General features: G+C 72.3%; 53 protein-coding genes and 1 pseudogene (1 of these 54 cut by a window edge). 26 read left to right on the forward strand and 28 right to left on the reverse strand.

Annotated features, from left to right (window positions below):
- Positions 1-104 (forward strand): annotated as a pseudogene (locus ABD361_RS19095) (IS5/IS1182 family transposase); the annotation flags it as partial.
- 113 nt (positions 105-217) lie between these two features.
- Here ABD361_RS19095 and ABD361_RS19100 read toward each other — a convergent pair.
- From ABD361_RS19100 to ABD361_RS19130, 7 genes are all read right to left on the reverse strand, one after another.
- The gene (locus tag ABD361_RS19100) at positions 218-385 is read right to left on the reverse strand and encodes a hypothetical protein (RefSeq protein ID WP_344436639.1); all 168 of its coding nucleotides are present in this window, start codon (positions 383-385) and stop codon (positions 218-220) included.
- Between the two features lie 188 nt (positions 386-573).
- Positions 574-969 (reverse strand): SCO4983 family protein, encoded by a 396-nt coding sequence (locus ABD361_RS19105; protein ID WP_344436640.1) that lies wholly within the window; start codon positions 967-969, stop codon positions 574-576.
- 66 nt (positions 970-1,035) lie between these two features.
- A complete protein-coding gene (locus ABD361_RS19110; RefSeq protein WP_344436641.1) occupies positions 1,036-2,244 on the reverse strand; it encodes a pyridoxal phosphate-dependent aminotransferase in 1,209 nt (402 codons plus the stop codon).
- An 84-nt stretch (positions 2,245-2,328) separates the two neighbouring features.
- Complete coding sequence (locus tag ABD361_RS19115; protein ID WP_344436642.1) at positions 2,329-3,930, reverse strand: N-acyl-D-amino-acid deacylase family protein; 1,602 nt, start codon at positions 3,928-3,930, stop codon at positions 2,329-2,331.
- 80 nt (positions 3,931-4,010) lie between these two features.
- Positions 4,011-5,303, reverse strand: a complete 1,293-nt coding sequence (locus ABD361_RS19120; RefSeq protein WP_425583257.1) for an amino acid deaminase — start codon at positions 5,301-5,303, stop codon at positions 4,011-4,013.
- A gap of 84 nt (positions 5,304-5,387) precedes the next feature.
- Positions 5,388-5,960: a hypothetical protein gene (locus ABD361_RS19125; RefSeq protein WP_344436643.1), complete on the reverse strand. Its 573-nt coding sequence runs from the start codon at positions 5,958-5,960 to the stop codon at positions 5,388-5,390.
- A gap of 170 nt (positions 5,961-6,130) precedes the next feature.
- The gene (locus ABD361_RS19130; protein WP_344436644.1) at positions 6,131-7,471 is read right to left on the reverse strand and encodes a M14 family metallopeptidase; all 1,341 of its coding nucleotides are present in this window, start codon (positions 7,469-7,471) and stop codon (positions 6,131-6,133) included.
- Between the two features lie 228 nt (positions 7,472-7,699).
- Here ABD361_RS19130 and ABD361_RS19135 point away from each other — a divergent pair, with 228 nt between their 5' ends.
- Entirely contained in the window at positions 7,700-8,536 is an 837-nt protein-coding gene (locus tag ABD361_RS19135; RefSeq protein ID WP_344436645.1) for a S1 family peptidase, read from the forward strand.
- Between the two features lie 238 nt (positions 8,537-8,774).
- On the opposite strand, the gene ABD361_RS19140 is transcribed toward ABD361_RS19135, so the two are convergent.
- Positions 8,775-10,427, reverse strand: coding sequence for a chitinase (locus ABD361_RS19140; RefSeq protein ID WP_344436646.1), 1,653 nt, complete (start codon positions 10,425-10,427; stop codon positions 8,775-8,777).
- A gap of 325 nt (positions 10,428-10,752) precedes the next feature.
- Here ABD361_RS19140 and ABD361_RS19145 point away from each other — a divergent pair, with 325 nt between their 5' ends.
- The 13 genes from ABD361_RS19145 (at position 10,753) to ABD361_RS19205 (ending at position 22,960) form a co-directional block, all read left to right on the forward strand.
- Positions 10,753-11,691: a hypothetical protein gene (locus ABD361_RS19145; RefSeq protein ID WP_344436647.1), complete on the forward strand. Its 939-nt coding sequence runs from the start codon at positions 10,753-10,755 to the stop codon at positions 11,689-11,691.
- Positions 11,692-11,797: 106 nt separating this feature from the next.
- The gene (gene cpaB / locus ABD361_RS19150) at positions 11,798-12,520 is read left to right on the forward strand and encodes a Flp pilus assembly protein CpaB (protein ID WP_344436648.1); all 723 of its coding nucleotides are present in this window, start codon (positions 11,798-11,800) and stop codon (positions 12,518-12,520) included.
- A 17-nt stretch (positions 12,521-12,537) separates the two neighbouring features.
- The gene (locus ABD361_RS19155; protein ID WP_344436650.1) at positions 12,538-14,154 is read left to right on the forward strand and encodes a CpaE/TadZ family protein; all 1,617 of its coding nucleotides are present in this window, start codon (positions 12,538-12,540) and stop codon (positions 14,152-14,154) included.
- The gene (locus ABD361_RS19160; RefSeq protein ID WP_344436651.1) at positions 14,154-14,633 is read left to right on the forward strand and encodes a TadE/TadG family type IV pilus assembly protein; all 480 of its coding nucleotides are present in this window, start codon (positions 14,154-14,156) and stop codon (positions 14,631-14,633) included. Before ABD361_RS19155 ends, ABD361_RS19160 begins: the two co-directional genes overlap by 1 nt.
- The gene (locus ABD361_RS19165; protein ID WP_344436652.1) at positions 14,630-16,009 is read left to right on the forward strand and encodes a TadA family conjugal transfer-associated ATPase; all 1,380 of its coding nucleotides are present in this window, start codon (positions 14,630-14,632) and stop codon (positions 16,007-16,009) included. Before ABD361_RS19160 ends, ABD361_RS19165 begins: the two co-directional genes overlap by 4 nt.
- 11 nt (positions 16,010-16,020) lie before the next feature.
- Complete coding sequence (locus ABD361_RS19170; protein ID WP_344436654.1) at positions 16,021-16,968, forward strand: type II secretion system F family protein; 948 nt, start codon at positions 16,021-16,023, stop codon at positions 16,966-16,968.
- A 19-nt stretch (positions 16,969-16,987) separates the two neighbouring features.
- On the forward strand, positions 16,988-17,878 hold the full coding sequence (locus tag ABD361_RS19175; RefSeq protein ID WP_425583266.1) for a DUF5936 domain-containing protein: 891 nt from the start codon (positions 16,988-16,990) through the stop codon (positions 17,876-17,878).
- 297 nt (positions 17,879-18,175) lie between these two features.
- A complete protein-coding gene (locus ABD361_RS19180) occupies positions 18,176-18,337 on the forward strand; it encodes a Flp family type IVb pilin (protein WP_344436656.1) in 162 nt (53 codons plus the stop codon).
- Entirely contained in the window at positions 18,334-19,020 is a 687-nt protein-coding gene (locus tag ABD361_RS19185; protein ID WP_344436730.1) for a pilus assembly protein TadG-related protein, read from the forward strand. Before ABD361_RS19180 ends, ABD361_RS19185 begins: the two co-directional genes overlap by 4 nt.
- 85 nt (positions 19,021-19,105) lie before the next feature.
- Positions 19,106-19,666: a hypothetical protein gene (locus tag ABD361_RS19190; protein WP_344436657.1), complete on the forward strand. Its 561-nt coding sequence runs from the start codon at positions 19,106-19,108 to the stop codon at positions 19,664-19,666.
- A gap of 1 nt (position 19,667) precedes the next feature.
- Positions 19,668-20,303, forward strand: a complete 636-nt coding sequence (locus ABD361_RS19195; RefSeq protein WP_344436658.1) for an OmpA family protein — start codon at positions 19,668-19,670, stop codon at positions 20,301-20,303.
- Between the two features lie 55 nt (positions 20,304-20,358).
- On the forward strand, positions 20,359-21,930 hold the full coding sequence (locus tag ABD361_RS19200) for a S53 family peptidase (protein ID WP_344436659.1): 1,572 nt from the start codon (positions 20,359-20,361) through the stop codon (positions 21,928-21,930).
- Positions 21,931-21,940: 10 nt separating this feature from the next.
- Entirely contained in the window at positions 21,941-22,960 is a 1,020-nt protein-coding gene (locus ABD361_RS19205) for a hypothetical protein (protein ID WP_344436660.1), read from the forward strand.
- Between the two features lie 21 nt (positions 22,961-22,981).
- Here the strand turns inward: ABD361_RS19205 and ABD361_RS19210 are convergent, their stop codons facing one another.
- From ABD361_RS19210 to ABD361_RS19220, 3 genes are read right to left on the reverse strand one after another with little or no spacing between them, the layout of a single operon-like run.
- A complete protein-coding gene (locus ABD361_RS19210; RefSeq protein ID WP_344436661.1) occupies positions 22,982-23,173 on the reverse strand; it encodes a hypothetical protein in 192 nt (63 codons plus the stop codon).
- A 21-nt stretch (positions 23,174-23,194) separates the two neighbouring features.
- Positions 23,195-23,386 (reverse strand): hypothetical protein, encoded by a 192-nt coding sequence (locus ABD361_RS19215; RefSeq protein ID WP_344436662.1) that lies wholly within the window; start codon positions 23,384-23,386, stop codon positions 23,195-23,197.
- A 10-nt stretch (positions 23,387-23,396) separates the two neighbouring features.
- Complete coding sequence (locus tag ABD361_RS19220) at positions 23,397-24,248, reverse strand: helix-turn-helix domain-containing protein (protein ID WP_344436663.1); 852 nt, start codon at positions 24,246-24,248, stop codon at positions 23,397-23,399.
- 242 nt (positions 24,249-24,490) lie between these two features.
- On the opposite strand from ABD361_RS19220, the gene ABD361_RS19225 reads away from it, so the two are divergent.
- Positions 24,491-25,021: an ATP-binding protein gene (locus tag ABD361_RS19225; RefSeq protein WP_344436664.1), complete on the forward strand. Its 531-nt coding sequence runs from the start codon at positions 24,491-24,493 to the stop codon at positions 25,019-25,021.
- 117 nt (positions 25,022-25,138) lie between these two features.
- On the forward strand, positions 25,139-25,318 hold the full coding sequence (locus ABD361_RS19230; RefSeq protein ID WP_344436665.1) for a hypothetical protein: 180 nt from the start codon (positions 25,139-25,141) through the stop codon (positions 25,316-25,318).
- A 61-nt stretch (positions 25,319-25,379) separates the two neighbouring features.
- Here ABD361_RS19230 and ABD361_RS19235 read toward each other — a convergent pair whose 3' ends face one another.
- Positions 25,380-25,655 (reverse strand): hypothetical protein, encoded by a 276-nt coding sequence (locus tag ABD361_RS19235; RefSeq protein WP_344436666.1) that lies wholly within the window; start codon positions 25,653-25,655, stop codon positions 25,380-25,382.
- Positions 25,656-25,944: 289 nt separating this feature from the next.
- On the opposite strand from ABD361_RS19235, the gene ABD361_RS19240 reads away from it, so the two are divergent.
- Positions 25,945-27,204: a hypothetical protein gene (locus ABD361_RS19240; RefSeq protein ID WP_344436668.1), complete on the forward strand. Its 1,260-nt coding sequence runs from the start codon at positions 25,945-25,947 to the stop codon at positions 27,202-27,204.
- Positions 27,205-27,263: 59 nt separating this feature from the next.
- Here the strand turns inward: ABD361_RS19240 and ABD361_RS19245 are convergent, their stop codons facing one another.
- Positions 27,264-28,400, reverse strand: a complete 1,137-nt coding sequence (locus ABD361_RS19245; protein WP_344436669.1) for an amidase domain-containing protein — start codon at positions 28,398-28,400, stop codon at positions 27,264-27,266.
- Positions 28,401-28,653: 253 nt separating this feature from the next.
- Positions 28,654-29,034, reverse strand: a complete 381-nt coding sequence (locus ABD361_RS19250; RefSeq protein ID WP_425583260.1) for a DUF192 domain-containing protein — start codon at positions 29,032-29,034, stop codon at positions 28,654-28,656.
- A 68-nt stretch (positions 29,035-29,102) separates the two neighbouring features.
- On the opposite strand from ABD361_RS19250, the gene ABD361_RS19255 reads away from it, so the two are divergent.
- Positions 29,103-29,822, forward strand: a complete 720-nt coding sequence (locus tag ABD361_RS19255) for a prepilin peptidase (protein ID WP_344436670.1) — start codon at positions 29,103-29,105, stop codon at positions 29,820-29,822.
- 449 nt (positions 29,823-30,271) lie between these two features.
- Here the strand turns inward: ABD361_RS19255 and mgrA are convergent, their stop codons facing one another.
- Complete coding sequence (gene mgrA, locus ABD361_RS19260) at positions 30,272-31,309, reverse strand: L-glyceraldehyde 3-phosphate reductase (RefSeq protein ID WP_344436671.1); 1,038 nt, start codon at positions 31,307-31,309, stop codon at positions 30,272-30,274.
- Between the two features lie 110 nt (positions 31,310-31,419).
- On the opposite strand from mgrA, the gene ABD361_RS19265 reads away from it, so the two are divergent.
- The 4 genes from ABD361_RS19265 (at position 31,420) to ABD361_RS19280 (ending at position 36,626) form a co-directional block, all read left to right on the forward strand.
- Positions 31,420-32,181, forward strand: coding sequence for an isoprenyl transferase (locus ABD361_RS19265; protein ID WP_344436672.1), 762 nt, complete (start codon positions 31,420-31,422; stop codon positions 32,179-32,181).
- Between the two features lie 540 nt (positions 32,182-32,721).
- Positions 32,722-34,044: an RNA 5'-3' helicase PhoH2 gene (gene phoH2, locus ABD361_RS19270; protein WP_344436674.1), complete on the forward strand. Its 1,323-nt coding sequence runs from the start codon at positions 32,722-32,724 to the stop codon at positions 34,042-34,044.
- 404 nt (positions 34,045-34,448) lie between these two features.
- Positions 34,449-35,159 (forward strand): aggregation-promoting factor C-terminal-like domain-containing protein, encoded by a 711-nt coding sequence (locus ABD361_RS19275; protein ID WP_486387911.1) that lies wholly within the window; start codon positions 34,449-34,451, stop codon positions 35,157-35,159.
- A 123-nt stretch (positions 35,160-35,282) separates the two neighbouring features.
- Positions 35,283-36,626: an AI-2E family transporter gene (locus ABD361_RS19280; protein ID WP_344436676.1), complete on the forward strand. Its 1,344-nt coding sequence runs from the start codon at positions 35,283-35,285 to the stop codon at positions 36,624-36,626.
- 79 nt (positions 36,627-36,705) lie between these two features.
- On the opposite strand, the gene ABD361_RS19285 is transcribed toward ABD361_RS19280, so the two are convergent.
- Positions 36,706-37,239, reverse strand: coding sequence for an alkyl hydroperoxide reductase (locus ABD361_RS19285; protein WP_344436677.1), 534 nt, complete (start codon positions 37,237-37,239; stop codon positions 36,706-36,708).
- Positions 37,240-37,250: 11 nt separating this feature from the next.
- Positions 37,251-37,805, reverse strand: coding sequence for a peroxiredoxin (locus ABD361_RS19290; protein WP_344436679.1), 555 nt, complete (start codon positions 37,803-37,805; stop codon positions 37,251-37,253).
- 132 nt (positions 37,806-37,937) lie between these two features.
- Here ABD361_RS19290 and ABD361_RS19295 point away from each other — a divergent pair, with 132 nt between their 5' ends.
- A complete protein-coding gene (locus tag ABD361_RS19295; protein WP_344436680.1) occupies positions 37,938-38,900 on the forward strand; it encodes a hydrogen peroxide-inducible genes activator in 963 nt (320 codons plus the stop codon).
- Between the two features lie 23 nt (positions 38,901-38,923).
- On the opposite strand, the gene ABD361_RS19300 is transcribed toward ABD361_RS19295, so the two are convergent.
- The 5 genes from ABD361_RS19300 to ABD361_RS19320 all read right to left on the reverse strand — a co-directional run bounded on the left by ABD361_RS19300 (position 38,924) and on the right by ABD361_RS19320 (position 43,734).
- Positions 38,924-41,242 (reverse strand): ABC transporter permease, encoded by a 2,319-nt coding sequence (locus tag ABD361_RS19300; protein WP_344436681.1) that lies wholly within the window; start codon positions 41,240-41,242, stop codon positions 38,924-38,926.
- Positions 41,239-41,928: an ABC transporter ATP-binding protein gene (locus tag ABD361_RS19305; RefSeq protein ID WP_344436682.1), complete on the reverse strand. Its 690-nt coding sequence runs from the start codon at positions 41,926-41,928 to the stop codon at positions 41,239-41,241. Before ABD361_RS19305 ends, ABD361_RS19300 begins: the two co-directional genes overlap by 4 nt.
- Positions 41,925-42,452 (reverse strand): PadR family transcriptional regulator, encoded by a 528-nt coding sequence (locus ABD361_RS19310; RefSeq protein ID WP_344436683.1) that lies wholly within the window; start codon positions 42,450-42,452, stop codon positions 41,925-41,927. The genes ABD361_RS19305 and ABD361_RS19310 overlap by 4 nt, the downstream gene beginning before the upstream one ends.
- 107 nt (positions 42,453-42,559) lie before the next feature.
- A complete protein-coding gene (locus ABD361_RS19315) occupies positions 42,560-42,793 on the reverse strand; it encodes a type II toxin-antitoxin system antitoxin (protein WP_344436684.1) in 234 nt (77 codons plus the stop codon).
- Entirely contained in the window at positions 42,790-43,734 is a 945-nt protein-coding gene (locus ABD361_RS19320) for an SPFH domain-containing protein (RefSeq protein WP_344436685.1), read from the reverse strand. The genes ABD361_RS19315 and ABD361_RS19320 overlap by 4 nt, the downstream gene beginning before the upstream one ends.
- Positions 43,735-43,975: 241 nt before the next feature.
- On the opposite strand from ABD361_RS19320, the gene ABD361_RS19325 reads away from it, so the two are divergent.
- Entirely contained in the window at positions 43,976-46,270 is a 2,295-nt protein-coding gene (locus ABD361_RS19325) for a transglycosylase domain-containing protein (RefSeq protein WP_344436686.1), read from the forward strand.
- Positions 46,271-46,334: 64 nt separating this feature from the next.
- On the opposite strand, the gene ABD361_RS19330 is transcribed toward ABD361_RS19325, so the two are convergent.
- The 5 genes from ABD361_RS19330 to ABD361_RS19350 form a co-directional block, all read right to left on the reverse strand.
- Positions 46,335-47,816, reverse strand: a complete 1,482-nt coding sequence (locus ABD361_RS19330) for a catalase (RefSeq protein ID WP_344436687.1) — start codon at positions 47,814-47,816, stop codon at positions 46,335-46,337.
- A 103-nt stretch (positions 47,817-47,919) separates the two neighbouring features.
- Positions 47,920-49,905: a SpoIIE family protein phosphatase gene (locus tag ABD361_RS19335; RefSeq protein WP_425583267.1), complete on the reverse strand. Its 1,986-nt coding sequence runs from the start codon at positions 49,903-49,905 to the stop codon at positions 47,920-47,922.
- A gap of 732 nt (positions 49,906-50,637) precedes the next feature.
- On the reverse strand, positions 50,638-51,312 hold the full coding sequence (locus tag ABD361_RS19340; protein ID WP_344436688.1) for a class I SAM-dependent DNA methyltransferase: 675 nt from the start codon (positions 51,310-51,312) through the stop codon (positions 50,638-50,640).
- Positions 51,309-52,100: a cytidylyl-2-hydroxypropylphosphonate hydrolase gene (fomD, locus tag ABD361_RS19345; RefSeq protein ID WP_344436689.1), complete on the reverse strand. Its 792-nt coding sequence runs from the start codon at positions 52,098-52,100 to the stop codon at positions 51,309-51,311. Before fomD ends, ABD361_RS19340 begins: the two co-directional genes overlap by 4 nt.
- 75 nt (positions 52,101-52,175) lie before the next feature.
- The gene (locus tag ABD361_RS19350) at positions 52,176-53,570 is read right to left on the reverse strand and encodes a class II fumarate hydratase (RefSeq protein ID WP_344436690.1); all 1,395 of its coding nucleotides are present in this window, start codon (positions 53,568-53,570) and stop codon (positions 52,176-52,178) included.
- A 107-nt stretch (positions 53,571-53,677) separates the two neighbouring features.
- Here ABD361_RS19350 and ABD361_RS19355 point away from each other — a divergent pair, with 107 nt between their 5' ends.
- Positions 53,678-55,210: a ricin-type beta-trefoil lectin domain protein gene (locus ABD361_RS19355; protein WP_344436692.1), complete on the forward strand. Its 1,533-nt coding sequence runs from the start codon at positions 53,678-53,680 to the stop codon at positions 55,208-55,210.
- A 63-nt stretch (positions 55,211-55,273) separates the two neighbouring features.
- Here ABD361_RS19355 and ABD361_RS19360 read toward each other — a convergent pair whose 3' ends face one another.
- On the reverse strand, positions 55,274-56,404 hold the 3' portion of the coding sequence (locus tag ABD361_RS19360) for a fumarate hydratase (protein ID WP_344436693.1). The gene runs 543 nt beyond the window's last position; 1,131 of the gene's 1,674 nt are visible here — the last part of the coding sequence; its start codon lies beyond the right edge, outside the window — the gene reads right to left on this strand; the stop codon is at positions 55,274-55,276.

A 56,404-nucleotide genomic window follows, 5' to 3' on the forward strand; every position in this document is an offset into this window, starting at 1 on the left:
GGTTGAAGATCTACCGGGCCGTGGCCACGCGTTATGACAAGAGGGCGTACGTCTTTCACGGCACCGTGACCGCTGCAGCCGTACGCCTCTGGCTGCGCTCCTGACCCGCCGGACAGACCCTAGGGCGTGTCTGAGGGACGCCACTTTGGGCGATCTTCGCACGCCCTCAGCCAACTACCTGGTCGTGGGGCCACGGCCTCGGGTCGCGTTCGTTTCGTCAGCTAGAGCGCTGCGGTGGGTCTTCGATAGTGTCCTCAAAGCTTTTTTTGACCGACTCTACCCACTTCGGGGTATCCCCTGACTGGCTACGCAACGGGTCATCCTGCTGCTCCGCCTTCTCCGCGGCCTGCTGATCCTCGTTCTGTCTCTCGTCCTTCGCGCCCATGACGTTTCCTCCTAGAGAGCTCAGGAATTCGGGTTACGACCAGTCTCACAAATGCGACGGTGCACCGCACTTCGATCAGTGACGCTCCATACGCCTCCGAGCTTCACATGGTGTGTTGTTCAAAAGGCGGCCCGACGCAGCAGTAGTGCGGCGCGCCGTGAGAGCCGTGCTGACCCATCGGACACGCCCTAGGGGTGGTGCCCCACGCGGATGCCCAGGGCCTCCGCGTGGGCGTGCAGGCGGGCGGCCGCCAGGGTCGTGGCGCGGGTGTCCGCGCGCTGGGTGGCGACGACCAGGGCCTGGCCCGCCAGCATGTGGGCGCGCTGGTGCAGCGCCGGCCGCGTGGCCACGCCCGCCGTCGGCTCGGCCCGCAGCGGGCGGTGGTCGCTCAGCCGCTCGATCTCCGCGGTCAGGCGCGCCGCCGCCTCGTCCAGTGCCGGTGACGGCTCCAGGGCCCGCAGCTCGTCGGTCACCGTGAGCAGGGCGGTGAAGTGGCCGGCCAGGCGGTTGTCCAGTTCTTCCGCGCGGCTGCGGTGGGGCCCGTGCGCGCGGACCGCGTGGCTGGTGCGGGTCGGCTCGTACATGGATGGCCTCCTGAACTACCTCTGAAGGCCATCCTAACTTAGACAGCGTCTAAATTGACGTCCGGATCATTGTCCGTAGCCGTCCAGGAAGTTCCCGATCCGGGTCACCGCGTCCGCCAGGTCCTTGGCGTTCGGCAGGGTGACCAGGCGGAAGTGGTCCGGCTCCGGCCAGTTGAAGCCCGTTCCGTGCACGACCATGATCTTCTCGGCCCGCAGCAGGTCCAGCACCATCTGCCGGTCGTCCTTGATCTTGTAGACCTTGGGGTCCAGCCGCGGGAAGGCGTACAGCGCACCCTTCGGCTTCACGCACGTCACGCCCGGGATCTGCGTCAGCAGCTCGTGCGCGACGTCGCGCTGCTCCAGCAGCCGGCCGCCCGGCAGCACCAGGTCGGTGATCGACTGCCGGCCGCCGAGGGCCGTGGCCACCGCGTACTGGGCGGGCATGTTGGCGCACAGCCGCATGTTCGCCAGGATCGTCAGGCCCTCGATGTAGCTGTCGGCGTGGGCCTTGGGGCCGCAGACCGCCATCCAGCCGCTGCGGTAGCCGGCGACCCGGTACGCCTTGGACAGGCCGTTGAAGGTCAGCGTCAGCAGGTCGGGGGCGAGGGCGGCGGTCGGCGTGTGGGTGACGCCGTCGTAGAGGATCTTGTCGTAGATCTCGTCGGAGCAGACGATGAGGTTGTGGCGGCGGGCGATCTCCGTCAGCCCGCGCAGCATCTCCTCGTCGTAGACCGCGCCCGTGGGGTTGTTGGGGTTGATGATGACCAGCGCCTTGGTGCGGTCGGTCACCTTGCTCTCGATGTCGGCCAGGTCCGGCATCCAGTCCGCCTGCTCGTCGCAGCGGTAGTGCACGGCCTTGCCGCCGGCCAGCGACACCGACGCCGTCCACAGCGGGTAGTCCGGGGCGGGGACCAGCACCTCGTCGCCGTCGTCCAGCAGCGCCTGCATCGACATCTGGATCAGCTCGGAGACGCCGTTGCCGAGGTAGACGTCCTCGACGGTCAGCTCGATGCCCTTGGTCTCGTAGTGCTGCACCACCGCGCGCCGCGCGGCGAGCAGACCCTTGGCGTCGCCGTACCCGTGGGCGCTGCCGACGTTGCGCAGCATGTCTTCGAGGATCTCCGGCGGGCACTCGAAGCCGAAGATCGCCGGGTTGCCGGTGTTCAGCTTGAGGATGCGGTGACCTGCTGCTTCCAGCCGCATGGCCTCCTCGAGCACCGGGCCACGGATTTCGTAGCAGACGTTGGCGAGCTTGCTTGACTGGATCACCTGCATGACGGCCACCATACGGGCCCGCCGCCCGGGTCGCCCGCGGTTTCTCCTGCGACTTTCGCCCCACGCGCCCCGCCCTCGGAGGCGTCAGCTCCGGGTGCGGGGACGCCGCACGGCGCGGCCCGCCAGGACGTCCGTCCGGCGGCCGTCTTCCATCACAAAGCGTCCGGCAATCAGGACATAAGGAATGCCGGTCGGAAGCGTCCGAGGGGCTTCGAAAGTGGCGCCGGCGGCCACGGTCCGCGGATCGAAGAGCACGAGATCCGCGCGGTGTCCCTCGCGCACGAGGCCCCGGTCCGCCAGCCCCAGCCGGGCCGCCGGACGGGACGTGAGATGCGCCACGCACTCCTGCAGCGAGAGGACGCCCAGCTCACGGACGTAGTGGCCGAGGTAGTGCGGAAACGTGCCATAGGCGCGCGGGTGCGGCTTGGCGCCGTGCAGGATGCCGTCGCTGCCGCCGGTGTGCACGCGGTGCCGCATGATCGTACGGACGTTCCCCTCATTGCCCACGTGGTGCAGGATCGTCGGGCCCAGGCGGTCGTCGATCAGCAGCTGCCGTACGAAGGCCCACGGCTCCTGCCCGTCCGCCCGGGCCGCAGCGGCGACCGTCCGGCCCGCGTGGCGCGCGTGGCGGGCGTCCGCCACGCCCGAGATCTCGACCGTGTCCCAGTCCACGGGCAGCCCGTGGCAGCCGTCCGACCCCGACACCTCCAGGGCGTACCGGATCCGGGCCGCCGCCCCCTCGTCGCGCAGCCGCGCCACCACCGCCTCCGGGCCGCCGGCGCCCGCCCAGCCGGGCAGGAGGGAGGCCAGCGTCGTGCAGCCGGGCGTGTACGGGTAGGTGTCGAGCGAGACGTCCACGCCGTCTGCGAGGGCCGAGTCGATCAGGGCGAGGAGCTCGGGGGCGCGGCCGGCGTTGACGGGGAAGTTCATGACGGCGTGCGCCAGGTGCAGCGGACACCCGGCCTCCCTGGCGACGGCCAGCGTCCGCGCGTACGAAGCGAGCGCGCCGGCACCGTACGAACGGTGGTGCGGGCAGTAGTAGCCGCCGTACGCCGCCACGACACGGCACAACGCGACAAGCTCCGTGTCGTCGGCGTACATGCCGGGCGCGTACGTGAGCCCGGCCGACAGGCCCATCGCGCCCTGCGCCATGCCGCGGGCCACCAGGTGCTTCATCCGGGCCAGCTCGGCGGGGGAAGGGGGACGGTCCTCCCAGCCCACGACGAGGGCGCGCAGAGTGCCGTGCGGGAGGAGGTAGGCGGCGTCGACGGCGATGCCGCGGTCCAGGTGGTCCAGGTAGGCACCGACGCTCGGCCAGCCGGCGTCCGCAGCGGCACCGTTCCAGCCGGCGATCTGGGTGCGGATGCCGTCGGCGGTGCGGGCGTCGACGGGCGCGTACGACAGGCCGTCCTGGCCGAGGACCTCCAAGGTCACGCCCTGGGCCACCTTCGCCACGTGGGCGGGGTCGGTGAGGAGGGCCAGGTCGCTGTGGGCGTGCATGTCGATGAAACCGGGGGCGAGGGCGAGGCCGGTGGCGTCGAGGATGCGGCGGGCGGAGGGACGGGGGCCGGTGCCGGGGCGATGGACCTCGGCGATCCGGCCCCGGCTGATGCCGACGTCGGCGGGGTAGGGGGCGGTGCGGCCGGTGCCGTCGACGACGAGGGCGTTGCGTATGACGGTGTCCACGGGAGGGGTTCTTCCCCCGGCCCCGCCCCCGGACCCCCGGCGGGGTCGTCAGAAGGCGGGCTCGTCGGAAGGCGGAGTCGTCAGAAGAACGTGCGCACCAGCGACGTCACCGTGCCGTCGCCTTCCACCACCGGAATCATCGGCCACTTCTCGAACACCGTGCACGGGTGCGAGATGCCCAGGGCCACCCAGTCGCCGACCTCCAGGGGCGTGGCGTCCGGCGCCACCTCCACGAACGCGTGCTGGTCCGCCAGGCGCAGGACCGTCAGGCCCTCGGCCGGGCGAACCGAACCGTCGCGGGCCGAGCGGACGAGCTGGGGCTCGGGCAGGCCGAGGTCGTAGGAGACGTCGCGCTTGCCCGCGTTGAGGTAGGCGCGGCCCGGTTCGGGGCGGGAGACGACCTGGGTCCAGACGTGGAGGGCCGGGCGCAGGGCGCCGCCCGCCGGTTCGGGGAGGCGGTTGAAGGGGGTCTTCGTCCGGTACTGCCCGTCGTCGTGCGTGACGTACGCACCGGAGCGCAGCAGCTTGAGCACCGGTGCGGACAGCTGCGGCAGCTCCGCGAAGACCTCGGCGACGGCGTCGAACCACGAGCTGCCGCCCGCGCTGACGACGATCTCGTCGAGGCCGGCGAAGCGGCCGGCCTCGTCGAGGGCGACGGCGAGGCCCGTGAGGCGGTGCAGCCACGCCCGTACGGCGGCGCCGTCCGCGTCGGGGATCTCCGCCTCGTAGCCGGCGACGCCGACCAGGCGCAGGGTGCCGGTGGCGGCCACTGCCGCGGCGACGGCCTCGCACTCGGCCTCGGTGCGCAGGCCGGTGCGGGCGCCGTCGGAGCCGAGTTCGAGGACGACGTCGAGGGGGCGCGCGGCGCCGGCCCCGGTCAGGGCGGCGTCCATGAGTTCGACGCCGCGCAGGGAGTCGACGTAGGTGACGAGCCGGAAGCCGGGGTCGGCGGCGAGCTCGCCGGCCAGCCAGCGCAGGGCGGCGGGGTCGACGACCTCGTTGGCGAGGAAGATGCGGCGGACGCCGAAGGCGCGGTAGACGCGGGCCTGGGCGGGCGTGGCCGCGGTGATGCCCCAGGCGCCGCGTTCGAGCTGGCGGGCGAAGAGCTGCGGGGCCATGGTCGTCTTGCCGTGCGGGGCGAAGGCGAGGTCGTGCTCGCCGGCGTAGCGCTCCATGACGGCGAGGTTGTGGTCGAGGGCCTCGGCGGAGAGGGTGAGCACGGGGGTGGTGAAGCCCCCGGTGAACAGGGAGCGCCGTTCGGCGGCCAGCTCGCCGGCCGTCGTGCCGTCGGCGTCGGGCGGCAGGCCCTTGAAGCGGTGGTCCAGCCGTTCGTCGTCGAGGCGGGCTACGGCGTCGGCGGCTATGGCAGCCAAGGGGACCTCCCATTGTCTCACGTGCAGTGCGTCAGCAGTGCGTCAACGGTACGCAATGTTCCGGAAAGGTCCCCGCGGCGTCCGTCAGACGGACCAGCGCTCGCGCATCGACAGGACGGTGTCGCCCTTGTCGTTCAGCGTGATCTCGTAGATGTTGCCGTAGCAGGCGTAGGGCTGCTTGACAACGTTGTAGTCGTTGCGCAGGCAGCCGTCGATGTGCTTGGAGAGCTCCTCGCGGCTCACCGCCTTGTACTGGCCGGGGCCGGCGCTGAGGGCCAGTTCGCCCTTGACGTCGGCGGGGATCTTGTAGCCCTTGGGGTCGCCCTCGCCGTGGTAGATCCAGTCGTTGGGCGTGCACTTCGGCTTGGCGTCCATGGCCTCGATGGCGCCGGCGTCGCGGTGCAGGCCGACCTGGATCATCTTGGTGCCGGCCGGCAGCGTGGGCGGCTTGCCGCAGTCGCCCTCGCCGCCCTTCGCGCCGTGGCCGCCGTGGTCGCCCTTGGGGTTCTGCGCCTGCTGGCCGGCGGAGGTGGCGCTCGACGACGTGCCCTCCGCCTTGTCCTCCTCCTCGGGCCCGCAGGCGGTGAGGCCGCCGCCGAGGGCGGCGATGAGTGCAACGGTACCGATGGCGCGCCGGGCGGAACGCGTGCGGAACATGAGGAACTTCCCCCGTATGAAGAAATTTTGCGTGGTCATGATTGACCGACGACGAGTTCTACATCAGGGAGGCCATCAAGATCCAATCGGGATGGTGGTCCCGACGGCGGTCCCCGGCGCCGGTCGTCGCGGACCGGCGCCGGGCGGGCGTCCGCTGCCGTACGCGGGCGTCAGCTGCAGTACTGCGCCGCCTTGCCGATCGAGCGGTACATGCAGTCCGCGTTCTCCAGCAGCTGCAGCACGGCCTCCCGGTTGCGCGCCGTCTCGCGGTCGATGACCTCGTCGGGCGGGTAGAAACCGCCGCCTGCACCGCTTTCGTCCGGGTACATCTCGAAGGTGTAGGCGAAGACCTTCTGGGTGCCCCACAGCCAGTCGTCGATCGACCCGTCGGTGATGTACAGGTCGCTGGACTGCTCGGGCTTGTAGCCGTTGCTCGCGGCCATGGACTTGCCGACCGTGGCGAAGGCGTCACGGTCGTCCTGCGTCATGCCGGGCGCGGTGTCGTCGTACGTCCAGCCGAACGGCCACAGCACCAGCTCGCTGTAGGTGTGGAAGTCGATGGCGGCCTTGATCTGCTGCTTGCCGCCGACGACCCGGCTGCGCACGAAGTCCGCGACGACCTTGACCTCGGGCGCCGACTCGGCGGCGCGGCCGCGGTAGGTCTCCGAGCCGGGGCTGCCGGAGGAGCCGCCGCAGCAGCCCCACTTGTAGTCCCAGTTGCGGTTGAGGTCGGTGCCACGGCTGTTGGAACCGGCGTTCGGCTGACGGTTCTTGCGCCAGCTGCGGTACGAGCCGGTGGCGATGTCGTACTCGCCGCCGTCGGGGTTGAGGTCGGGCACGATCCACACCACGCGGCTGTCGAGCATCTTCGTCACCCGTGCGTCCTTGCCGTACTGGGTGCCGAACTCCTTGAGCAGGTACAGCGCCATCTCGACGGTCAGGTGCTCGCGGGCGTGCTGGTGGTGGGTGAAGAGCACCTCGGGCTTGGCCGCGCCGGTGGGGGTCGTGCGGGTCGCGTTGTTGGTGACCTTGACGGCGACGATGTCCCGGCCCTCGTAGGACTTGCCGATGACCTGCTTGCTCATGAGGTTCGGGTGGGCGGCGACGTCCGCGTCGATCTCCGCCGTGGCCTCGGCGTAGTTGTGGTACTTCGCGTCCTCCGGCGGGAAGTCGAACGGGGTCGCGGTGCGCCCGCCGCTGCGGTCGGGCGGGCCGGGCAGTTCCCGTACGGAGTAGCCCAGCTGCCGTACGCGCTCGGCCTGGGCGGCGTCGGCGGTGATGACGACGGAGCGGTCGCGCACGGCGTCGATGGCGACGCCGGTCCGGGCGATCACGGTGCGCTGGGCGGCGGTGCGCGGCCCGGTGACCTCGTACGCGTGCGTCGTGGGGTCCTTGGCGGAGTGGGACGACGCGGGGGCGGCCAGGGCGAGGGTGAGCAGGGCGGCGGTGGCGGCACCGGCCCATCTGCCGTAGCGCCTGCGGGTGGGGGAGTGGGGGGCGTGCGGTCGCATGCTGCCTCCTGCAGGGGCGTCCGTGCGACGAGTGAGGGGGGTTCGGTCCGGTACGGACCTTTTCCAGTGTTCGAGGAGTGACATGCGCAGGTCAATCATCCGGCCCGGGGGAAACAAGCCAACTTCTCCATCTCTTCAGACCGGTTGATTGCCGGGTGGTACCACCAGCCCCAACAATGCACATGTCAAACCTCGGTTCGGACCGCATAACGGAGAGGACCACCCCCCATGAGACGACCTCTCGTCGGCGCGCTCAGCACGCTCCTGCTCGCCGGTGTCACCGTCGCCGGCACGGGCACCGCCACGGCGCAGACGCCCAAGCCCCCCGCCAAGGCCGTCGACTTCGCCGGCACCGTAGCGCTCAGCAACTGCTCGGGTTCGCTGGTGCGCATGCCGAACTCGGCCGACGGCGACCCCGCTCTCGTCATGACCAACGGCCACTGTCTGGAGACGGGGATGCCGGGCCCGGGCGAGGTCATCACCGACCAGCCCTCCAGCCGCACCTTCAGTCTGCTGAACTCCACCGCAGGCAAGGTTGCCACGCTGCGCGCCGTCAAGGTCTCGTACGCCACGATGACCGACACCGATGTCACCCTCTACCAGCTGAACACCACGTACGCGAGCATCAAGCAGCGGTACGGCATCAGCGCGCTGGCCCTCTCCGGCGACCACCCCGCCACCGGCACCTCCATCAAGGTCGTCTCCGGCTACTGGAAGCGCATTTACTCCTGCAACGTCGACGGCTTCGTCCACGAGCTCCGCGAGGGCGACTGGACCTGGAAGGACTCGCTGCGCTACACCCCGTCGTGCAACACCATCGGCGGCACCTCCGGCTCGCCCGTCGTCGACACGGCGACCGGCAAGGTCGTGGCCATCAACAACACCGGCAACGAGAACGGTGAGCGCTGCACGGAGAACAACCCGTGCGAGGTCGACGAGAACGGCAACGTCACCGTCCGCCAGGGCATCAACTACGCCCAGGAGACGTACGGCATCACCAAGTGCATAGCCGCCGGCAACAAGGTCGACCTCGACCTCCCCGGCTGCACGCTGCCCAGGCCGTGACGCGGCGCAGGCCGTGACATCGCGGTGCCGGTCCGGCGCGCCGCCGGACCGGCACCCCGGCGCCCTGTAGGGGCGCGGGGAACTGCGCGATCGGCCACCGGCGGCCCGCAGTCGATGTGCCGCTCCGGGGGTCGGGGGGAGCGCGGCCGGTGCTCCGTCTGCAGGCGCGTCGTGGCGTGTCGCGCAGTTCCCCGCGCCCCTAAGGGGCGTACGCCCCTTGCGGGGCGCGGGGTGCCCCCTACGGCAGTGCGTGCACGTGTGGGCCCACCGCGCCGGACCACGCGTTGCCGGCGCTCGCGTCCCAGTTCGTCGACCAGGTCATCGCACCGCGGATGTCCGGATACGTACGGGCGGGCTTGAAGGATCCGCAGCCCGTCCCCGTGGCCAGGCAGTCCAGGGCGCTGTTGACCACCGAGGGCGCCACGTAGCCGCTGCCCGCGCCGCGCGGCGAGGCGGGTACGCCGAGGCCGACCTGCGAGGGCGCCAGGCCGCCCTCCAGCTGGATGCAGGCCAGCGCGGTGAGGAAGTCCACGGAGCCCTGCGCGTAGACCTTGCCGTCGCAGCCGTTCATCGAGCCGGAGTTGTAGTACTGCGTGTTGACGACCGTCAGGATGTCCTTGATGTTCAGCGCGGTGCGGAAGTACGCGGAGGACGGCGACTGCATGTCGATCGTCTGCGGCGCCATGGTGATCACCAGCTTGCCGCCCGCCTTGGCGGACAGCGAGCGCAGCGCCTGCGACATGTAGGTCGGGTTCAGCCCGTTCTCCAGGTCGATGTCGACACCGTTGAAGCCGTACTTCTGCATCAGCGCGTACACGCTGTCGGCGAAGTTCGCCGCCGACGCGGCGTCGTTGACGGAGACGGTGCCGCGCTCGCCGCCCACCGAGATCACGACCGACCGGCCCGCCGCCTGCTTGGCCGCGATGTCGGCCTTGAACTGCGCCTCGGTGTAGTGCAGTGCCGGGTCGAGGCCGAAGGTGACCGCGCCGGGGGTGGTCGTGGCGTCCGAGAAGGCGACGGCGATGATGTCGTACGCGGCCGGCACGTCGGAGATCCTCTGCACGGTCGCGCCGTTGTCGAAGTTCTGCCAGTAGCCGGTGACCGCGTGCTTCGGCACGCCGGGCGTGCCGCCGCTGCCGCCGGAGGTCGTCACGGTGACCGCGGCCGACTTCGCCGACTCGCCGCCGGGGCCGGTGGCCGTGACCTGGAAGCGGTACGCGGTGGCGGCGGCCAGGCCGGTGACGGTGGCGGAGGTGCCGGTCACCGACAGCGCCCTGGCGCCGTCCTGGTAGACGGTGTAGCCGCTCGCGCCGGGGACGGCGTTCCACGACAGGGCGACGGAGGAGGCGGTGACCGCCCCGGCCGCCAGCTCCGCGGGCGCGTCGGGGACGCCCGGCCCCGGGTCGCCGCCGCCGGGGCCGGTGAGCACGACGTCGTCGGCCGTGTAGGCCGGCTGCCCGTACCAGCCGTGGGTGTACACGGTGACGGACGTGGTCGTGGGCCCGGTCGTGAAGCTTGTGGTCAGCTGCTGCCAGTCGGTCGCGGCCGGCGTCCAGGCGGAGACGTCCGTGGTCCCGGTGCCGCTCGCGCCCAGGTACACGTAACTGCCCTGCACCCAGGCGCTGAGCGTGTACGAGGAGTTGGGCTGCACGCTCACCGTCTGCGCGCAGCGGGCGTTGCCCGAGGCCGACGGCGCGGCGTGCAGCGCGGCCGTACCGGAGTGGACGGGGGAGCCGGTGGTGGTGCCGCTGTCGTCGGTACAGGACCAGCCGGACAGACCCGACTCGAAACCGGGGTTGCGGACGAGGTTGGCGTCGGCGTGCGCGGCCGGTGCGCCGGCGGCGCCGAGGCCGGCCAGGGCGAGGGACGCGGCGGCCAGGGCACCGCGCAAGCGGCGCGTGGGGCGTCTGTGACTGCCAATGCGATGCACTACTGCCTCCGGTGGGAAGGGAGTTGAGGTAGGTGCCGGATGGTCGTGAGAGGGCGTGAGGGGGGTGCGGTGACGACCGTCCGAGGCGTGGGGATGGTGTGGAGGATGGTTCAGACCAATCCGCCCGTCAAGGGCCCGGACGCCGGACCACCGACGGGTGGGGCAAACCTCGAAGAACGGTTCTCAGCCGCTCCGATCGTGGATAAAGTGCGGAGGCGCAAGCAGTGGGCAGTATCGATCTGCGACCGCCGGAGCCCCCGCGGCCGGAGTGAACGGGGAAGCCGACGTGCCGATTGCGATAGCGGTGACCAGTTCCGACCTGGTGCTCCCCCCGACCGAGGGGCCCGCACCGGCCGCCGTCGTGCTGCAGCCGCCCGAGGCGCAGCCACTGGAGACCGCCGTCACCCAGGCCGCCGAGCTGCTCCGGCAGTGCGGCCACCTCGTCGTCCTGTACCCCGACTCCCTGCCCGCCGGCCACGTGCGCCGCCTGCACACCGTGCGCGCACTGCTGGAGAGCACCCGCGTCGCCCTCCTGCCGCTCGCCCTGCCCCCGCTCGCCGTCGCCGTCCTGGCCCGCCAGTTACGGCAGTTGTCCCTGTCCGACCTCGGGCCCGGCGTGCTCGCCTCCGCCGCCCGGCTGCTGACCCACTACGTCCACGCCGGCGCCGAACTGCCCTCCCTCGCCCGGCTCGACCGCATCGACGTCCCCCTCGGCGCCCACCTGACCTCCCTCGTCCCCGGCGCCCGCTTCGGCGTCCTCGTCCACCCCGGCCGGCAGCTGGTGCGGGTGGGCGCCGAGCAACCGCCCGACGGCCCCGCCTTCCCCACCCGGCTCACCGTCGCCCGCGGGCGGCCCCGCCGCGACGAGGACTGGGTCACCGGCACCCTCGCCCCCCACTGGCGGGTCCACGGCGTCCAGGAGATCGCCCCGCTGCCCGCCGCATCGCAGCGCTGGTGGGGCACCCACCGGGCCGTCGAGTTCGCGGCCGCCATCCCCGACCCCTCCGTGCTCTACCAGCTCATCGCCTCCGTGCGCCGGGAGCAGTGCCGCTGGTGCGGGCTCGAACTCATCGGCGACCGCTGCGGCTTCTGCTCCGCGCCCGTCGCACGCGCCGCCGCGCTCCCCGCCGCTCCCGCCACGGCCGCTCCCGCTACGGCCGCCCCCGCGGCCCTCGGCCCGCCGGCCGGGGCGCGCCACGCGGCCCCGACGGGCTCCGCCCGCTGAGGCGGTCCGCCGTGCCGCAGCCCCCGCTCCCGCACACCGCCGTTCCGTACACCGCAGTGCCGTACACCGCCGTTCCGTACGAGGCCCGAACGAGGTCGGTCGTCCCATGAACTCACGCCAGCGACGCGGGGTCCTCCTGCTGCTCCTGTCGGCCCTGTGCGCCCTCGGCGCCGTCACCGGGGTGTTCTCGGTGATCCAGGACGCCGAGGCCAAGGTCGGCCCCGAGACCACCGCCTACCGGCTGCGCACCGACGTACCCGCCTACCGCGACCTGCCCGCCGACGCGTTCGAGAAGATCTCCATGCCCCGGCGCTGGCTGCCCGCCACCGCCGTCACCGACCTCGCCGCCGTCCGGGGGAGGATCGCGGTCACGCCGCTGCACAAGGGCTCGCTGCTGCAGGAGGACATGCTCGTCGCCCGCCCGGCGCTCGCCCCCGGCCGGCAGGAGATCGCCATCATGATCGACGCCGCCACGGGCGTGGCCGGCAAGATCCGCCCCGGTGCCAAGGTCAACATCTACGCCACCTTCGACGCCAAGGACCAGGGCGCCAAACCCGTCTCCCGCGTCATCGTCAGCGGCGCCCAGGTCATCGACGTCGGCAAACTCACCCCCCTCGCGCGCGACGGCGACAGCCGCTCGGGCGGGGCCACCACCCGGCAGCCCGGCGAGGCCGTACCGATCACCTTCGCCCTCGACACCAAGGACGCACAGCGCGTCGCCTACGCCGAATCCTTCGCCTCCCACGTACGACTCGCGCTCCTCGCCCCCGGCGGCGAGGAGACCGTGCCGCCCGGCGACCGCACGTACACCCTCGACGTGGACAAGTGAACGGAGGCAGGCCACCGGTGACCATCACCATCCTCCCCGCCGTCGGCGACCCGGACACCGACCGCCTCCTCGGCGATCTCCTGCTCCGGCTCCCGGGCGTGCGGCCCCTGCAGAGCGTGGGCGACTCCGCCCGCCTGCTCGACACCCTCGCCGTCCTCGGCGCCGGCCCCCTCGACGACCTGCCCCACGTCGTCCTGGTGCACGAGCGCATCGGACCGGTGCCCGCCCTCGAACTCGTCCGCGAGATCGCCCTGCGCTTCCCCGCCACCGGCGTCATCCTCGTGACCGCCGACGCCGGCCCCGCGCTGTACGCCGCCGCCATGGACTGCGGCGCCCGCGGCCTGGCCGTCCTGCCGCTCACCGCCGAGGACCTCGGCGCCCGCGTCCAGGCCGCCGCGCACTGGGCCGCCGGCGTCCGGCGCCATCTCGGCGGCGGCGAGGCCGGCCCCGCGGCCGCCGGCGGCACCCCGCCCGGCGGCACGCTCGTCGCCGTCGCCGGCGCCAAGGGCGGCGTCGGCACCACCGTCACCGCCGTCCAGCTCGCCCTCGCCGCGAGCGCCGCCGGGCGCACCGTCGCCCTCGCCGACATGGACCTGCAGTCCGGCGACGTCGCCTCCTACCTCGACGTGCAGTTCCGGCGCTCCGCCGCCGACCTCGCCGGCATCAGCGACATCTCGCCGCGCGTCCTGCAGGACGCCCTCTACCCCCACCCCGCCGGAGTGGCCCTCCTCCTCGCCCCCGCCGAGGGCGAACGCGGCGAGGACGTCGGCGACCTCGCCTCCCGCCAGATCACGGCCGCCCTGCGGGCCCGCTACGACGTCGTGGTCGTCGACTGCGGCACGCAGATCACGGCAGCCGGCGCGGCGGTCATCGAGACCGCCGACGTCGCCGTGCTCGTCACCACGCCGGACGTGGTGGCCGTACGCGCCGCCAAGCGCATGGTCAGGCTCTGGGAGCGGCTGCGCATCCGTACGCCCGAGGAGACGACCACCGTGGTCAACCGCCACACCCGCCACGCCGAGATCCAGCCCTCGCTCGTCGCCCGCACGACGGGCACCCGCACCGCGCGCACGACCGTCCCGGCCGGCTACAAGGAACTCCAGGGCGCGGTCGACGCGGGCCGCATGCAGGACCTGGACCCGCGCTCGGCGGTACGGCAGGCCCTGTGGGCACTGGCAGCGGAACTCGGCCTGACCGCGCCGCCGCGACGGCGGCACGCACTGGAGGCCGCACGCGGCGGCACGGGCGCCGATCAGCTCACGCCCGTCCCCGCGGGCGGCCGCTTCCGGCGGCGGTTCGGCGACCGCGGCCAGACGACGGTCGAATTCGTCGGCATCCTGCCGCTGATCCTGGTGGCACTGGCCGTGATCTGGCAGTGCGTCCTGGTCGGCTACGCGTACTCCCTCGCCGGCCACGCGGCCGACAAGGCCGCACGAGCGGGCGCGGTGGGCCGCGACTGCGCGGCCGCCGCGCAGGCCGACCTGCCGGCCGAATGGCAGACGGATCCGCGATGCGGCGCGGAGGGCCCGGTGTACCGGGCGACGGTACGGGTGCGGGTGCCGGTGCTGTTTCCGGGGGCGGTGAACCTGCCGTGGAGCGTGACGGGGACGGCGGGCGTGGCGCGGGAGGATTGATGCGGACCGTCCATCCAGCCCGTCCGGCGTTTGAGGACCGGGGGTCCGGGGGCGGAGCCCCCGGTTTCGGGAAGGGGCGGGGCTGGGGAGAAGCCCGCCGCAGGCGCAGCCGCGACGCCGGCTCCGCCTCCCTCGAGTTCCTCGGCTTCCTGCCGCTGCTGCTCGTCGTCGCCCTCGCCGCCCTCCACCTCGGCCTCGCCGCCTTCGCCGCGCAGCAGGCCGGCATCGCCGCCCGGTCCGCGGCCCGGGCGGCCACGGCGGACGATCCCCGGGGCGGCAGCCCCGCCGCCGCGGCGCGGGCCGCCGTGACCGGTTGGGTCGCCGGCCGGGCGGCGGTCGACGCGGCCCCCTGCCCCCCGGCGGCGGGCGCCGCCACCGCCACCGTGACGGTCGACGTGCCCGCCCTCCTCCCCGGCACCGGCTTCTCCGTGACCCGCACGGCCACGATGGCGTGCCCGGCGCAGGGGGGCGCCCCGTGAGCCTGCGCGCCCGTATGCCCGCCGCGCCCGCGGCCCCCGGCGCCCGGGAGGCCGTGGCGGCCCACCTGGTGCCGGTGTACCGCACGAAGCTGCTGGAGGAGATCGACCTCGCCGAGATGTCGGCGCTGACGGCCGACGAGCGGCGGTCGCGTCTGGAGCGCGTGCTGGGGCACATCATCAGCCGTGAGGGCCCGGTGTTGTCGACCGCCGAGCGGGACCGGTTGATCCGGCGGGTCGTGGACGAGGCCCTGGGCCTGGGTGTGCTGGAGCCGTTGCTGGAGGACCCCTCGGTCACGGAGATCATGGTCAACGGCCCGGAGCACGTCTTCGTCGAGCGGGCCGGCCGGGTCGAGCGCGTGCCCGTCCGGTTCGCTTCCACCGAGCAGTTGATGCAGACGATCGAGCGGATCGTCTCGACCGTCAACCGCCGTGTGGACGAGTCGAATCCGATGGTGGACGCCCGGTTGCCGACCGGGGAGCGGGTCAACGTCATCATCCCGCCGCTCGCCCTGGACGGCCCCACGCTCACCATCCGCCGCTTCCCGCGCGCCTACACGCTGCCGGAGCTCATCGCCGTGGGCACGCTGGACGAGCAGATGGTGGTGCTGCTGTCGGCCCTGGTGCGGGCGAGGTTCAGCCTGGTGGTGTCCGGTCCGACCGGTGCCGGCAAGACGACGCTGCTGAACGCGCTGTCGGGGCTGATCCCGGACGGGGAGCGCATCATCACCGTCGAGGACGCCGCCGAGCTGCAGTTGCAGCAGTCGCATGTCATCCGGCTGGAGTCGCGCCCGCCGAACGTGGAGGGCAAGGGCCGCATCACCATTCGCGACCTGGTGCGCAACTCCCTGCGCATGCGCCCCGATCGCATCATCGTCGGCGAGGTGCGCGGTGGCGAGACGCTCGACATGCTGCAGGCCATGTCGACCGGTCACGACGGTTCGCTGGCCACCGTGCACGCCAACAGTGCCGAGGACGCGCTGATGCGGCTGCGGACCCTCGCGTCCATGTCGGAGGTGAAGATCCCGTACGAGGCGTTGCGCGACCAGATCGACAGTGCCGTCGACTGCCTCGTGCAGCTCGCCCGGCACCCGGACGGCACGCGCCGCATCGCCGAGATCGCCCTGCTGGAGCCCGGCCACCGCCTGGTGACCGTGGCGCGCTTCGAGGCCGAGCCGATGGGCGCCGACCGGCTCGTGCGCGGGGGGTTCGTGCACCTGCCCCTGCCCGCACGGGCCGCCGAACGGCTCCGGCTCGCGGGCGAGGCCGTCCCCCCGGCCTTCGCGGCCACCGGAACGGCCACGGGAACGGCCACCGGCGCGGCAACCGGAACGGCCCCAGGACCGGCCACCGGGCCAACCACCGGAACGGAGAGGTGAGGCACCCGCCCATGGACCACTCGGCACTCCTGACCACCGCCACCACCGGCGCCACCCTGCTGTGCGGCGCCCTCGCCGTCACGGGCGTACGGGCGTACCTCACCGGGCGCGACCGGCACCAGGCCCTGGTCGAGCGCCTGACGGACACCGGGCCCCCGGCGCCCGCCGGGCGCGGGCGGCCCTTCCGCCGCGTCGACCGCCGGCTGCGCGCCACCCGCGCCGGGCGGCGGCTGGAGCACCGCATCGCCTCGACGGGGCTGGACGTGACGGTGGGCGAGTTCGCCGCGTACACGGTGGTCGCGGCGGCGGGGCTGTGGCTGCTGGCGGCCACGTTCCTGGCGCCGTTCTTCGGGCCGCCGGCGGCGGTGGTCGCCGTCTGGTCGGCGCACGGCTTCCTGGCCTGGCAGCGGCGCAAACGGATCGAGAAGTTCATCAACCAGCTGCCCGAACTCGCCCGCATCCTCGCCAACGCCACCCAGGCCGGCCTCGCCCTGCGCACCGCCCTGGGCATGGCCGCGGAGGAGATGGAGGCACCGGCCGGCGAGGAGCTGGCCCGGGTCGCCGACCGGCTGGCCGTCGGTCACTCCGTCGACGAGGCCCTCGGCGAACTCGCCGACCGGCTCCCCTCCCGCGAGCTGGTCGTCCTCGTCACCACCCTCGTCCTCTCCCACCGGGCCGGCGGCACCGTCGTCACCTCCCTGCGCAACCTCACCGCCACCCTGGAGGAGCGCAAGGAGACGCGGCGCGAGGTGCGCACCCAGCTCTCGCAGGTGACCGTCACCGCCTACGTCGTACCGCTCATGGGCCTCGGCACGCTCCTGCTGATGGACCGCATCGCCCCCGGCTCGCTCGACCGGATGACCGCCGACTGGTGGGGCCGTACGGCGGTGGTCGCGGCGTTCGCCCTGTACGGGGCTGGGTTCTTCCTCATCCGCAGGCTCTCGAAGATCGACGTGTGAGGAGTCGCCGATGGAGCCGATGACGGCCCTGCTGCTGGCCCTCCTGGCGGGCGTGTCCGTCGCGGGCGCCTGCTACGGCATCGCGCTGCTGCGCAGCGACGCGCGGCTGCCACCGGACCTGGCCGTCGCCCTGGAGGTCGGCGCGAGCCGTACGACGGCCGTGGGCTCCGCCGTCGACCGTCTCGGCATGCGCTGGGCGCCGCTGGTGCTGCGCCTGATGGGCGACAAGCGCGTGGCCCGGGTGCGCCGTCGGATCGACCGCGCCGGCAACCCGGGCGGCCTGACCGTCGACCGCTACGCCGCCCGGCGCGCCGTCTACGGCGCGCTCGGCTTCGGCGGGGCCCTGGTGATGCTCGCCAAGGGGCAGCCGGTGGCCGCCGTGCTGCTGGTGGCCTTCGGCCTGTTCTGGATCGAGATCGGCATCCGGGTCGCCGTGCGCGAGCGGCGCGACGCCATCGAGCGCACGCTGCCGGACTTCCTGGACGTCCTCGCCGTCGTCGTCAGCGCGGGCCTGGGCTTTAGGCAGGCGCTGGACCGGGTGGCCGAGCGCTACGAGGGCCCGTGGGCCGACGAACTGCGCATCACCCTGCGCCAGCTGGACATGGGCGTCGGCCGGCGGCAGGCCTTCGAGGAGCTGCGCCGGCGCAACGACTCCGAGCAGGTCGCCCGGTTCGTCACCGCCCTGCAGCAGGGCGAGGAGCTCGGCACCCCCATCGTCGACACGCTGATCGGCATCGCCACCGACATGCGCCGCACGGACGCCCAGCAGGCGCGGCGGCGGGCGGCCCGGGCCGTGCCGAAGGCGACGATGGTCATCACGACGTTCATGGTCCCGGGGACGATGATCCTGCTGATCGCGGGGTTCTTCCTGGGCTCGGGCACCGACTTCGGCTCCATCACGGGGGATTGAGCATGCCAGGACCGGTGAGAGGAGAGTCGCCCGATGGCGAACGCGTCCCAGCACACCCACATATCCCCCCACCACGCAGCGCCCTGTTCGGAGCACGGGCCGCAGGCCGGCACGGCGGCGGCCGGGCAATTGCGCGAAGACCGTGAAGGGCCTTCGCGGCTGCAACGCGATATGGGACAGTCGTCGTCCGAAGGCGTCGCCGCCGAGCGGGGGTGAGTCCCATGGTGTCCCAACTTCCCCGCAGGGGAAGGCAATGGGCTCGTACGCACACAGTCGAAGCCTCCCGAGGAGGGAATCATGAGGGGCAACCGCCGGTGGCAGGACCGGGGCCAGACGTCGATCGAGTACCTCGGCATCATCGCGGTGGTCGTGGCGATCATCCTGGTGCTCACCACCACCGACTTCGGCACGATGATCGCGACTGCGATCACCAACCAGATCAGCAAGATCACCGGCTGAGCGCCGGGCCCCGTCCGCACCGCGACGCGGGCCAGGCGTTCCCCCTCTACATCACCGCCGTGGCGGCCCTGCTCTTCCTCGCCCTGGCCTTCTACGCGGTCGGCCGGGCCGGGGCACTGCGCAACAACGCCCAGACCGCGGCCGACGCCGCCGCCCTGGCGGCCGCCCAGGACTACCGGGACCAGCTGCGCACCGGCTTTCTCGCCGCGCTGGGCACCGGCACCGGCTGGGCCGACTGGCTGGCCGGCCGGGGCGCGCGGGACGGACAGGCGTGCGCGGCGGCCGACACGTACGCGGGCGCCAACGGCGCGCGCTCCGGGATCAGTTGCGGGCCCGGCAGTGCACCCGGCTCGTTCACCGTCACCGTGACCTCGCAGCGCACCGTGGGGGACTCCGTCGTCCCCGGTACGCAGGCGCGGCACGCGACGGCGTCGGCCGAGGCGGTGGTGGAGCCGCGCTGCACGGCGGCACCCGCCCCCACGCCGACCCCCACCCCCACTCCCACTCCGTCCGCCTCCGCCTCCGCCTCCTCGACGGCGTCCCCCGCGCCGCCCGGTCCCGGCACGGGCGGCGGTGGCGCGGTGCGGCTGCTGTGCGGCGGCAGCGTGCTCGTCGTCGGCCCCGGGCAGCCCCCGGCGGGCATCCGGGCCGCGGACCTGTTCGCCGTGCGGCTCACCGAATGAGCCGGACGGGGTCGACGCGCGCGCCGTACGAGCCGAACGACCCGTACGCCCCGAACGACCAGCGACCAGCAAAGGACCAGCGACCATGACCTCGCGGATCGCCGGAGCAGCAGCCCTCGTGACAGTGACAGCAACAGCCCTCGCCCTCGCCGGATGCGGAGGCGGGGACGACGCGGGGAAGAAGAACATCGACCTGCAGTCGGCCGGCAGACCCACCACGGGTGCCGGCGCCGCGCCCACCCCCGCCCCCACCGCCGTGCTCGGCGAACTCAAGGGGCCCGAAGGGGTGGTGGTCACCCTCACCTCCGCCGTGCGCGACAAGGGCGGCTTCCTCACCGTGGGCGGCACGGTGACCAACCGCGGCACCAAGCCCTACACGCCCGTCGCCTGGCGCTCGAAGGAGACGGAGATCAAGTCGCAGTCCTCCGTCTCCGGGGCGTCCCTCGTCGACCCGGCCGGCCGCAAGCGCTACCTCGTCCTGCGCGACACCGACGGCGAGTGCCTGTGCACCACCGGCCTCGTCGGCATCCGGCCGGGCGAGAGCCGCGCGGTCTACGCCCAGTTCCCCGCACCGCCCGCCGCCGTCACCGAAGTGGACTTCCAGCTGCCGACCATGCCGTCCGTCCGCATCAGGATCTCGGGGTGAGATGGCCGTGCCGACGCACACCCACGCCCGTACGGCGGTGCTCACCGCCGCGACCGTCCTCGCGCTGTCCGCACCCGCGGCCGCCGCGCCCGCCGTCGCGGCCGGGCCGGGCACCGCACCCGGCACCGCGCCGGGTACCGCCGCGCCCGTGCGCACCGACCCCACCGCCCCCGGCCTGAAGCTGCGCCGCGGCGCCCGCCTCGCCCCGGGCCGCGTGCTCGACGTCAAGTCGGTCGTCGAGACGGACGACGGCGGCGAGCGCCGCGTGGACACCAACACCGACGTCACCTTCGCCCTGCAGGCCGAGGTCCTCTTCGAGAAGGACAGCTCCGGCCTCGGCCCGGCGGCCGTCTCCCGGATCCGTACGATCGCCGACGAGGCCCGCCGGCAGCACGCCACGACCGTGCGCGTCTTCGGCTTCACCGACGACCTGGGCTCGACGGACCACGGCACCGCCCTGTCCAAGGAGCGCGCCAACGCGGTGCAGCGCGAACTGGCCAAGGACCTCGGCTCCTCCGCCGTCCACTACGAGATCCGCGGCTACGGCGAGCAGTACCCCATCGCCGACAACGCCACCGAGGAAGGGCGCCGCAAGAATCGCCGGGTGGAGGTCACCTTCCCCCGCGGCGGCAGCTGACCTGCCCTTTTGGTGCTGAGTTGTAGCCCTTTGCCGCAGCGCGAACACTGAAATCATGACCAGGAACCACATGGTCGGCCTCCCGGACAGCGCGCGCGCCCCGATCGCGGACGCCCGCGCCCTCGGGCCGGTCGACGATTCCGAGCAGATCGAGGTCACCCTCACGCTGCGGCGCCGCGCCGACGTCCCCGCCGGTCTCGTCCAGGGGCCGGAGACCGTCTCGCGGGACGAACTGGCCGAACGCTACGGCGCCGACCCCGCCGACGTGGACCTCGTACGACGCACCGCCGAGCAGCACGGGCTGGAGACGGTCGACGCCCCGCACCCCCGCCAGGTCAAGCTCAAAGGCCCGCTCGCCCGGATCCGCGAGGTCGTGGACCCCGGGGCGATGGAGCGCGTCGAGAGCCCCGATCCGGCGACCGGCGGCCGGACCGAGCACCGCCAGCGCGAGGGCGAGCTGCGCATCCTGCCCGAGTGGGAGAACGTCGTGGTCGGCGTGCAGGGCCTGGACGACCGGCCGCAGGTCCGCCCGCACTTCCGGCGCATGCGGGCGGCCGCGCCCACCTCGTACGCCCCCTCCGACCTGGCCCGCGTCTACGACTTCCCGCAGGGGACGGACGGCACCGGGCGGACCCTGGCGCTCCTGGAATTCGGCGGCGGGGCGGAGCAGCACGACCTCGACGCGTACTTCTCCGGCCTGGGCATCAGCCCCGCCCCCGCCGTCGTCCCCGCCGGCATCGGGGGTGCCGGGAACGCCCCCGACGGCAACCCCGACGGGCCCGACGGAGAGGTGATGCTCGACATCGAGGTGGCCGGCGCCCTCGCACCCGGGGCCCGTCAGGTGGTCTACTTCGCCCCGAACAGCGCCCAGGGCTTCGTCGACGCCCTGGCCACCGCCGTCGCCGCGGACCCGACTCCCGCGGCGGTCAGCATCAGCTGGGGTGCCGCCGAGTCGAACTGGACCGCCCAGTCCAGGAACCTCTTCGACGAGGCACTGGTCGACGCCGCCGCCCTGGGCGTGTCCGTCTTCGCCGCCTCCGGCGACGACGCCAGCACCGACGGTGCGGCCGACGGCAGGCCGCACACCGACTTCCCCGCCTCCAGCCCGCACGTCGTCGCCTGCGGCGGCACCCGCCTGGACGCCGACCCGGTGCACGGCACCGTACGGTCCGAGACGGTGTGGCACACCGACGGCCAGGGCACCGGGGGAGGCGTGAGCCACGCGTTCCGGCTGCCGACCTGGCAGTCCCAGGCCGGAGTGCCGACCGTGCCCGGCCACCCCGCCGGGCGCGGAGTGCCGGACGTCTCCGCCGTCGCCGACCCCGAGACCGGCTACGAGGTCCTCGTCGACGGTCAGCCGCAGGTCGTCGGCGGGACGAGCGCGGTGGCACCGCTGTGGGCGGCCCTCGCCTGCCGCCTCTCCGAGGCCCTCGGGCGCCCCCTGGGCCTGCTGCAGCCCCTGCTGTACCCGGGCGCGATCCCCGGCCACACGGCTCCCGGGTTCCGCGACATCACCCAGGGCGACAACGGCCACTTCACCGCGGCGAACGGCTGGGACGCCTGCACCGGCCTCGGCTCCCCGAACGGCGCCGAACTCCTCGACCGGCTGCGCTCCGTCCCGGCCTGAGGGGCCCGTCATGTCCGCGCCCCACCTCGATCCGGACGCCGCAGGCGACGTCGCCGCGAAAGGAAGCTCGCAGGCGTGGCGCCAGCGGGTGAGCGCACACATCGCCCACCTGCAGGCGCAGATGGACCGGATCACCACGCAACCGCTCCAGCCCGAGGACGCCGCGCTCGCAAAGAAGGCCAACGCGCATCTGGCAGCAGCGCGAAACGCCGTGAACTACCATTCCCGGTCCGCGAAGAGCGCAACGATCGACCGGATATTTTCGAACATCCACAAGGCCGAGGTGAAGATCGTGCGCCTCGTGCCGAGGGACGAACTCCGCTGGTACGGCATGGTCGTCCTCGCCCAGGCGCGGCAGCACCTCGGCTCCGAGGATCCTCGGCTCAGAGCCCTCGAAAGCGAGCTGAAGACGTCCAACAATCAGCTCGGCCTGCACATGAGGGAGCTGGCCATCAGCACGCTCCTGGCGGCACACGACGCGGAGGAGACGGAGCGTGCCCGGGTGCGCAGCTTCCGCAACATTCTGCTGATTTCGGTGATAGCGACCGGTCTGATCGCAGCAGGGTTCGTCATCTGGGGGTACGCCGCACCGCACGTCGTCCCCCGCAACCTGTGCTTCGAGCAGCCGCCCACCCCCGACAACCTGCACCCGGCCGTCGCCTGCCCCGTCGGCCCCCACGCCTCCGGACGCGACGTCCTGCTCGTGGAGCTGTCGGGCCTCGGCGCCGCGGCCCTGGCCGGGGCCATCTCGCTGCGGGACATCCAGGGCACGACCACGCCCTATTCCGTCCCCATGATGCTGATCCTGCTCAGGCTCCCCGTCGGCGCCCTGGCCGCACTCTTCGGGATCTTCCTGATCCACGGCGGCGTCGTCCCCGGCCTGACGGCCCTGGACAACGGCCCCCAGATCGTCGCCTGGGCGGTCATCTTCGGCGTCCTGCAGGAATCGGTGACTCGCCTGATCGACCGGCAGGGCAAGAAGGTCCTGGACAGCGCGCGCGACTCCACGCGAGGAGTGGAGGCAAAGTGACCGCCCTCCGGGCCCGGCACGTCACAACAAGTGATCGGCCTTGCCGGCTTTGATGTCGCGGATGAGGGTGCGGAGTGCTTCGCGGGTGTCGGTGAGGTAGTGGTCCTCGTCTCCGGCGACGGCTATGTAACCGTTGCCGGCCTCGTCCGTGCCTAAGCGGAAGCAGTTGTTTCCTGCGCCACAGAACGGGGCTTCCCAGGTGATGCGGTCCATGGTGAGTGCCTTCCTCCATTGTCACAGCAAGTGGTCGGCCTTGCCGGCTTTGATGTCGCGGATGAGGGTGCGGAGTGCTTCGCGGGTGTCGGTGAGGTAGTGGTCCTCGTCTCCGGCGACAGCTATGTAGCCGTTGCCGGCCTCGTCGGTGCCTAAGCGGAAACATGCGCTTCCTTCGGCGCAGTAGGGGTCTTCCCAGGTGATCTCGGGCATGGCAGCCTCCTCAGAGGTCGCTTGCGATGCCGTGGATGAAGTCCCGTGAACGGGCGGAATCCAGCGCGGACCGTTCCATCCAGTCCAGGTGCGAGCGGTACCGCTCCAGTTGTGACTCGGCGCAGAGAAAGATCGGCCCGTCCGCCGAGTCCAGCTGCACTGTGTCGAGCTGCCGTACGGGGCCTTCCGCATACAACATCGCGTGGCCGGCGCCCGGGAAGGCGCCCGTCTCGACCGGGACGACCCGGAGCACGATGTGGTCCCGCTCCGACATGAGCAGCAGGTGGTTCAGCTGGCGGCCCGTCACTCGTCTCCCTCCGAACTGCATGCGCAGGGCGGCCTCGTGGATGTATCCCACGTAGTGCTGGGGCCGTTGCCGCTCGAAAGCCTGCTGTCGTTGCATGCGGTGTGCCACGCGGAGCTCGACCTCCAGCCGCGGCATGGGAGGCAGAACTGCCGCGAAGATTGCCCGGGCGTAGTCCTCGGTCTGCAGCAGGCCCGGCAGGTGCATGACCTGTGAGGTGAATACCCGTGTGGCGTGCCACTCCAACTCGGCGATGTCGAGCATGCCCGCGGGCACCGTGCCCCTGAAGTCCTCCCACCACCCCCGCTCCCGCTCGGCGGCCATGGCGGCCAGTGCCTCGATGTACTTTTCGTCGCAGCAGGCGTAGTTGCAGGCGAGCGAGCGCACGCGTTCCGGCGTGATCACGCGCACTCCGGCCTCGATGTTGGAGATTTTCGTACGGTCGACGCCGAGCAACCCGGCTGCGTAGTCGGTCGATCGCCCGGCGGCGAGCCGCATCCTGCGCAGTTCGGCTCCCAGCCGCTTCTGGCGCTCGGTCGGTGTCTTCCTGGGTGGCATGCCACCTTCCTACCGGCGGATCGGCGCGGACGTACCCATGTGCACGAACCCTCACTCGTTAGGGGCAATAGCCACTGGAGCAGTGGCACTGTGCCACGGATCCGGCCTAGCTTCGATGCCGCACCGCCAAAGCCCCGCGCAGCGGAAGCGCATCCGACGTCCGTTCCACGGGCGGGGGACAGGCCACCGCGAGGGCCGGGGGCGCGTGCTCATCACTCACCCACCCCCTACGGGAGCGCCGCATGGCATCCGTCAGCCTTTGCCCGGTCGTCCACCCCGCCGTACCCGATGTCGCCGAGCACGTACGGCACGCCTCGATCCAGCACCGGGATCCGTACGACCTTGCCTACAGCTATGCCATCCCCGGTGAGCCGCATGCCGTGGCGGTGGCCCGGGCCGGTGTGCTCCGGGCCCTGGAGGCGCACGGGCTCGGTGACCTCGTGCCGCCCGCCCTGCAGGCGACCGGTGAACTCGTCGCGTGTGCGGCGCTGTTCGAGCCCGGTCAGGTGCTGTACCTGTCGCTGCGGTGGCGGCGGGAAGTGGAGGGGGTGTGCATCACGCTGTGGGATCCGCACTCCGGTCACTCCGAGGCGGACGGTTCCGCGCGGTGCGCGGCGCGGCGCAACCGGATGCTGTATCTGCTGGCGTGCGTCGTGCACGAGTGCAAGGGCAAGTGGGGCGTCATCCGGCCCGCGCCCGGGCGCGAAGGCACCAAGGTCTGGGTGAACCTGCCCCGGGCCGGGGCTGCCGACTACGCTGCGGCGATCGCTTGAGGGGGGAGCGGCGGAGGATCGATTCCTCGCTCCCGTACGGGTGATGGGGTGCATCGGGCCGTCCGGGTCCGGGCAGAGCGGGTGTGTTTCGACCCGTTCTGCATCTGGAGGCACATCGTGCGCCGTCTCACCGTCGTCCTCGTCGGAATCACCGCGTTCTTCGGGCTGCTCGCCGGGCCGGCGAGTGCGGATGACGGGCCGTTCAGCCGGATGGTGAGTGTGAACGCCAACGCCGTCAGCGCGGATCCGTGGCACTCCGGGGCTCCGGAGCGGAACGGGCTCGTCGTCCTGCCGTGAAAGACGACCGCTCCGGCCTCCCGTACGGAAGGCCGGAGCGGTGTGCCGTCAGGAGGGGTGGTCAGCCGCCGAAGGGGCCGCTGGTGTTGCGGTCGGCGGCCTCGCACTGGTGGATGCGCTTCTCGATCTGGCTGGCGCGGTCGAGGGTGCGGCGGGCGGCCTCGCGCTGGCCCTGGCTCTTCTGGCGGGCGGCCTCGCGCTTGAGCGTGTCGGCCTCCTTGTGCAGCTTGGCGACGTCACAGGTGATGCCTGCGGCCTGGGCGGCCGGGGCGACGGTGGCGGCGACGCCACCGGCGAGGGCGGCGGCGAGAACAATGGCGGTCATGCGGCGACGCATGGTCGCTCCTTTCGAATTGCCGATCAGTTCCAGCCATAGCCGTGGCGGGAACTGATCGGTAACCGTACCGGAGACGCACTGCTGTTGAGGACGCGGTATCTCCGCTTCCGGTTCCAACGGGCGGACCGAACAGGCGATTTCGGTTGCATCGGACACCGCACGTCCCGCTGCTCGCCCAACTCGCCCTGCCCGGAAGGGTCGTACGCTCGCGCGGCCGTCCCCCGCGCGGCAGGATGGGGCCCGCGCGGCGGCGGGGGACGGCAGGGGAGCGCGGTGAGGGAGGCGGGAGATGAGGGGCCGGCTCGTCGGGGCGGCGACGGCGATGGGGGTGGCGGGAGTGCTGGCGGCGGGAACGGCAGGCGCACAGGCCGCCGAGGGGCCGGCCGCCTACCGGCCGGCCGCCGGAGCGAGCCCGGTGCGGGGGGCCGCCGGCGCCGGCGGGGACGCCCCCGTGCTCGCGGCGGACCCGGCGGCGTACACCGACAGCATCGCCCCCGGCGAGACCCGTTCCTACGGCGTGGAACTGGACGACCGCGCCAGCGCGTACGTCTCCGTCGTCGCCGTGCCCCGGCCCGGCAGCCGGATGGGCTTACGCGACGGCATCGACGTGTTGTTGCTGGCACCGGACGGCACCGCCTGCGGCGGTGTGCGCCACCGCTCCTTCGCGTCGACCGGTGGCGCGTACCCGCTGGCCGACTACGCCGAGCGCGTGGTGAAGGCGTCGGGCGGGGCGTGCGCCAAGGCCGGTACGTACCGCTTCGTGGTCCGGCGCGGGGACGCGACGGGCGGCGATGCCGCGCCCGTACAGCTGGAGTTGAAGTACACCGCAGGGCCGCCGCGGCACACGATCGCCGCCGCGCTGCCGACCGCGCCCGGCGGCTGGAGCTCGCAGCCGCCGTCGCCGCGTCCGACGGGCCGCGCCCGCGGGGTGCACGGCGGCACGGGCTTCGACGACGCCGCCGAGATCGCGCCCGGGGCGTGGCAGGACACGATCCGTCCGGGCGAGACGCGCTTCTACCGGGTGCGGGTCGACGCCGGCGAACAGCTCTTCGCGGACGCCGAGTTCGGGGCGGGCGCGGCGGACCGCGGCCCGTACGTCGTCGGCGGGCTGCGGGTCGGCCTGAACAACCCCGGGCGCGGCTACGTCATGAACCGCACCGGCAGCTACCAGGGCCGGCCGGCCACCGTCTCCCTGGCCACGCCCCCGGCCGCGAACGACGGCGGTGACGGCGGGGAGGCGGCCCGCGGGATGAGCCTGCCCGGCTGGTACTACCTGCAGGTGAGCGTGAGCCCCAAGGTCCGCGGGGACGGGGGAGTGCCGGTCGCGCTCGCCGTGTCCGTGGCCGGCGCGCGGCCGGCGGTCGCCACGGGCGGCGGCGCGGGCGGCGGGGGCCGGCAGGTCACCGGCGTGGAGCCGGTCGCGGCGGCCGGGGCGGCGCGGCGCGGCGAGCGGCTGCGGATCCTCGGCTACGCGGGGATCGGCACGGGCAGCGCCCTGCTGATCGGGCTCGGCGCATGGAGCCTGGCGGCGCGCCGCCGCGACGAGTGAGAGAAGTGAGACGAGTGGGCGGTGGGCCCGGCCGGACCCACCGCGGAAAAGGGCACCTGTCAGGTGCGGTACGCGTAGTAGACCGCGTCGGGGTTGGAGGCGATGATGCTCGCCACCGACTTCCGGAAGGTGTTGGTGGAGTGGTATGTCACGTACGGCACGCCCATGCGGCTGCGGTAGGTGACGATCATCGAGTGGTCCTTGGACCCGTCGCGGTCGAAGTCCATCTGCAGGATGTCACCGACGTCCATCTGGTAGACGTTCTGCAGGTTGGTCGCGCGCTTCTGCGACAGGGTGAACCACGACCACTCGTTGGCGCCGACCCAGGAGGTGCTCAGGCTCCGGTTCGAGGAGTTGTACCACCACTTGGTGTAGTCGGATTCCGAGCCCGGCGCGTCCTTCCAGCCACCGGCCTTCAGGGCCTGGCTGATGAAGTTCGTGCAGTCGCCGCCGCCCTTGTTGAAGCTCGGGTAGGCGGGGTTGTACCGGCTCCAGTACTTCTCCGCATAGGCCGCCATGGCCTTGTAGTCGTAACCGCCGGCCTTCTGCGTCTTCGGCGCGGGGCGGGCCGGCCAGGTGATGGCGGCCGGGGTCGCCTTCGGGTAGCCGTCGCCGTCGGTCGCGGGCGCCGGAGCCGTCACCGGCTGGTTGACGGCGCGCGGGCCCTCGTCCTTGGCGCGGATGGTCGACAGCTCCCAGCTGCCCTTGGAGCCGCGGGTGAACGTCAGCTCGTGGTGGGCCTGGAAGCCGGTGGTCGTCGGCTCGTCGCCGCGCACCTTCTTGTACGTCAGGACCGTGGTCTCGGTGACCTGGACGGTGGCGGTGCGGCCCTTGATGCGGACGCCGTCCGTGCTGACCTTGGTCTCGGCGTTGCTGTAGACCTCGCCCAGCTGCTCCAGGACCTTCTTGCGGTCGCGCAGCGAGCTCAGGCCGGAGGTCTCGGTGCGGGCCAGGCCCGAGGCCACGCGCACCTTCTTGTCGTGCAGGTCGCCCGGTCTGGTGACCCGGCGGCCGTCGAGGAGGGCCGCAGTGCGCTCGTTCAGCACCGCGTCGGCGAGGCGGCCGAAGGAATCGGTCGTCGCCCTGTCCACCGTGTTGTTGTCCTGTGCACCGATGGCCGTGGACGGCAGCAGAACACCCGCGGCGGCCACGGTGAGTCCTGCTCCGATAACGGATATGAGCGTCTTTCGCTTCACGAAGTTTCCTCTTGTCAAACCGGCCTGGGCTGACCGGTGAGTCGGAATCTTCGCACGAAGTTTCGTCATATTGAATGCGTGCCGGAATCCCGGACCGAAGGCGAAGTCAATCTGATATAGCGGTCGGTGGGCGGCGGATGACGTTTTGTCCGGGTGTTTCGTGGTGCTGCCCCGCGACTGTCACGATCTTGTTCCGGTTGTGTTCCCGTCCTGTTCCTGTGCCCGGTCCTGCGCCCGGTCCTGTGCCCCGGTCCTACGGCCCTGGCCGGGGGACGGGCTCCAGCCGGTCGCCCGGCCGCAGCCCCCAGGCGCTCATGGCCCCGGCCGCGGCCTCCAGCACCATGCGCGCACGCAGGCGCGGCAGGCCGATGCGGCCCGGCGGCATGGTGCGCACGGCGAGGACGGTGAAGTCACGGCGCAGGTACGCCACGTCGATGGGGAAGCGCATGCCCAGGGTGTGCACCCCGGAGGCGGGGACGAGCAGCAGACCGCCCTCCACCCCGTCCCGCCCGAGGAGCCCGCGGGTGCGGGACCGTGCCGAGGCGGCCACCTCGACCGGCATCGTCACGCCCGAGGCGGGGACGCGGAGTTGGGCGGAACCGTCCCGTACCCAGTCGTGCTGCCGGCGAGCCATGGCCAGAGGGTAGCCGGAGTTTTCCACAGGCCCGGACGGGATGCGCCGAACGTGCGTAATCTCGCGGCATGTACTCGCTGTTGATCGCCGTGTGCGGTGTGTACGGGGCGCTGGCCGGTGCCCTGGCGGCGCGGGCGCGGTACCGGCTGGCCGTGGCGCCGGAGGAGCCGTGGCGCACGGCCGCACCCTGCGGCCACGCCGTTGCGGGCTGGCTGGGCCCGGCCCGCTGCGCGGTGTGCGGCGGGCGGTACGGGCCGGGTGCGCCGTGGTCCGCCGCCGGGACGGCCCTGGCGTGCGCGGCGCTGGCCGCGGCGGCCGGGGCGCGGCCGGAGCTCGGGGTGTGGCTGCTGGCCGCACCGGTGGGGGTGGTGCTGGCGGGCGTCGACTGGTCGGTGCGCCGGCTGCCGGACGTCCTCACGCTGCCGCTGGCGGCGGGCGTGGCAGTGCTGCTCGGCGTCGCCGCCCTGATACCGGGCGCGGCCGGCTCCTGGCCGCGGGCCCTGCTCGGCGGAGCCGTGCTGGGCGGGGGATACCTGGTGCTGTTCCTGCTGCATCCGGCGGGCATGGGCTTCGGCGACGTCAAGCTCGCCCCGGCGCTGGGCTGCGTGCTGGGCTGGTACGGCTGGGGTGCGCTGCTCGCGGGCGCCTTCGCGGGCCTGCTGCTCGGCTCCCTCTACGGCAATGCCCTGCGCCTGACGGGGCGCGCAGCGCGCGGCGCCACGATCCCGCTGGGGCCGTTCCTGATCGCGGGGGCATGGGTGGGGGTGCTGCTGCGGGCCGGGGGATGACGTCATGGACGGGCCGGTGGCCCGCGCCGCGCCCGTACCTGCCGCCATCCGGGTGTGATGTCGGCTACGTTCTCGCCATGATCACGTCCAAAATGCGGAATGGCGTCAAGCGGATGATGACTTTGCAAGACATTTTCGGCTGACACGCCGGACGCCTTTGAACAACGCGCCAGGATGGCCGGTTCTACGCCGTAGGCCCAGTACTGAAGGGTCCTCCGGCCATCGGCGGGGCCCCGCGCAGAGGTGTATTCAAGATCGAATAGGGGGCTCCGGGTCAGCACGCCACGGATTGTCACCCCCCTCGATGCACCGAACACGGCCCCGGACCGGTTATGGTGGAAACCCCCCCTCGGGCCGGTCCGTATCCCCCCCACGGACCGGCCCGTTTTTCTTTCCCTCTGGTCACTCTCCGTGACGAGCCGTGCGGAAGCCGGTTCCGCGGGCCCGGGTCAGCCGCGCTGGGCCCAGATATTGACGCCTTCGGCACTCACGGCAAGGGCATCGATTTCGGCCAGTTCTTCCTTGGTCAGCGGTGCCCCGCCCAGCGCGGCGACGTTCGCCTCCAGCTGGGCCACGCTGGAGGCCCCCGTCAGCGCCGAGGTCATCCGCTCGTCCCGCAGCACCCAGCTCAGCGCCAGCTGCGCCAGCGTCTGGCCCCGGCGCTGCGCGATCGCGTTCAGCCCGCGCAGCCGCTCCACGACCTGCCCGGTCAGCAGCGCGGGGTCCAGCGAGGTGCCCCTGGAGGCGCGCGAGCCCTCCGGGACGCCCTGGAGGTACTTGTCGGTGAGCAGGCCCTGCGCCAGCGGCGCGAAGGCGATGCAGCCCATGCCCTCGTCCTCCAGCGTGTCGAGGAGCGCGTCGTCCTCGGTCCACCGGTTGATCATCGAGTACGACGGCTGGTGGATCAGCGCGGGCACGCCCATCTCGCGCAGCAGCCGCGCGGCCTCGCGTGTCTGCTCGGCGTTGTAGGAGGACACCCCCGCGTACAGCGCCTTGCCCTGCTGCACCGCGGACGCCAGCGCGCCCATCGTCTCTTCGAGCGGCGTGTGCGGGTCGAAACGGTGCGAGTAGAAGATGTCGACGTACTCCAGACCCATCCGGCGCAACGAGGCGTCCAGCGACGACAACAAGTACTTGCGGGAGCCCCACTCGCCGTACGGGCCGGGGTGCATGAGGTAGCCGGCCTTCGTCGAGATGACGAGTTCGTCCCGGTAGGGCCGGAAATCCTGCTCCAGCAGCTTGCCGAAGTTCAGCTCGGCCGAGCCCGGCGGCGGCCCGTAATTGTTGGCCAGATCGAAGTGGGTGACCCCCAGGTCGAAGGCGCGGCGCAGGATCGCCCGCTGCGAGTCGAGGGTGCGGTCGTCGCCGAAGTTGTGCCACAGTCCCAAGGAGATCGCGGGCAGCTTGAGCCCGCTGCGGCCGGTGCGCCGGTACTCCATGGAGTCGTAGCGCGCCGGGGCCGCCCGGTAGAGCGAGGGATCGGTCATGTGCACCTGACTATCACGGTCTTGTGACAGGGCTAGTTGGGTCCTCGCGACACGCTGGCAGTAGGGTGGCGCCCTCGGGGCGACCGCCATGGCATGGAGGGGCAGGAAGAGTGAAGTTGCGCGACCTGGTGTACAGGCTTTACGCACGCCGGGTGGAGGGCCGCCTCGACCATGCCCAGGTGCCCAAGCACATCGGCGTCATCCTCGACGGCAACCGCCGCTGGGCGCGGGCGGACGGCCGGACGACCGAACAGGGTCACCAGGCCGGCGCGGACAAGATCTCCGAGCTGCTCGGCTGGTGCGCGGAGACCGACGTCGAGGTCGTCACCCTCTGGATGCTCTCCACGGACAACCTCGACCGTCCGGCCGAGGAGCTCATGCCGCTGCTCGCCATCATCGAGAACACCGTGCGCGGCCTGGCCGCCGACGGCCGCTGGCGCGTGCACCACGTGGGCAACCTCGACCTGCTGCCGGGCCGCACGCAGCAGGTGCTCAAGGAGGCCGAGCAGGACACGCTCGACCGCAAGGGAATACTCGTCAACGTCGCCGTCGGCTACGGCGGCCGGCAGGAGATCGCCGACGCGGTGCGCTCGCTGATCCTGGAGGCGGCGGAGAGCGGCACGTCCTTCGAGGAGCTGGCCGAGATGGTCGACGTCGACCACATCACCAAGCACCTCTACACCAAGGGCCAGCCCGACCCCGACCTCATCATCCGCACCAGCGGTGAACAGCGGCTGTCCGGCTTCATGCTCTGGCAGAGCGCCCACTCCGAGTACTACTTCTGCGAAGTCTTCTGGCCCGCCTTCCGGAAGGTCGACTTCCTGCGTGCGCTGCGGGATTACGCGGCGCGTCACCGGCGGTACGGCTACTAGGGCCTGGCCGCACGGCGCCCCATAGGGGCGCGGGGAACTGCGCGACAAGCCACGACGTGCCCGCAGGTGGGGTGCCGTGCTTCACCCGGGCCGCGGGGCGGCGTGTCGCCTGCGGGCCGTCGGGGGCCGATCGCGCAGTTCCCCGCGCCCCTACGGGGCGCACCGGTGCGCGGTCCGACGCAGCGGCGGGGGCGCCGTTGCGCGAACTGAAGTGCGGGCAACGGGGGATCGATCGTTCACCTGCTCGTCGCATATGCCGTTGCATGGTCACGCGAAGGAGCGGGAATATCCCCTGCAGGCCGGCGGTCTTCAGCGGGACCGTCGCTCTGCCAGCGGGCGGCATGGGGTCGCCCGCCCGGGAGGCCCTTTGCACCAGGACGACGCCCGTGGGCACCGAGCGGTGGCAAGCGCCCGCACGGCCGACGCGGCGGGCCGGAGGTCCGGCGACCCTGGCGGGGCCGGCACCCGGCCCGTTCCCCGCGCCCCCGTACCTCACGCCGGCGGCGCGTCTCACCTCTGCACGAGGGGGTACGTCCACCCGTGGTGACCAGCAAGAAGCGCCGTGATGCCGACCGGCGCACCTTCGTCCTCGACACCAGCGTCCTGCTGGCCGACCCAGGATCGATGACCCGCTTCGAGGAGCACGAGGTCGTGCTGCCCGTGGTGGTGGTCACGGAGTTGGAGGCCAAGCGGCACCATCCGGAGCTCGGGTACTTCGCCCGCAAGGCCCTGCGCCTGCTGGACGACTACCGGGTGCAGCACGGGCGGCTGGACGCGCCCGTGCCGATCGGTGAGCTGGGCGGCTCGCTGCGCGTCGAGCTGAACCACTCGGATCCCGGCATACTGCCCGCCGGTTTCCGCCTCGGCGACAACGACTCGCGCATCCTCGCGGTCGCCCGCAACCTGCAGGCCGAGGGCTACGACGTCACCGTCGTCTCCAAGGACCTGCCGCTGCGGATCAAGGCGTCGGCGGTGGGGCTGCTGGCGGAGGAGTACCGGGCGGAGCTGGCCGTCACCGACTCCGGCTGGACGGGCATGGCGGAGCTGACCGTCACCTCCGAGCAGGTCGACGAACTCTTCGCCGCCGAGCGGGTGTCCGTGCCCGGAGCGGCGGAACTGCCCGTGCACACCGGGCTCGTCCTGCAGTCGGAGCGGGGCAGCGCGCTGGGCCGGGTGACGGCCGACGGTGCGGTGCGGCTGGTGCGCGGCGACCGCGAGGCGTTCGGCATCCACGGCCGCAGCGCCGAGCAGCGCGTGGCGCTGGACCTGCTGCTGGACCCGGAGGTCGGCATCGTCTCGATGGGCGGCCGGGCCGGTACGGGCAAGTCGGCGCTGGCCCTGTGCGCGGGGCTGGAGGCGGTCCTGGAGCGGCGGCAGCACCGCAAGGTGATGGTCTTCCGGCCGCTGTACGCGGTGGGCGGCCAGGAGTTGGGCTACCTGCCCGGCACCGAGGCCGAGAAGATGAGCCCGTGGGCGCAGGCGGTCTTCGACACCCTCTCGGCGGTGACGACGGCGGAGGTCATCGAGGAGGTGGTGGGCCGCGGGATGCTCGAAGTGCTGCCGCTGACCCACATCCGGGGCCGCTCGCTGCACGACGCGTTCGTCATCGTGGACGAGGCCCAGTCGCTGGAGCGGAACGTGCTGCTGACGGTGCTCTCGCGCATCGGGGCCAACTCCCGGGTCGTTCTCACCCATGACGTGGCGCAGCGGGACAATCTGCGCGTCGGGCGGTACGACGGTGTGGTCGCCGTGGTGGAGAAGCTGAAGGGGCATCCTCTGTTCTCGCACGTGACGCTCACGCGTTCGGAGCGCTCGCCGATCGCGGCGATGGTGACCGAAATGCTGGAGGACGGCCGCATCTAGCGGGATCCGTTCCCGGTTCGGCGCGCGGCGGGCGCAGCAGCCTAGCCGCGCGTCGTCGTGTGCCGCGGCTCTTTCCGTGAACCGGTCGGGATAAACGAGGTGTGAGCTTTCCCACGTACCCAAGAATTGCTTCGCGGCGTGTCGTTCGGGCAGAGTCTGGTTCCTGTCAGGCCCCGCATACGGCACTTGGGCCCCTGAAGGGGGCTCGCGTATCACACACAACTGAAGAACGTCGCCGTATGCCGCCCGAGCACTGAGCGGACCTCCCTCACGGAGGGCCCACCGGGTCAGTGCCTCCCGTGACCGGCCGGCCCTTTCGGGGTCCGGTGCCTTCGGAGGCCAGCGCCAGGGGCACGATCGCGTCCGCGAGGTCACCTATGCGGGCGATGCTGGAAGGAAACCGTGTGAGCCGGATTTCGGTCCGGGGATTCGCCGTGGCATCCGCCACCGCGGTCACCACCGTTGGCGCCGTTGTCGGTGTCGCCGCGGGTCACGACCAGGGTACGACCGACCGGGTCGAGGCCACCGCCGCGGACACCACTGTTCTCGCGGGCATTCCCGTCGCGCAGAACGTCCAGGCGCAGTCCGCTTCCCTCACGCAGCAGGCCGAGTCGCAGACCGAGGCCGCCGACGCCGCCGCCAAGAAGGAAGCCGAGGAGGCCGCGCGCAAGCAGGCCGCCGAGGACGCCACCGCCAAGAAGGAAGAGGCGGAGAAGAAGGCGAAGGAGGAGGCGGAGGAGAAGGCCGCCAAGCGCGACCAGGAGAACATCGCCAGCCGTTCCGCGGCGCGCGACGCGTCCTCGTTCGCGGTCAAGGGCTCCTACTCCGTCGCCGAGGTCCAGGCGATCGCCCGGCAGATGGTCCCGGGCGACCAGTTCCAGTGCTTCAGCAACATTGTGAACAACGAGAGCAGCTGGGACTACACGGCCACCAACGCCTCCTCCGGCGCGTACGGTCTGGTGCAGGCGCTGCCCGGCACCAAGATGGCCTCGGCGGGTGCCGACTGGCGTACCAACCCGGCCACCCAGATCAAGTGGGGCCTGAGCTACATGAACGAGCGCTACGGCAGCCCGTGCGGCGCCTGGTCGTTCTGGCAGGCCAACCAGTGGTACTAGGTCCTTCCGGACCCCGCTGACCGCTGACGAGACCCCGACCGGTACCGGTCGGGGTCTCGTCACGTCCGGGCAGGTAACGTCTCAGCAGGGATGGCCACGGGGGAGTGGGGTAGAGGAAGAAGAATGTCCAGATTGCCACGATGGGTGGGCGGGCTGGGAGCGGGTCTGACGCGGCTCGCCGAACGGCTCGAAACCCGCAGGGCCGCCGCCGAGTCCGGCACGCAACCCGGGCCCGTACCCACGCCTGCCCGCGTCACGGCGCCCGAACCCTCCGTTCCGCAGCCCGCTGCCGCGCCCCCGGCCGAGCCCGCCGCGGCTCCGGCCGTACGACCCGAGGCCGCCCGGCCCGACCCGGTCACGGCCGTCCCCTGGGGCATCCGGGTCGCGGCCGAGGTCGCCTGGCGGCTGCTGATCCTCGCCGGCACCTTGTACGTACTGATGCGCGTGATCAGTGCGGTACGGCTGGTGGTGCTGGCCTTCGTGGCCGGTCTGCTCATCACCGCCCTGCTGCAGCCCACGGTGGGCGCGCTCAAGCGGCGCGGGGTCCCGCGCGGCCTGGCCACGGCCATGACCTTCGTCTCCGGCTTCGTGGTGATGGGGCTGGTCGGCTGGTTCGTCGCCTGGCAGGTGACGGAGAACCTCGACGACCTCTCGCAGCAGGTGCAGCACGGCATCACCGAGCTCAAGCGCTGGCTGCTCAACAGCCCGTTCCACGTCACGCAGGACCAGATCAACAACATCGCCGACAAGCTGAGCGAAGCCATCGGCACCAATACCAAGGACATCACCTCGGCGGGCATAGAAGGCGTCCAGGTCATCATCGAGGTCCTCACGGGCATCCTGCTCGCGATGTTCTCGACGCTCTTCCTGCTCTACGACGGCCCCCGCATCTGGCAGTGGCTGCTCAAGCTGGTGCCGGCCGCCGCCCGCGAGGGCGTGGCGGGCGCCGGCCCGCGGGCGTGGACGACGCTGACCGCCTATGTGCGCGGCACGGTGATAGTGGCGCTGATCGACGCGATCTTCATCGGCATCGGGCTGTTCTTCCTGAACGTGCCCATGGCCGTGCCGCTGGCCGTGTTCATCTTCCTGTTCGCCTTCATCCCGCTGGTCGGCGCGGTGGTCTCCGGCGCGCTGGCGGTCGTGGTGGCGCTCGTCACCCGCGACGTCTTCACGGCGATGATGGTGCTCGTGGTCGTGCTCGCGGTGCAGCAGATCGAGGGCCACGTCCTGCAGCCGTTCATCCTCGGCCGCGCGGTGCGCGTCCACCCGCTGGCCGTCGTCCTCGCCGTCGCCGCCGGCTCGATGATCGCCGGCATCGGCGGCGCCGTCGTGGCCGTGCCCCTGGTGGCGGTGACCAACACGGTCGTCGGCTATCTGCGCGCGTACGCGCGGGAGGCGACCGAGCGCGGCACGGACGCCGGCCTGCCGGAGGGCGCGCCGGGCGCGCCGCCGGCGGGCGGCAGCTGAGCGGAACAGCCGAGCAAAAGGGGCGGGCCCCCGACCTGGTTCAGGTCGGGGGCCCGCCCCTCGATGCGGTGGGCCGCGATCAGCCGTTCAGCACGGCTTCCGCGTCCAGCGTCGCGCCGACGGCCTGGAGGACGGCGGCGATCTTGAACGCTTCCTGGATCGTCTCCCGGTCGACACCGGCCTTGCGGAGCACCTGCTCGTGCGAGTCGAGGCACAGGCCGCAGCCGTTGATGGCGGAGACCGCCAGGGACCACAGCTCGAAGTCGACCTTCTCCACGCCCGGGTTGCCGATGACGTTCATCCGCAGACCGGCCCGAAGGTTGCCGTACTCCGGGTCCGACAGCAGGTGCCGGGTCCGGTAGTAGACGTTGTTCATCGCCATGATGGCGGCGGCGGCCTTGGCGGCCTCGTACGCCTCCGGGGAGAGGTGGGTCTTGGCCTCCGGCTCCAGCTCGCGCAGCACGATCGGCGAACGGGTCGCGATCGCGCAGGAGAGCACGGTGCCCCACAGCTGCTGCTGGGGCAGCGTGGAGTTGCCGATGACCGAGCCGAGGTTCAGCTTCAGGTCCTTGGCGTAGCCCGGTATCGCGGACTTCAGCTCATCGAGGGCCATGGGAGATCAGCTCACTCGCCGGCGAGGAGCTTGACCGCGTCGAGGGTCTCCTCGCCCTTGGACCAGTTGCAGGGGCACAGCTCGTCGGTCTGCAGGGCGTCGAGGACCCGCAGGACCTCCTTGGGGTTACGGCCCACGGAACCGGCGGTCACCATGACGAACTGGATCTCGTTGTTCGGGTCGACGATGAAGACGGCGCGCTGGGCGTAGCCGTCCTCGCCCTCGACGCCGCAGCCGCGCATCAGCTCGTGCTTGGCGTCGGCGAGCATCGGGAAGGGCAGGTCGCGCAGGTCCTTGTGGTCCTTGCGCCAGGCGTGGTGGACGAACTCCGAGTCGCCGGAGACGCCGAGGATCTGGGCGTCACGGTCGGCGAACTCCTCGTTCAGCTGGCCGAACGCGGCGATCTCGGTCGGGCAGACGAAGGTGAAGTCCTTCGGCCAGAAGAAAACGACCTTCCACTTGCCCTCGTAGGTCTTGTGGTCGATCTGCGCGAAGGCCTTGTCGGCCTCGAGCGAGACACAGGCGGTCAGGTCGAACTCGGGGAACTTGTCACCGACAGTGAGCACGCGCTCTCCTTGCAACGAAGGAAACCCACTGATTCGGGGGTTTCCTGCGGGTTGGACAAGAACACAGTGCCACAGGAGGCATTGATAGGGGAAATAGGTAGACTGGGTGGCGTTGATTGGAGGTGGTTATCAGTGACGTCGTCGGCCTCGTCCATAGCCCCCGGACGCGCCCGCCAGCCCAGCCTCGCCCAGCTGCGCGCCTTCGCCGCCGTGGCCGAGCACCTGCACTTCAGGGACGCCGCGACGGCCATCGGCATGAGCCAGCCCGCGCTCTCCGGTGCCGTCTCCACCCTTGAGGAGACCCTCGGAATTCAGCTTCTCGAGCGTACGACCCGCAAGGTGCTGCTCAGTCCTGCGGGTGAGCGGCTCGCCGTCCGGGCCCGCGCCGTCCTGGAGGCGGTCGGCTCCTTCATGGAGGAGGCGGAAGCTGCCCGCGCCCCCTTCACCGGCGTCCTGCGCCTGGGCGTCATCCCCACCGTCGCGCCGTACCTGCTGCCCACCGTCCTGCGCCTGGTCCACGACCGCTACCCGCAGCTGGACCTGCAGGTCCACGAGGAGCAGACCGGCTCCCTGCTCGACGGGCTCGCCCAGGGCCGGCTCGACCTGCTGCTGCTCGCCGTGCCGCTCGGCATGTCCTGGATCACCGAACTCCCGCTCTTCGACGAGGACTTCGTGCTGGTCACCCCGCACGACCACTGGCTGGCCGGGCGCGGCGACATCCCCCGCGAGGCCCTGCGCGAGCTGGACCTGCTGCTGCTCGACGAGGGCCACTGCCTGCGCGACCAGGCCCTGGACGTGTGCCGGGAGGCCGGCCGCACCGCGGGGGTCGCCGCGACGACCAGCGCCGCCGGGCTCTCCACGCTCGTCCAGCTGGTCGGCGGCGGGCTCGGGGTGACCCTGCTGCCGGCCACGGCCCTGCAGGTGGAGACCGGCCGCAGCGAACGGCTCGCGACCGGCCACTTCGCCGACCCCGCGCCCTCGCGCCGGATCGCCCTGGCGATGCGGACGGGGGCCGCCCGCCAGGGCGAGTTCGAGGCGTTCGCCGCCGCCCTGCGCTCGGAGCTGCGACGACTTCCGGTACGGATCGTGAACTGAACGGATCGTGAACCGAGGCGCTGCTACTCGGCCCGCAGGCCGTCCGGGCGCATCATCCGCCACAGCGCCGGCAGCGCGGCGAGCGTGACGAGGGTGATGACGCCCAGGCCCGCGCCCACGATCGGCACGAAGCCGAACCAGTCGGCCACCCGCAGCGGCGTCATCGTCATGACCAGCCGGCCCAGCCCCAGCCCGAAGGCCACGGCCAGCATCATGCCGAGGACCACCGGGACGGCCGTTTGCCAGATCACGGACCAGGCGATGACCGACCGGCTCGCGCCGAAGGCCGCGAGCACCGACAGCGCCGACCTGCGCTCGCGCAGCTGCTCCACCGTCGCCAGCATCAGGCTCACCGCGACGAGGCCGAGGGCCAGGGCCGTACCGCCCGGCAGGAGGCGCAGCAGGGAGCGGTAGTCGGACTCACCGGTGCCGGAGGCGAGGCGGGACTCGAAGACGTTGACCTCGCTGGATGCGGCCGCCGCGGCATTGCGTACGTGCTCCACGGCGTCCGGCACCCGGGGGTCCAGCCGCGCGATCACCTTCGCCCCGGCGTCCCGGACGCCCGCGGTGGGCACGGCCGAGGGAGTGGCCAGGATGCCGGTGGTCCAGTGCTGCAGGACCCCCTCGCCCTCGGGCTCCACGACGCGGGCTGCCGGCGGCACCGTCCAGTGCGTGCGGCTGTCCGGCGCACCGGGCAGAACCACCTTCATGCCCGGCTGCGGCACGGGCCCGTACGAGTGGGGCGGCTGGTGGACAAGGAAGGAGTCGCCGTCGCGGCACTCGCCCACCCGGGCCAGCAGGCGCAGGCCGGCACAGTCGGCGACCGTCAGCTCGTGGACGCCCACCGCGTCCTCCCGGTCGACCAGCATGGTGGTGAATCCGGCGGCCTCCCGCACGCCCTCGGCGCCGCGGACCTTCGCCACCAGCGACTGCACCTGGGGGCCGGAGGCCACGTCCATCATCATGCGGACGGTCGCCGCCCGGTCGCTGCCGGCGGCAGCGGGCTCCTCGGTGGGGATCCCGCTGTAGAACATCTGCACCGCCACCGCGCCCGCCACGGCCACGAGGATGCCGGCGACCGTACGGGAGGCCGGGCCGCTGTCCAGCTGCAGGCGGCGCGTGGCCAGCTGCCACGCCGGCGGCCCGCCCCGCAGCCGGCCGACGACGGCCTGCACCACCCAGGGCAACAGCACCGAGACGCCCAGCAGGATCAGAACGGCGGCAGCGGGCACCACCAGCCACTTGTAGCCCAGGAAGAGGGTGTCGAAGACGTTCGCGCTCAGGCCCGCCAGCAGGGCCAGCCCCAACACCGGCAGCGCCACGCGCCACCACAGCCGGCGCCGGCGTGGTGCGCCGCGCACCACGCCCAGCGGCTCGATCGCCACGTCGCGCAGGGCGAACAGCGACACGGCGACGGTCAGCAGCGGTACCGCCACGGCGACGACGACGGCGGAGAGTGGGGAGGGGACGAGGTCGCCGGGGTAGACGCCGACACCGTTCAGGCGCACCCACGGGCCGCCCTGCCGCAGCAGCAGGAAGAGCCCGGTGCCGGCCGCCAGGCCGAACAGCGCGCCGCACAGGGACTCGCCCGCGGCCACCCGGCGCGTCGTCCGGTTGTCCGCGCCCACCAGGCGCAGTGCGGCCAGCCGGCGGTCGCGGCGCTCGCCGCCGAAGCGGGCGGCGGTGGCGATCAGGACGGCGACGGGCAGCAGCATCACCGCACAGGCCAGACCGCCGAGGACGGGAACGTCCTCGCCCAGCGGGGGCATCAGGAAGCGACCGCGGAACGAGGTGATCCGGTGCGGGTCCGACGGCAGGTGGTGACGGATCGCCAGGCGGTCGTCGCCTGCGTAGTAGGCCAGCTCGTCGGGCCCGACGAGGCCGCCCGCACCGATGGTCCCGGCGAGGCGGTGCGGGAGCCGTTCGCGCAGCAGCCTTCCGTCGGGGGAGGCGAGGAGCTCCTTCAGGGCGGGGGAGACCACCATCTCCCCCGGTCGCGGCAGCGCGCTCACCCCGGGCGGTACGGGAGCCTTGGGGCCCTCGGGGCGCACGAGGCGGCCGCGGACGTGCCGGCCGCGGTACTCGGTGTCGGCCTCCTTGATCAGCACGGTGTCCGGACGCGGCCGTGCGAGCTGCTCGCTCCGGGCGCCGTGACGTGCCCTGTCGCGCTCCTCGCGGGCGCCCACCGCCTCGGGCAGCGCGGCCAGTACGAGCAGTAACGCCACGCCGATGCCGACGCCGAGTGCTGTCAGCGCCGTGCGCAGCCACCCCGCGCGACCGCCGGTGACGGCGAAGCGGGCGCCCATGGCCAGGTCGCGCGCGTACGTCCGCAGGAAGGTCATCGCAGCGCCCCCGCCATGTCCCGGACGCGGCCGTCGCGCACGACGACCTCGCGGTCGGAGTAGGCGGCCACGCGGGCGTCGTGGGTGACCAGCACGACGGCCGCCCGGGAGGCCCGGGCCGCATCGGTCAGCAGCTGCATGACGCGCTCGCTGTTGAGCGAGTCCAGGGCGCCCGTCGGCTCGTCCGCGAAGATCACGGCCGGCTCGGTGACCAGGGCACGGGCCACGGCCACGCGCTGCGCCTGACCGCCCGATATCTCCCCGGGGCGCTTGCGCTCCACGCCGGCCACTTCGAGGGCGTCCAGCCACTCGGCGGCCTTGCGCTCCGCCGCACGGCGGCCCACGCCGCTCAGGCGCAGCGGCATCGCGACGTTCTCGGCGCAGGTCAGCTCGGGGACGAGCCGGCCGAACTGGAAGACGAAGCCGAAGTCCGTGCGGCGCAGCGCACTGCGCTCGGAGTCCGGCATCGCCGTCAGCTCCCGGCCCGCGTAGCAGACGGTGCCGGCGTCCGGCCGCACGATGCCGGCCAGGCAGTGCAGTAGCGTCGACTTGCCGGAACCGGAGGGGCCCATGACGGCCACGACCTCGCCGGGGTGCACGGAGAACTCCGCGTCGTCCAGGGCGCGGGTCAGGCCGTACGCCTTGTGCAGGCCGGTGGCGGCCAGCAGTGAACCGGCGGGCGTCACGGGCGCACCACCGTGTCGGCGAGCCGGTCCAGGCGGGCGGCGGTGATCTCCAGCCAGCGCAGGTCGGCCTCCAGGTGGAACAGGGCGTGGTCGCAGATCAGCTGGTCGGCGAGGTCCCCCTCGCGCTTGCGCTGCGTCAGCTCGCGCATCAGCCGCAGGTGCTCCGCGCGCTGCGCGTCGAGCACGCCGGTGGCGTCGCGGCCGGTCATCAGGGCGAGGACGACCTTGGTGTAGAGGGTCGACTGCAGGTACGGCTCGGGCTTCTCTGGCCGCTCCAGCCACGAGGCGACGTCGGTGACGCCGGCGTCGGTGATGGCGTAGCGCTTGCGGTCGGGGCCGTCGCCCTGCTCGATGCCGTCGACTTCGACCAGGCCGTTCTTCAGCAGGCGCGACATGGTGGCGTAGACCTGGCCGTAGTGGAGCGGGCGGTCGTGGCCGAAGCGCTCGTCGAAGGCGCGCTTGAGGTCATAGCCGTGGCGGGGGCCGGCCTCCAGGAGGCCGAGCAGGGTGTGTCCGATTGACATGGGCGGGACTCTACATCGTGTGTATACATGATGTGTATAGCCGCGCCGGAAACGCCGGACGGGCCGACGCGGTGGCCGGCCCGTCCGGCGATCACCGGGGACAGGGGTCAGGAGTCCTTCGGCGGACGCCCGCGGCGGCGGATGGCGGAGACGTCCGAGGGCAGGCGGCCCGCCTCGTGCAGCGCCTTGCGCAGCAGGAACTCGATCTGCGCGTTCGCGCTGCGCAGCTCGTCCGCCGCCCACCGCGTCAGCGCGTCGTGCACCTGCGGGTCCAGCCGCAGCAGCACCTGCTTGCGCTGCTGCGGCCGGCGCGGTGCGGCTCCCGCACCCTCCTCCGTCACTGGTAGAGGGTGCCGGTGTTCAGGACGGGCTGGGCGGCCCGGTCACCGCACAGCACCACCATCAGGTTGCTGACCATGGCCGCCTTCCTCTCCTCGTCCAGGGCGACGATGTCCTGTTCCATGATCCGCTCCAGGGCCATCTCGACCATGCCCACCGCGCCCTCGACGATCATTTTGCGGGCCGCGACGACCGCGCCGGCCTGCTGGCGCTGGAGCATCGCCGAGGCGATCTCGGGGGCGTACGCGAGATGGGTGAAGCGCGACTCGATGATGCGTACACCGGCGGCCTCGACCCGGGCGTGCAGTTCGAGCGCCAGCTTCTCGGTGATCTCCTCCGCGTTGCCGCGCAGGGACAGCGCGTCCTCGTCGTGCGCGTCATAGGGGTACTCGATGGCGATGTGCCGCACGGCCGCCTCGGTCTGGGTGGCCACGAACTCCTGGAAGTCCTCCACCTCGAACATCGCCTGCGCGGTGTCCTCCACCCGCCACACCACGACCGCGGCGAGCTCGATGGGGTTGCCGTACGCGTCGTTCACCTTCATGACGGCGGTCTCGTGGTTGCGCACCCGGGTGGAGAGGGAGCGCCGGCTGGTGAAGGGGTTCACCCAGCGCAGGCCCTCGGTGCGGATCGTGCCGCGGTAGCGGCCGAAGAGCTGGACGACCTGCGCCTCGCCGGGGGCGATGGTGTTCAGGCCCGCCATGGCGATCAGGGAGCAGACGCCGACGGAGATGCCCACGAAGATGAGCGCGACGGTCACCCCGCCCGGGACGTGCGAGCTGGTGACCCCGCCGGCGACGACGAGGCCGGTGCCGACGAGCAGGCCGATCAGACCGAACAGGAGTGCGAGTCCGCCGCCTATGTCGTTGGCGGGCTTCTCCGTCACGCGCGGGCGGTCCGCGAAGCGGGGAACGTCGGGGCTGGTGTCGGGCGTCTCGGGCATGGGAGGTCCCCCGGTTCGGTCGGTGCCGTGCACCCTCGTGCACTGCCTATCAAAGTGATAGCACATTATCGTCCTTGATCACTCCTGTACGGTTTCCCGCGCGACTCCGTACCGGGTTCCCGCCACCCGGGGTGCTGTATGTCACGTCCGTTATTGCCGTGATCGATGGGCGTTTGGTGGCAGTTGCGGTGTTAGCTTCATGAGCTGGGTTGGGGGCGGACGGACTGGAGCTACAGGAGAAATGGGCCGAGCTGAAGCGCGACGAGCGCAGAAGAAGGGCGGCCGCCCGGCACGGGGCGGCGGGAAACCCAGAAAGACCGGCATACGCCGGTTCTTCACCTGGAAGTTGCTGCTGGCCTACTTCGTGGGCCTGATCGGCCTCGCCGCCGGTGCGTTCTACGCGCTCTACCTGTACGTGGACGTTCCCGGCGAAGGGAACAAAGCCGCGCAGGCGCAGAGCAACGTCTACAAGAACCAGAAGGGCGAGATCATCGCCCGCCTCGGCGAGGTCAACCGCGAGGAGGTGCCCCTCTCCAAGGTCCCCAAGGACGTCCAGAACGCGGTCGTCGCGGCCGAGAACAAGAACTTCTGGACCGACCCCGGCGTCGACCTCAAGGGCACCGCGCGCGGCATCCTCAACACCGTCATGGGCCGCGGCAAGCAGGGTGGTTCCACCATCACCCAGCAGTACGTCAAGAACTACTACCTGGACCAGCGCCAGACCGTCAGCCGCAAGGTGAAGGAACTCATCATCTCGCTGAAGGTCCAGGACAAGAAGGACAAGACCGAGATCCTCGCGGGGTACCTGAACACCAGCTACTTCGGTCGCAACGCCTCCGGCATCCAGGCGGCCTCCCGCGCCTACTACGGCAAGGACGTCGACAAGCTCAGCCTGGAGGAGGGCGCCTACCTCGCCGCCCTGCTGCAGGCGCCGAGCCAGTACGACTGGGGCACGGCCACCGACGCCGGCAAGCGCAACGTCGAGGCGCGCTGGAACTACGTCCTCGACAAGATGGTCGAGCAGAAGTGGCTCGACCCCGAGAAGCGCAAGGCGATGAAGTTCAAGCCGCCGGGCCAGCCCAAGCCCCCGGCCGGCCTCACCGGCCAGAACGGCTACCTCGTCCAGGCCGCGCGCGAGGAGATGATCCGCGACCTCAAGCGCCAGGGCCGCCCCGAGAGCGACTTCGCCGCCGGCGGCTGGACGATCACGCTGAGCATCGACCCGAAGAAGCAGGCCGCGCTCGAAAAGGCGATGAAGAACCAGCTGCTCGACGACCTGGACCCGAAGGCCCGCGAGGTCGACGGCCACGTCCAGCCGGGCGCCGTCTCCGTCGACGCCAAGACCGGTCACGTCGTGGCCCTCTACGGCGGCCAGGACTTCCTCAAGCACCAGCTCAGCAACGCCACGCGCGGCGACTACCAGCCCGCGTCCACGTTCAAGCCGCTGATCCTGGCCTCGGCCCTGCAGAACGAGTCGAAGACCCAGGGCGGGCAGCCGATCACGCCGTCCACGACGTACGACGGCACCAACAAGCGTCCGGTCGTCGGACCGGGCGGCGACGGCTTCGCCCCCGAGAACGAGGACGGCTACTCCAAGCCTGCCGTCACCGTGCAGCAGGCGATGAACGACTCGGTCAACACCGTCTTCGCGCAGATGGCCGTCGACGTCGGCCTGGCGAAGGTCAAGAAGACCGCCGTCGAGCTCGGCATGAAGAGCGACTTCGAAGAGGTCCCCTCCATGTCGCTGGGCTCCATGGGCGCGAGCCCGCTGGAGATGGCGGGCGTCTACGCCACCCTCGACAACCACGGCAAGAAGACCACACCCAGCATCATCAAGTCCGTGTCCTGGAAGGGCGAGAACTACAAGCTCCCCAACCCGGTCGCCGACGAGCGCGTGGTCTCCCGCAACACCGCCGACGGCGTCACCTCCGTCATGACCGGTGTGGTCGAGGACGGTACGGCGAACGTCGTCGCCAGCGGCCGCTACCAGGTGGCAGGCAAGACCGGTACCTCCGACGACGACAAGTCGGCCTGGTTCACCGCCTACACCCCCGGCCTGGTCACCTCCGTCGGTCTCTTCGGTGAGGGCCAGGGCGGCAAGCAGGTGACCCTGCAGGGCACGGGCGGCGGCGGCCGCGTCAACGGTGGTACGTACCCCGCGAAGATCTGGGCCGCCTACACCTCCTCCGTCTTCGACGACGAGGACGACGACGCCAAGTTCGAGCTGGAGACGCAGGACAAGTACGTCCCGCCGGTCGCCCCGGCCCGTACGCCCTCCGGCAACGCCTCGCCCGGCGCCTCGAAGTCCCCCTCGGGCACCCCGTCGGGCACTCGCTCTCCGTCGAGCTCGTCCTCGGGCTCCCCGTCCGGCAACACGCGCTCGCCGTCCACCGGCCCGTCGCACCACACGCCGCCCGGCCCGACGTCGAGCAGCTCGTCCGGCAACCCGCCGAAGCCGACGAACAGCGGAGGCACCGGGGGCGACCCCAACACCCGGCCCAACGGTGGGGTCAACCCGCCCCCGCCGTCGTTCTGACCCACGGCGACGTGAACAGCAGCCGGCCGTCCTCCCCTGAAGGGGAGGACGGCCGGCTGCTTTGTCATCCGCCGTTGACCTTGGTGGCGATCCGGTCGCCCGTCTCCTTGTCGATGTTGCGCCAGTACTGCAGGGCGCGGGAGAGGACGGGGGCGGTCACGCCTGCCCTCAGGTGTCCCGCGACGTTCTCCACCAGGCGCTCGCGCGCCGCGTCGTCCAGGACCTGGCGGACGAGCGTGCCGGGCTGGCCCCAGTCGTCGTCCTCGCGGTGCAGCTTGTACGCCTCGCGCACCATCTCGCCGGCCGCCGCCCAGCCGGCGATGTCGCCGAAGCGGGTGGTGTCGGCCGCCGGGCCGCCGTAGGAGTTGGGCGCGTACGGGCGGGCGGCGCGGGACGGCTCGTAGCGCATGGCGCCGTCCTTGGCGTAGGAGTTCACCGGGGCCTGCGGGCGGTTGGGCGGCAGCTGGGTGTAGTTGGGGCCGATGCGGTAGCGGTGGGTGTCCGGGTAGGAGAAGAGCCGGCCCAGCAGCATCTTGTCCGGGGAGGGGCCGATGCCGGGCACCAGGTTGGAGGGCTCGAAGGCGGCCTGCTCGATGTGGACGAAGTAGTCCTCGGGGTTGCGGTCGAGGGTGAGCCGGCCGACCTCGATCAGCGGGTAGTCGCCGTGCGGCCACACCTTGGTCAGGTCGAAGGGGTTGAAGCGGTAGTCCGCGGCGTCCTCGAACGGCATCACCTGCACGAACATCGTCCAGCTCGGGGCGTCGCCGCGGGCGATGGAGTCGAACAGGTCGCGGCGGTGGAAGTCGGCGTCCTCGCCGGCCAGGCGGTCGGCGTCGGCCTGGGTGAGGAACTCGATGCCCTGGTCGGTCTTGATGTGGTACTTGACCCAGAACTTCTCCCCGCCCCCATTGATCCACATGTAGGTGTGGGAGCCGTAGCCGTTCATGTGGCGCCAGGTCCGCGGGATGCCGCGGTCGCCCATCAGCCAGGTGACCTGGTGCGCCGACTCGGGCGAGAGGGTCCAGAAGTCCCACTGCATGTCGTGGTCGCGCAGGCCGCTGTCGGGGCGGCGCTTCTGCGAGCGGATGAAGTCCTGGAACTTGATCGGGTCCCGCACGAAGAACACGGGGGTGTTGTTGCCGACCAGGTCGTAGTTGCCCTCGCGGGTGTAGAACTTCAGCGCGAAACCGCGCGGATCGCGCCAGGTGTCGGGCGAGCCCTGCTCGCCGGCCACGGTCGAGAAGCGGGCCAGCGCCTCGGTGCGGCTGCCCGGCCGGAAGAGGTCGGCCTTGGTGAACTGGCTGACGTCGTTGGTCACCTCGAAGCGCCCGTACGCGCCGCCGCCCTTGGCGTGGACCACCCGTTCGGGGATCCGTTCGCGGTTGAACTGGGCCATCTTCTCGATGAGGTAGTGATCCTGGAGCAGGACGGGGCCGGTGTCGCCGATGGTGAGCGAGTGCTCGTCGCTCTCCACCGGGATACCGACGTTGTTCGTGGTGTACGCGGCCTGCTGGGTGTACGGGGTGCTGTGCGCCGAATCGGCCATGGGACGCCTCCCGAACGAGGAACGTGCGGGGGCGGAGGGAAGCCGCCCCTCGACCGGGCCAGTCAAGCGCGCCGACACCGCGTCGGCAACAGTGCCGCCACGGTCAGCGGGCGCGCGACGGCAGCGCCAGCTCGAACCACACCACCTTCCCCGTGCTCAGCCGCGTGGCACCCCAGCGCCGGGCCATCCTGTTGACCAGGTACAGACCCCGGCCGCCCTCGTCCGACGGCCGCGCCTGCCGCAGCCGCGGCAGCTGCGGCACGTCGTCGCCGACCTCGCAGCGCAGCACGTCCGTGCGCAGCAGCCGCAGCGTTATCGGACGCTCGGCGTACCGCACGGCATTGGTGATCACCTCGCTGACCAGCAGCTCCACCCCGTCCGTGAGCTCCTCCAGATCCCACCGGGCCAGCGCCCTGCGGGCCAGGCGGCGCGCCTCGCGCGGCGTCTGCGGGCGCGGGTCGAGGAACCAGTACGCCACGTCGCTCGGCGCGATGCCCTCGAAACGGGCCGCCAGCAGCGCGATGTCGTCGTCCCGGTCCCCCGGGCCGAGCATGCCCAGCACCTCGTCGCACAGCGGCTCCAGCGGAGGCGGATTGGGGCCCGTCAGACGCGCGGTCTCGATGAGCCGCTCACGCAGCTGCTCTATCCCCGTCCACACGTCCCGCATCCGGGACTCCACCAGACCGTCGGTGTACAGCAGCAGCGTCGCCCCGGCCGGCGCGTCCAGCTCCACCGCCTCGAAGTCCACCCCGCCCACGCCGATCGGCGCGCCCGGCGGCACCCGCAGCACCTCCGCCCGGCCGCCGCGGTGCAGCAGCACCGGCGGCGGATGCCCGGCGTTGGCGATCACGATGCGGTGCGCGACCGGGTCGTACACCGCGTACAGGCACGTCGCCATCCGGTCGCTGCCCAGGCGCTGCGCCTGCTCGTCGAGGTGGTGCAGCACCTCCTGCGGCGGCAGGTCCAGGCCCGCCAGGGTCTGCGCGGTCGTCCGCAGCTGACCCATGATCGCCGCGGACGTCATCGAGTGGCCCATGACGTCGCCGACGACGAGCGCCACGCGGTTGCCGGGCAACGGGATCGCGTCGTACCAGTCGCCGCCGACCCGGGCCGTCTCCGCCGCCGGCAGATAGCGGCTGGCCAGCCGCACGCCCGTCGGCTGCGGCAGCGAGTCCGGCAGCATCGTGCGCTGCAACTCGTCGGCGATGTACACCTCGCGGCCGTACAGCACGGCCTTGTCCACGCCGAGCGCCGTGTGCGTCGCCAGCTGCGCCGCCACCAGCAGGTCGTCGCCCTCGAACGGCGGCCGGTCCAGGCGGCGGACGAACACGGCCGCGCCGATCACCCGGCGCCGGCCGCGCAACGGCGCCAGGATCGTACGGTGGCGATCCGGCACGTGCCGGCCCTCGCCGAGCAGTTCGGGCAGGGCCGCCCGCGCGGCCGAGGAGTCCCCGAACACCGGCCGGACCCCCCTCAGCACCTCCGCGAGCGGCCCGCCTATGCGCACCTCGCAGCGCTCCGCCGCCGTCTCCGTCAGCTCCGGGCCGGGATCCGGACTCTCCTGCGCACTGTCCGGCAACCGGTCCGTGCGGCGCAGCCGCAGCACCACCGGACCCACGGGCCGCTCGTCGCCGACGGGCAGCGGATCGCGGAGATAGACGAGGATCGCGTCCGCGAACGTGGGCACGGTGGCCCGGCACAGGCCCAGCACGATCTCGTCCAGATCGATGCCACGGGCGATACGGCGGGTCGCGGCGCCCACGAAACGCAGCCGCTCGCCGCCGCCGGAGGCGCCGGCCGCGGCCTGCGCCAGACCGGCCGTGCCCGGCCCGCCCGTGCCGCCCGCGCCGCCGCCGGGCGGCACGTCGCCGCTGCCGTGGCCGGCGGCGTCCCCGGCGCCGCCGGCACCGCCGCCGCCCGCGTCGGAGGCGGACGCCGTGCCGTCGCGGCTGCCGCGCACGTCCCCGGCCCGCTGGCGGCCACCACGGGCCCGGGGCCGGGCGTGCCCGTCCCCGTCCGCGTCGTCCACGACGGGCGCCTGCGCCGCGCCGCAGTCGGCCGGCTCCTGGTCGGACCCCTCCATGCGCATCCCGGCTCCGGCCCGCGCCCCGGCCCGCACGGCCGGCGCCTTGCGCCGGCTGCGCCGCGGGGTGCCGGTGCCGGTGCCGTCCGCGGCGGGCCGGGCCCGCTCGCCGTCGCCGCCGGCGACGGTGGGTATCTCGCGCCCGAGGCGAGCGGTTGACGTACCGTCAGTTCGGCGTCGGCCCCCCGCCCGCCGCGCGCGGCGCCCGGCGCCCGTACGGGCGCGGTCCGCCGCACCTTCGCCGCCGGCGGGTGCTGCGGCCATGCCGTCCGTCCGGCCCGGGGCGGCCCCGTCGCCCTCCGGACGGCCGGTCGGCTGTCGCGTACGGGCGCCCTCGGCACGGGAGTTGCCCGCACCGCGCGTCTGCCGCGGCACGCGGCCCGCGGCGGTGGGTGGGGTCTCCTCGTGGCCCGTCGGGCGCGGGGCAGGGGTGGCGGGGTTGCCGTCGCGGATGGGCGTTGCGCCCGCGCGGCGTGCCTGGCGCGGCACGCCACCGGTGGGCGCGTCGTCCGCCGGGCGCGGCGTACGGGCCGCGGGGTTGCCGGCGCCCGCAGGGTCCGGCTGGGCCCCGGGCATGGTGCCCGTACGGCCCGTGCGGCCCGTCGGCGCGGTGTCGGGGCGTGCGGGGGTGGCCGCCGGCCGGGGGGCGGGGCGGGGTCTGCCGTGGGAGTTGGGGTGCTCCGTCACGCGTGGGGTTCCATCCGTCGGGGCCGTGCGCCCGGCTGGGGCACACGGGGTTCAGGCGCGGCGCAGGTCGAGGAAGATCTGGATCTCGGGTGGGACGTCCGTACTGGCCGGGGCGTACGCCAGCGCGTTCTCGCCGGCGATGTCGAATCCCGCGTCGCGCACGACCTGCCGCAAGTCGTCCCGCAGGTAACCGGATACCCGGATCGTGTTGCCCAGGAACGGCATGGCGTAGTCGTCGACGTCGGCCTCGACCATCGACAGGGCCAGCAGTCCCCCGGGTCTGAGGAGGTCGTGCAGCATCCGCAGCGCGTACGGGATCTCCGCGCGCGGCAGCATCAGCAGGGAGAAGAAGGCGGCGATGCCGTCGAACGTGCCCAGGTGCCCGTCGCGCAGCCCGGCGAGGTCACCGAGGTGGAAGGCGGCCTCCGGGACGTTGGCGCGGGCGAGGTCGAGCATGCCGGGGGACAGGTCGATGCCGACGACCTCGTGCCCGGCGTCCGCCAGCTGGCGTGCGGTCGGCAGACCGGTGCCGCAGCCGACGTCCAGGACGCGGGAGCCGGGCGGCAGGGTGGTGGCCAGCCAGGCGCCGGAGGCGAGCTGGCCGTCCTTGTGCGGGAATGCCTCGTCGTAGCGGTCGCCGATGGCGTCGAACGCCTCGGCCTGGCCGCTGCGGTCCAGCCCTAAGCGGGCGTAGCCGTCGTAGTCCCGCCGACCGTCAGCGCTCACGGTTGTGCCCCTCCCATAGCTGTGCCGGTACCGCGGAGGCTGATCCTACGATCGTCGCGCGGGGAGTCGGCAAGCGGTTCCGGCCCTGATTCACACCCGGGTTCGCGGTGGGCCGCGGGCGGGCGGTCCCAGTCGGCGGGCAGGGCGGGCACGGGCCAGGCGGGGTCGGGCCGCCAGTCGGGCCAGCCGGCGGCGAAGGGGGCGCCCCAGGATTCGATGAGGTCGACGGCGGCGCGCCCGGCGGCCCGTACGCGCTCGGCGCGTTCGGCGGTGATGAGGCCGACGAGCTGGGCCTGGGCGAACTCGTCCTCGTCCTTCCACTCCCAGCTGCGGTCGGGGTGGACGGAGATGTCGAGGAAGTGGTCCTCGGAGTCGACGCCGCCGGCCCAGCGGGCGAGGGGTTCCTCGAGGTTGACGTACCAGTTGCGGAAGTGCCAGCCCGGGTCCCAGAAGAGCCAGACCGACCAGGGCTCGCCGGGCCGGGCGAGCTTGAGCACGCCCGGCCCGAACCAGCGGGTGACGGTGGTGGTGCGGGGCTTGGTGTAGCGGGTGGCCAGCGGCTCCCGGTGGACGGGCGTGCCGTCGGCGAGGAGGGGTTTGACGCAGTCGGTGCCGGGGGCCATCCAGACGGCGAGCAGGTCGGGGGAGTCCTCGACGACGGTGACGGGCCGGCAGATGTGCACCTGGCCGCTGCGGTTGTCGCGGTAGCGCCACAGGATCTGGTCGCCCGGTGCCCAGGCGCCGTCGCCGGTGGTTCCCGTCGTGTCGTCCGTGGTCTCCGCTGCCATGCACAGATCTTAGGTGCCCGGGCCACCGATGTGCCGTGACCTGCGCCGCAAAGGTACGGTCCAGGCTTCCATGGATTACGGACGCGTCATGCGCAGCACGTCGAGTGCCTCGTCGAGCTGCTCCAGGGTGAGCAGTCCGCGGTCGACGTACCCGGAGTCGAGGACCACCTGCCGGATCGTCCTGCGTTCGGCAAGGGCCTTCTTGGCCACCTTGGCCGCCTCCTCGTAGCCGATGTAGCGGTTGAGGGGGGTGACGACGGACGGGGAGGACTCGGCGTACTCGCGGGCCCGCTCGGCATTGGCCGTGATGCCGTCGACCGTGCGGTCGGCCAGCAGGCGGGAGGCGTTGGCGAGGAGCCGGACCGACTCCAGGAGGTTCCTGGCCATCACCGGCAGCATCACGTTGAGCTCGAAGTTGCCGGCGGCGCCGGCCGTGGCGACGGTGAGGTCGTTGCCGGTGACCTGGGCGGCGACCATGAGCACGGCCTCGCAGACGACCGGGTTGACCTTGCCGGGCATGATCGAGGAGCCGGGCTGCAGGTCGGGCAGGGCGATCTCGGCGAGCCCGGTGCGCGGGCCGGATCCCATCCAGCGCAGGTCGTTGGCGATCTTGGTGAGGCCGACGGCGATGGTCCGCAGCTGCCCGCTGGCCTCCACCAGGCCGTCGCGCGCGCCCTGCGCCTCGAAGTGGTTGCGGGCCTCGGTCAGCGGCAGCCCGGTGACCCGGGCGACCTCGGCGATGACGGCCGGCGAGAAGCCGGGCGGGGTGTTGATGCCGGTGCCCACGGCGGTGCCGCCGAGCGGCAGTTCGGCCAGGCGCGGCAGCGCGGTGCGCAGCCGCTCGACGCCGTGGCGCACCTGGGCGGCGTACCCGCCGAACTCCTGCCCGAGGGTCACCGGGGTGGCGTCCATCAGGTGGGTGCGCCCGGCCTTGACGACGTCCGCGAACTCCGTCGCCTTGCGCTCCAGCGCCGCCGCCAGGTGCTCCAGGGCCGGGATCAGATCGCGGGTGACGGCGGCGGTGGCGGCGATGTGGATCGAGGAGGGGAAGACGTCGTTGGAGGACTGGCTCGCGTTGACGTGGTCGTTGGGGTGCACCGGGCGGCCGAGCCGCTCCGTGGCCAGGGTGGCGACGACCTCGTTGACGTTCATGTTGGAGGACGTGCCCGAGCCGGTCTGGAAGACGTCGACGGGGAAGTGGTCGTCCCAGCGGCCCTCGGCGACCTCCCCGGCCGCCTCCGCGACGGCCGCGGCCACGTCCGCCTCCAGCACCCCCAGCTCGCCGTTGACCTTCGCGGCCGCGGCCTTGATGCGGCCGAGCGCCTCGATGTGGGCGCGTTCCAGCCGCTGCCCGCTGATGGGGAAGTTCTCCACGGCGCGCTGGGTCTGGGCCCGCCACTTGGCGTGGGCGGGAACGCGGACCTCCCCCATCGAGTCGTGCTCGATCCGGAACTGGCCACTGTCGGTCATGGTCATTACCTCCTGACAAACACAGCGTTTGTCTCGTTCCCCGTGTTCCCAAAAGGCCCTCGTGACTACTAAATACCGCGAGTAACAACAGAACTCGGGGAGGCTCCATGTCCCGGACACGCAGACCCACCCTGCGATGTTCCCTCGCCGCGCTCGCCGCCCTCGCGGCGGCGGTCGGCGGACCGACCGTCGGCGGACCGGCGGCGGCCGCCGCCGCGCCCCGCACCACCACCGCGTCCACCCCCCTCGCCCCCGACCTCGAAAAGCTCCGCGCAGCGGAGTCCGTCGAGCTCTACGGCGACGCCGCCGAGCGGCCCATGGACCAGCGCAAGACCTCGCTGCTCTCCCTGGGGGACAGCGAGATCTCCGGCGAGGGCGTCGGAACGTACGAGCCCGGCACCGACGGCCCGGACAACTGGTGCCACCGCTCGCCCGACGCCGCCATCCACCGCACCGGCATACCCGCCGACCTCACGTACAACGTGGCCTGTTCCGGCGCCTCCACCGTCAACATCCGCATCGGCGGCAGCAAGCAGTACGCCGACGAGCTCGTCCAGAGCGACGCCCTGGCCGTCAAGGCCCGCACCACCCGCGTGAAACTGGTGCTCCTCGTCGCCGGCGCCAACGACGACCTGCAGTTCGGCCCCGTGATGACCGACTGCGTCGAGCGCTACCTGCTGCTGCAGGGGCCCTGCGAGCCCAAGTACGCCCCCGGCTGGCAGGCACGCGTCGACGGCCTGGTGCCCAAGGTCGAGGCGACCGTACGGGACCTGCGCAAGGTCATGACGGACGCCGGCTACACCGACGGCGACTACAAACTCGTCGTCATGGGCTACCCCAGCCCCATCGGACCCGACATCGAGGACAACCCCGACTTCCCCGGCAAGATCCCCGGCGGCTGCGTCGGCCACACCTCCGACGCCGCCTGGGGCCGCAACTTTGCGGTGCCCGCCTTCGAACGCGGCATGCGGCAGGTGGCCCGGGACACCGGCGTCTACTTCCTCGACAACTCCCGCCTCTTCCACGGGCACGAGGTGTGCATGGAGGACACCTGGGCGCGCGGGCTGTGGATCGAGCTGTCCAACCCCTTCCCGCCGGACGCCAACTCCGTACGGCAGTCCTTCCACCCCAACCGGGCCGGCCACGGCGCCTTCGCGTCCTGCCTCACCCAGCTGTACCGGTCCGGCTACCGCGAGGCCGGCTGCGCCGACCCCGCGAGCACGGGCACCCCGCAGCTGTACGCGGGGGCGTGGGACGACGCGTACCGGCCGCTGCGCGGCGAAGCGGCGGGCACCTGCGTGGACGCGTACGGCGCCGCCAGCGCCAACGGCACCGCGGTGGGCGGCTGGCCCTGCGCGGCCGGGGCCCGCAACCAGCAGTGGTGGTACGACGCCGGGCGCGGCTCCCTGCACACGGCGCTGACGCACGACCGGTGCGTGGACGTACCGGGCGGCCGCTACGCGGCCGGGACGGCGGTGACGCTGTGGAACTGCCACGGCGGCGCGAACCAGCAGTTCGTGCGGTCGGGCCCGACGCTGCGCCCGACGGCGGCGCAGGACCTGTGCCTGACGCTGGCGGGGGCGAAGGAGCCGGTGCGCCTGCAGAAGTGCGACGGCTCGGGCGCGCAGCGCTTCGCGTAGCGCCACGTACTGCGGGGGGCGGGGGCTTGAGCCCCCGGCCCCCGCAGGTGACTGCTTCCGCTGCTACTTCCGCACCGGAATCGTCATGAACGTCGGTGCCGGCGCCGGGTCCGTGAAGAAGTCGTTGCCCTTGTCGTCCACGACGATGAACGCCGGGAAGTCCTCGACCTCGATCTTCCAGACCGCCTCCATGCCGAGCTCCTCGTACTCGACGACCTCGACCTTCTTGATGCAGTCCTGCGCCAGGCGCGCCGCCGGGCCGCCGATCGAGCCGAGGTAGAAGCCGCCGTGGGCGGCGCACGCGTCGGTGACCTGCTTGCTGCGGTTGCCCTTGGCGAGCATGACCTTCGAGCCGCCCGCGGCCTGGAACTGCTCGACGTAGGAGTCCATGCGGCCGGCCGTCGTGGGGCCGAAGGAGCCCGAGGCGTAGCCCTCGGGGGTCTTGGCCGGGCCCGCGTAGTAGACCGGGTGGTCGCGCAGGTACTGCGGCATCTCCTCGCCCGCGTCCAGCCGCTCCTTGATCTTCGCGTGGGCGATGTCGCGCGCGACGACGAGCGGGCCGGTCAGCGACAGGCGGGTCTTGACGGGGTACTTGGTGAGCTCGGCGAGGATCTCGTCCATCGGCCGGTTGAGGTCGATGCGGACGACGTCCCCCTCCTCGGCCAGCTGCTCGTCGGTGGTGTCGGGCAGGAAGCGCGCCGGGTCCCTCTCCAGCTGCTCCAGGAAGACGCCCTCGGCGGTGATCTTCGCGACGGCCTGGCGGTCGGCGGAGCAGGAGACGGCGATGGCCACCGGGCAGGACGCGCCGTGACGCGGCAGGCGCACGACGCGGACGTCGTGGCAGAAGTACTTGCCGCCGAACTGAGCGCCGATGCCGATCTTCTGCGTGAGCTCGAAGACCTTCTCCTCCAGCTCCTTGTCGCGGAAGCCGTGGCCGAGCGGGGAGCCCTCCTCCGGCAGCTCGTCGAGGTAGTGCGCGGAGGCGTACTTCGCGGTCTTCAGCGCGTACTCGGCGCTGGTGCCGCCGACGACGATCGCCAGGTGGTACGGCGGGCAGGCGGCCGTGCCGAGCGAGCGGATCTTCTCCTCCAGGAACTTCATCATGCTCGCCTCGTTGAGCACGGCCTTCGTCTCCTGGTAGAGGAAGGACTTGTTGGCCGAGCCGCCGCCCTTGGCCATGAAGAGGAACTTGTA

Source organism: Streptomyces luteosporeus (assembly GCF_039532865.1).
Taxonomy (GTDB): Bacteria; Actinomycetota; Actinomycetes; order Streptomycetales; family Streptomycetaceae; genus Streptomyces; species Streptomyces luteosporeus.

Excerpts from the sequence above, each read along its gene's own strand:
- ABD361_RS19325 (WP_344436686.1), top strand. The coding sequence starts at position 43,976 with ATGGGCCGAGCTGAAGCGCGACGAGCGCAGAAGAAGGGCGGCCGCCCG.
- ABD361_RS19195 (WP_344436658.1), top strand. The coding sequence starts at position 19,668 with ATGGCCGTGCCGACGCACACCCACGCCCGTACGGCGGTGCTCACCGCC.
- ABD361_RS19170 (WP_344436654.1), top strand. The coding sequence starts at position 16,021 with ATGGACCACTCGGCACTCCTGACCACCGCCACCACCGGCGCCACCCTG.
- ABD361_RS19130 (WP_344436644.1), bottom strand. The coding sequence starts at position 7,471 with ATGCGACCGCACGCCCCCCACTCCCCCACCCGCAGGCGCTACGGCAGA.
- ABD361_RS19180 (WP_344436656.1), top strand. The coding sequence starts at position 18,176 with ATGAGGGGCAACCGCCGGTGGCAGGACCGGGGCCAGACGTCGATCGAG.
- ABD361_RS19210 (WP_344436661.1), bottom strand. The coding sequence starts at position 23,173 with ATGGACCGCATCACCTGGGAAGCCCCGTTCTGTGGCGCAGGAAACAAC.
- ABD361_RS19355 (WP_344436692.1), top strand. The coding sequence starts at position 53,678 with ATGTCCCGGACACGCAGACCCACCCTGCGATGTTCCCTCGCCGCGCTC.
- ABD361_RS19190 (WP_344436657.1), top strand. The coding sequence starts at position 19,106 with ATGACCTCGCGGATCGCCGGAGCAGCAGCCCTCGTGACAGTGACAGCA.
- ABD361_RS19205 (WP_344436660.1), top strand. The coding sequence starts at position 21,941 with ATGTCCGCGCCCCACCTCGATCCGGACGCCGCAGGCGACGTCGCCGCG.
- ABD361_RS19250 (WP_425583260.1), bottom strand. The coding sequence starts at position 29,034 with ATGGCTCGCCGGCAGCACGACTGGGTACGGGACGGTTCCGCCCAACTC.
- ABD361_RS19220 (WP_344436663.1), bottom strand. The coding sequence starts at position 24,248 with ATGCCACCCAGGAAGACACCGACCGAGCGCCAGAAGCGGCTGGGAGCC.
- ABD361_RS19310 (WP_344436683.1), bottom strand. The coding sequence starts at position 42,452 with ATGTCAATCGGACACACCCTGCTCGGCCTCCTGGAGGCCGGCCCCCGC.
- ABD361_RS19285 (WP_344436677.1), bottom strand. The coding sequence starts at position 37,239 with ATGGCCCTCGATGAGCTGAAGTCCGCGATACCGGGCTACGCCAAGGAC.
- ABD361_RS19225 (WP_344436664.1), top strand. The coding sequence starts at position 24,491 with ATGGCATCCGTCAGCCTTTGCCCGGTCGTCCACCCCGCCGTACCCGAT.
- cpaB (WP_344436648.1), top strand. The coding sequence starts at position 11,798 with ATGAACTCACGCCAGCGACGCGGGGTCCTCCTGCTGCTCCTGTCGGCC.
- ABD361_RS19330 (WP_344436687.1), bottom strand. The coding sequence starts at position 47,816 with ATGGCCGATTCGGCGCACAGCACCCCGTACACCCAGCAGGCCGCGTAC.
- ABD361_RS19105 (WP_344436640.1), bottom strand. The coding sequence starts at position 969 with ATGTACGAGCCGACCCGCACCAGCCACGCGGTCCGCGCGCACGGGCCC.
- mgrA (WP_344436671.1), bottom strand. The coding sequence starts at position 31,309 with ATGACCGATCCCTCGCTCTACCGGGCGGCCCCGGCGCGCTACGACTCC.
- ABD361_RS19240 (WP_344436668.1), top strand. The coding sequence starts at position 25,945 with ATGAGGGGCCGGCTCGTCGGGGCGGCGACGGCGATGGGGGTGGCGGGA.
- ABD361_RS19175 (WP_425583266.1), top strand. The coding sequence starts at position 16,988 with ATGACGGCCCTGCTGCTGGCCCTCCTGGCGGGCGTGTCCGTCGCGGGC.
- ABD361_RS19110 (WP_344436641.1), bottom strand. The coding sequence starts at position 2,244 with ATGCAGGTGATCCAGTCAAGCAAGCTCGCCAACGTCTGCTACGAAATC.
- ABD361_RS19135 (WP_344436645.1), top strand. The coding sequence starts at position 7,700 with ATGAGACGACCTCTCGTCGGCGCGCTCAGCACGCTCCTGCTCGCCGGT.
- ABD361_RS19335 (WP_425583267.1), bottom strand. The coding sequence starts at position 49,905 with ATGCGCATGGAGGGGTCCGACCAGGAGCCGGCCGACTGCGGCGCGGCG.
- ABD361_RS19235 (WP_344436666.1), bottom strand. The coding sequence starts at position 25,655 with ATGCGTCGCCGCATGACCGCCATTGTTCTCGCCGCCGCCCTCGCCGGT.
- ABD361_RS19215 (WP_344436662.1), bottom strand. The coding sequence starts at position 23,386 with ATGCCCGAGATCACCTGGGAAGACCCCTACTGCGCCGAAGGAAGCGCA.
- ABD361_RS19200 (WP_344436659.1), top strand. The coding sequence starts at position 20,359 with ATGACCAGGAACCACATGGTCGGCCTCCCGGACAGCGCGCGCGCCCCG.
- ABD361_RS19100 (WP_344436639.1), bottom strand. The coding sequence starts at position 385 with ATGGGCGCGAAGGACGAGAGACAGAACGAGGATCAGCAGGCCGCGGAG.
- ABD361_RS19160 (WP_344436651.1), top strand. The coding sequence starts at position 14,154 with ATGCGGACCGTCCATCCAGCCCGTCCGGCGTTTGAGGACCGGGGGTCC.
- ABD361_RS19125 (WP_344436643.1), bottom strand. The coding sequence starts at position 5,960 with ATGTTCCGCACGCGTTCCGCCCGGCGCGCCATCGGTACCGTTGCACTC.
- ABD361_RS19300 (WP_344436681.1), bottom strand. The coding sequence starts at position 41,242 with ATGACCTTCCTGCGGACGTACGCGCGCGACCTGGCCATGGGCGCCCGC.
- ABD361_RS19320 (WP_344436685.1), bottom strand. The coding sequence starts at position 43,734 with ATGCCCGAGACGCCCGACACCAGCCCCGACGTTCCCCGCTTCGCGGAC.
- ABD361_RS19255 (WP_344436670.1), top strand. The coding sequence starts at position 29,103 with ATGTACTCGCTGTTGATCGCCGTGTGCGGTGTGTACGGGGCGCTGGCC.
- ABD361_RS19350 (WP_344436690.1), bottom strand. The coding sequence starts at position 53,570 with ATGACCGACAGTGGCCAGTTCCGGATCGAGCACGACTCGATGGGGGAG.
- fomD (WP_344436689.1), bottom strand. The coding sequence starts at position 52,100 with ATGGCAGCGGAGACCACGGACGACACGACGGGAACCACCGGCGACGGC.
- ABD361_RS19280 (WP_344436676.1), top strand. The coding sequence starts at position 35,283 with ATGTCCAGATTGCCACGATGGGTGGGCGGGCTGGGAGCGGGTCTGACG.